Genomic DNA, 57,671 nt, shown 5'->3' with positions numbered 1-57,671 from the left:
ATATGAAACTCATCGGTACCACGCCCCTAATACAAACTCTTCATTCACGTATAGGGAAACTTTTTTGCCCTTTCGCTCCTCCCTCACGAGTCCCAGCCTTTGCAGAATCATCAGATGACCTGCGAGCGTTCCCGGGCCGATGTTCAGCAACCTGGCTAATTGCCGCAAGTTTATGCCGGGATTATCAAATAGCGCTAGCATGATCTGCCTCCTCACTGGGTGAGTTAGCGCTTCCCGCACCGTAAGTATCTTGCTTGGCACTGCTGCTCTCTAGTCTGATGTTCTTTTAAAGTTGCTCACGATGCAAAACGTTATAAGCGCGTCCGAGCCTCTGCACTGTGCGCTGCGAGCTTTGTGGCGAGGAGATTAGAGGGGTCCCGTACTTGGGTATCGTTGATAGGGCTGAGCTCATCCTCTGCGAGAGATGCGTTAAGCGTGCCAGTAAAGTGTATGGACCGCTGGGCCAGCGGCGTCAGGTTGAGCCTAAGAGAGAACCAAAAAGAGTCCCCACGCGCGTCCGGAGAACGCAAGTCACGGAGGAGGTGATCGAGGATTTTGCTGAAGTGATTAGGGAGGCTAGGGAGCGCGTTGGTTTAACGAGAGACGCCCTGGCAGCTATGGTTGGGGTTAAAGTGTCAGTTATCAGGAGGATCGAGGAGGGAAGCCTAGTCCCTCCCGTCGATTTAGCGAAAAAGCTTGAGAGAATTCTTAAAGTTAAGCTAGTAGAAGTAGTAGAGGAGGAGCGCGTGGGGAAGGAGGGGGTGGGAGCCGATTGGGAGCAAACGCTCGGAGACATAGTGGTCTTCAGAGAGGAGGACGAAGAGTAGAGTACACGCCCGTAATCCTAGTTGAACGAAGGCGTAGAGGTGAAAGGAGCCTTCTGTACGAGCTTAAGGATCTAGCGGAGGCTGCGGGCTACGTAGTCGTGGACGTTGTCAGCCAGGTTCGGGATCCCGACCCCAAGTACAACATTGGCGCTGGTAAAGTAGCCATGCTGGCCGAGCTCGTCAAAAGCAAGGGAGCGAAGAAGGTCATATTCTTCAACGAGCTTAAACCCCACCAGGCCTACAACCTAATGAAGGAGCTTAAAGTCGAAGTGATTGATAGGTTCGACCTCATCCTAGAGATTTTCTCCAAGCGGGCTGGTAGTAAGGAGGCAAAGCTTCAAATCGAGCTTGCCAAGCTGAGCAGAGAGCTTTCGTTTGCCAGAGAATGGCTTAGGCTAGCGAAGATCGGCGAGCTGCACGGCTTCTTGGGCGGTGGCGAGTACGCGATCGATACCTACTACAAGCACGTGAGAAGGCGTATCGCGAAGATCAAGGAAGAGCTGGCCAAGCTAAGGGCTCGCAAAGCGGAAAGATGGCGGCGAAGGAGCATTGATAGCGGCCTCTACTACCTGGCTTTGACAGGCTACACGGGAGCCGGAAAAACCACGCTCTTCAATGCACTCACCGGGCAGGCCGCCTACGTAGATGGTAAACCTTTCGCCACTCTTTCCACGAAGATGGGGCGCGCGATCATCGAGAACCGCCCCGTCATAGTCTCTGACACCGTTGGCTTCATCGACTGCCTACCCCCGCAGCTCCTCGACGCTTTCTACACGACCCTCGGAGAGGTTGTCCTCGCGGATCTAGTGTTACTGATCTATGATGCCAGCGAGGAGCCCAGCGAAATTGAGCGGAAACTTACAGCCAGCCTCACAACCCTTCAATCGTTGGGAGTAGATAGGAATAGAGTACTTGCGGTGGCCAATAAGGTAGATCTGATCAGCGACGATGAGCTGCACGACGCGCTCGAAATTGCCGGAAGGCTGGGCTTGGAGCCAATAGCCATATCGGCACGAACGGGCTTTGGGTTGGATGCGTTAAAGAGGAGCATACTCGATAAGCTGCCGAACTATACTGTAGCTGAAATAGAACTGTCGACGGTTGAAGATCTTTCGAAGCTTTCAAAGCAAGTCTACATCAGGCAGATTATCGAGGATGATGGCCGCGTTAAGGCGATTGTGGAGGGGAGGGAGGAGTGGTTGAGAGCGTTCATCTCGAGGCTGGAGAAGAGCCGATAGTAGTTGTCCTGAGGGTAGGGCACAGGCCCGGCAGGGATAAGAGGATATCCACTCACGTGGGTTTGGTTGCGAGAGCTTTCGGCGCTCAGGGGGTGATCTTCGCGGGGGAGATCGAGGAGACCGTTATCAAAAGCATCCAGAGGGTCGTTGAAACCTGGGGTGGCCCCTTTTTCGTGAAAGTAGTGCGTTCGTACAGGGATGCCATCAACCAGTGGAAGGAAGAGGGGGGCATCGTCGTTCACTTGACGATGTATGGAGAAAACATCGTAGGATCTGATGTTCTTGAGAGAATCAAGCGGAGAGGTAAGAAAGTCATGGTCGTAGTGGGGGCTGAGAAGGTTCCTGCAGAGCTCTACGAGCTCGCAGACTTCAATGTAGCCATTGGAAACCAGCCGCACAGCGAGGTGGGCGCTTTAGCCGTCTTCCTCGATAGATTCTTCGGAGGAGCAGAGTTGTTGAGGGAATACCTCAACGCGAAAATAAGGATTATACCCTCGCCGCGCGGCAAAATCGTTGAAAAGATCTCCGGCTAAACTGAGTTTCCTTAGCATCCCGCAGAAGTCAAACCAAGCCAGTAGGTAAGGGGGCGCTACACTCGGTACCCTCGATATACGCACCATCTAGAAAAGCTTGATAAGGGGAGCAGGACTTAATTAACCTAAGGGGGTTACGCTGGGATCGACCCGATTCAGGTGTAGCGGGGTGATGAATTGGTGAGTGAGAGGGAGCAGGTACTATCTACGCTTGCGAGGAAAATTCACGGCGAGATCGCTGGTAGGATCATAGACCGGCTGATAAAGGTAGGTGAAGCAACGGATGAGCAACTATCTCAAGCATTGGGAATCGAGATTGGCGTGATAAGGAGGACTCTGAACGCTCTCTACGAGTCGCGGTTGGTGAAGTACCGTCGCGTTAGGGACGTGGATCAGGGCTGGTACCTGTACTACTGGCGGCTAACGGACGACTTCCCCACTCGGGTGCTAGAGGAGCGCCGGCGTAAAGCGCTGGAGATTCTTAAGCGCCGGTTAGAGTACGAGGAGGGTAACAGCTTCTTTTACTGCCCCAGTTGTAGGTTCAAGTACTCGTTCGACGAAGTAGTAGACTACATGTTCCGGTGTCCGAACTGCGGCAGCGATTTAGAGGCGCTCGACAATGGGGTAGCCGTTGAAAAACTAAAGAGGGCTATCAGAATCCTTGAGGAGTTAAAATTCGAACAATAAAGGGAAATGAATTATGGATAAGGCTAGGCTATCCAGTCCAAGTGACTTGGAGTTGAGAGAGCTAAGGGCGCTTCTGGCCTATCAGTTTGGGAAAGGGGCTGAAAACCTGCTGAACGGGGTTGTCGAAGTGCGTAGATCGCCTCTTACGGGCAGGATAAGGGAGGTTTACGTGAATGGGGAATTGATAGGCACTATAAGGGCCAGTGACGGCTTCTTCGTACCATCGCTAAGAGGGGCCGAGAAACTCCTAGCTATACTTCCATTCCCTAAATCTCGCGTGGTGGTTCAGAAAGATTTAGCCAAGTTTGTAGCTGAAGGAAGAAGTGTCTTTTGCAAACATGTGGTAGCAGCTGATACGGAGCTTAAACCTGGTGACGAAACCCTCGTTGTTGACGATGAGGGACACCTAGTTGCCATCGGTAAGGCTGTAGTAAGTGGCAGCACAATCCTAACGAAGAAGACGGGGGTCGCTGTCAAAGTGAGAAAAGGAGTCAAAAACGAAGGATAAAAAATCAGAAGATCACTACTTGTAGAAAACTACGTACCGAAATTGTCTCCTATTTTCTATCCTAATATTAAAATTGTTTCTCAGAACCCTCTCCATCTCCCGGTAAAAGTATTGGTTGGTCAACCTAGATGGGGGTTTCACGCGGGGAACTAGCCCCCTGATGGCGTTCAGGTCGGTGGTCCTCTGCTTGTACGCTACATACGCGTAACGTAGAAGGGTACGGAGCTTTATCGAGACCATTCGGGACTTGGTGTTTCTTAAAATCTCCTTAGAAACGAGGACAACATGTTCAAGCAGATGATTTCTCTCAGAATCCGTCATAGGGGCTCCGCAACTTACCTCGCGCTCTCCTTATAAGTTTTTCAGTAAATACTTATATATTACTATAAAAGCATAGTTGATAGCTGACGATTTTAACCTAGGCATTTGCCGAAATGCCTAGAACATTAATTCGGGTCGGTCACTCCCAATCGGGGATAAGTTTAGCTAGATCGGTCTCATGTAACTCGAGCAGCTTGGATATCTCCGTCTTCCTGCTCTGCCATTGAACCCTGTTAGTCATGCTCCACACGTAGCGCTTTGCTTCTTCGCCTTTATTCGGTTTAAAAACTATCACTAGCTTCTTTGGAGAGTTATTGTCCAATACATCGTAAAGCTTCAAGACAACACCCTCAGCCTCGTATAGAGAGACTTTGCAGTCGAACTCATCCCGTGAAATCGCATGTGCAATGTCAGCTATGCTCAGCTGCAGGGCATCCCCGAAGTCCATATCAAAGTGGAGAGCATCCTCTGACAAAATGAAGGTTCTCGTCGTACCCTGAACCTCAGTCAACCTGTGATTCTCAACTAGGTAAAGCCTCCCCTTGGCTTTGACCGTGCGGGGGATTGGATCGTCAAACCTAGCGTAAAAATCGAACGTTTTAACCATCATCGCGGCTTCACTCCTCCACTGGTATCCCGAAGCGTTTCGATGCCATGACGTGCTCCTCGTAGGGTATGGAGAATACATCTGCTATGCCTTCGTAAGCTCTCTTGTACGGCTCACCGCTCATGAGTTTCTTAATATTTCGAACGTACACCTCTTCGGAAAGCTTCCTTCCGGAGATTTTCTCCCACTCTTCCATCGTGTAGGAGAAGAACTTTTGAGCACGATCCCTGTACATTTCGGGGAGGACGTTGAATGTGCAAAATGGCACGATCCTTCCGTCGGGCATGGCATAGTGCACCTCGCACCTCTGCACTCTGCTGACGTCGTAGTTGTAAGTGTCCATAAAGTGCATTAAGCCCAAGAAGAGGGACTGGTAGTGGAACTCTCCCAAGGCGGAGTAGTCGTGCTTCACTAGTATGTTGAAGATGTATCGGAGGAATTTCCTCTTTTTCCTGAACCTTCTGGGAGCTTGGCTTACATCAACGTACTTACCCAGCTTCGTTAGAGTACTCAGTAGGACGATGTACTTGTTCCTCCCGCGCTTGATGTCACTCGCTGCTTTGTCCAGCAGCTCCATGATACCTGCTACATCGACGAACCTCGTGATCGGAATTAGTTCATCAACGCTGTCCCAGAAGAGGTACGTGGCAGCGCCGCAGGCGAAGTGACACGTGAGCTCAAACTGTGGTCTTCCCGTTACCACCTCGACGAACCTCGAAATTGGCGCTACGGTAGGCACAGGGTACCAGTCTTCCCTCCTGATTTGGCCTCCAGTTTGTTTCTCGATCTCTGCCAGAACGTCGGGTATTGTAACCCTCAGTTTCTCGCGTTCCCTCCTTGGAACCCTCCCCACGATAGATACAGGCTGCATGTTGACCCCTCTCACGATGTCCGCGTGCTTCACTCCGAAGCGGATGATGGAGCCGACTTCGTGCAGATTGTACTCCTTGATGACGGTAGGAACGAGCACAGCGCCTAGCTTCGCCCTTCTGAGGTTCTCAAGCGTGTAGGGTATCTCCCAGTGGTTCTTCGGGTTCGTGTACGGTGTTACACCGTCGAAGCTGATGTAAATGACGTTTGTGCCGGCTTCCCGCAGCTTAACCGCTAGATCCGGTTCAAAGGCTAGCCGCACACCCTCAGTGTTGACCTGAACGTGATGATAGCCCTCTTCCCTCGCGATCCTCACTATATCGACGATGTCTTCTCTCAGCAGGGGTTCGCCCCCCGTGAATTGCACAGCGACGGCCGGGTAGGGGAGCATCTTCCTAGCCTCTCGCAGCATGAATCGTATGTGGTTGAGTGAGGGCTCGTAGACATAGCCGGCTTTAACGGCGTAGAAGAAACAGTACCAGCATCTCAGCTCACACCTATTCGTAACAGCGATGTTCAGCAAAGCGGTATGGCTCTTGTGCCGGGCACAAAGCCCGCAGTTGTAGGGGCATAGGGCTTGCAACTGAACGTTCGGAGTCCACACTCCCTTACCATCCTTCTGCCATCTCCGGAAGCGCTCGTAGAGCGAGTAGTCTCCGAAATACAGTTCCTCAAACTCGCCATGCTCGGGGCACACCTTGCGCTCGTAGACCTTCCCATCCCGTTTCACGAGTACGGCCGTGACTAGCGAGTAACAGTAGGGGCAGACAGATAGGGTCTTCGTGACGAGCTCTTCCCCCTCGCGAAGCGGTGGGTAATCGCTTAGATAGACCTTGTAGTCAATACCCGGTTTTGGAAAGAGAAGAGGGATGTACCTTCTAACTTGCTCGCCGATTTCATCGGGGGGCAGATCCTTGATTTGAAGGTAGTTAACACGGTCAAGCACGAGGGTTGAAGAGCTATCCGACATTTGAGTCACCAGACCCGCGTATCCCCTCCTTTTCGACGGCTTAAATGGTTATTGCGAAGAATGTCCGTCTGCTCAAACGACTCCCGAAAGCATTTTATAAAACAGTTGATAATGGCCGCCTGTGCAGCCGAAAATCCTCGTTGTACAAGTGGAAGTACCAGAGAAAACAAACGTCATACTGGGCCAAGCCCACTTCATCAAGACGGTGGAGGACCTTTACGAGGCGATCGTCACTACGGTTCCGGGCGCAAGCTTCGGAGTAGCGTTCTGTGAAGCATCGGGCCACCGGCTCGTCCGAGTCGAGGGGAACGATGAGGAACTAAAGCGGCTCGCAGCAAAGACTGCCTTCGAGGTTGGTGCTGGTCACTTCTTCGCCATCTACCTGCGTGGGGCTTGGCCCATTAACGTTCTGAACGTCATTAAGGGCGTCCAGGAGGTCGTGACGCTGTACTGCGCGACAGCTAACCCCGTTCAGGTCATAGTAGCTGAGACCGATCAGGGACGCGCTGTGCTGGGAGTCGTTGATGGGTTTAAACCCGTCGGAGTGGAGGGGGACAGTGAAAAGCGTGAAAGGATGGAATTCCTGAGGCGAATCGGGTATAAGCGAGGATGACAAAGCAGGCGATCATCGTCAGGACTGACATTAAGATGGGAAAAGGGAAGCTGGCGGTACAAGTTGCACATGCCGCAGTCACCGCAGCTGAGGTGGCAAGGAGAGAGAGGCCCGATTGGTTCGAAGAGTGGGTGAAGAGCGGCCAAAAGAAAATCGTGCTCAAGGTTTCAAGTCTAGAGGAGTTGGAGAGTATTTACAGGGAGGCCTTGATGATGAACCTCCCAGCAGCATTGATTGCCGACATGGGTCTAACGCAGCTGCCCCCGGGCACCGTAACTGCGGTAGCGATCGGGCCCGCACCAGAGGAGCTAGTAGACAAGTTGACCGGCAAACTCAAGCTGCTATAGAGTAATGCCCGCACCAACGCGTTCGCAACTGGACAGAGATCTCGGAATTCTGTTCTACGTAACGGAGGGAGAGGGTATCGGGGGTGTTCTACGTGAAAGGTTGGAGGATTTCAAAGTTTTCGAGATCGCTCTTGGAAACATTCTCTGCAGACCGGGTTGCTCCAATCAGCTCAGCGGTTCAGGGGACTATGTGTGGTTCCTACTCGAGAAGCGAGGCGTTGATACGTTGACAGCATTGCGCGCTCTGGCACGCGCAATCGGCGTCAGCCACAAAAGGTTTAGTGCTGCCGGCCTAAAGGACTCGCGCGCTATCACATTCCAGCTCGTTTGCGGCGAAGGCATCGACCCAGGCTCAATACCGAAGAGGGTTGGTGAGAAGGTTCTGATTCACGACGTTTTCCGTATGCCTTTCAAGCTTGCTCCAGGCATGCTCGTGGGTAACCTCTTTGAAATAACGGTGAGGCGATTGAGCGTTCCCCCCAGTGAGGCGGAGGAAAGGATAAGCTCGCTGGTAAATGAAATTTGTGAAGCTGGTGGGGCACCGAACTATTACGGTTACCAACGCTTCGGAACAATTAGGCCTATCACCCATGTGATAGGGAGGATGATCATACACGGTCGCTTTGAAGAGGCTGTAAGAGAGCTCCTAACGCGGGTCTTTCCATACGAGTCGCAGAGAGCGAGAGAAGCCAGGCAGTACCTGGCGTCAACCTGGGATATTGAAGGTGCCCTCAAGATTTTCCCAAAAAGGCTGCACCATGAACGGATGATTCTACAATACCTTTGCAAGCACCCCGGTGATTACACAGGAGCAATACGCACCCTTCCAGTGGCAGTCAGGCAGCTGTTCATCGAGGCTTACCAGGCATACCTGTTCAACAAGGTGCTGAGCAGGCGCATCGAAGCAGGGCTACCGCTAGCAGAACCGGTTCCAGGCGATCTTGTCATGCTTGGAGACAACGAAGGTGCCATCCTCCGAGCTCGAACAACCAACTTAGACAAGCTTCGCGAACTGGTTGCGATGGGAAAAGCGAGCGTGGTAGGTAATGTCTTCGGCTACTCCAGCGTTCTAGCCGAGGGCGAGCCAGGCCTCATAGAAAACGAGGTGCTTAGAGAAGAGGGGTTATCGCTCGACTCCTTTAAGATCAAGGCGATGCCGGAGGCATCATCGAAAGGTACCTATAGACCCTTCGTGATGAACGCTTCCCAGCTAGAGTGGAAGGTCATCAGCAATGACGCGCCTGAGGCGAACTTCCGATTCGTGCTACGTCGGGGATCTTACGCAACCGTGCTCATGAGAGAGTTTGTAAAACCAACTGATCCAGCTAAACAAGGTTTCTAAATAGTTATTTTTCATTCATTTAACTTTAAGAAAAGGTACTTTTGACTATCCTCTTCAGTCCTGAGTCCAAGCATCTCCGTGCACATCGCTCTTGCGGCTCCTCTGAGGAGTTCGATAGCTCTTGGTGGCGTCATTCCTAGCTCCGCACACGTGACGCGCCAGCTCTTAGCTTGAAGAACCTTCGTGATCAGCAGCAGTTCTTGCTCCTCGCTAAGGAAATTGAACCCTTTCATGAAGTACACTCTAGCTAGCTCGACCATGCAGTCCATACAGTTTTCCAGCGTCATATCTCCTTGCGCGTACGAGATTAACCTACCGATCTGGTGCGGCGTTAAGTTCCACGTGACGTCGACGCTTGGCGTTGAGCGCAACAGCGCTCGAACGATCCGAGGCCCCAAATCGTGGTAGGGTTCCGCAAGCGATAGCAGCAGCCTTCGTTTAAATTCCATGGCCATCGTACTTACGTATGTAGCAACCTTCTCGTTCAGCGGCTTAACGACGAGCGCGGAATACTCACCGCTCACTGGATTTCTTTCGGGCGATAGGTGCAGCGGCACGTAGCCGTTCTTAAGCCAGAAGTTCAGGAGCTCCAGAGTAACTCCGAAGCCTGCACCCACCCAGTCGTACCCTTCCTTCACAGCCTCATTTTCGATCTCCTTCAGAGCTAAGGAACCTAACCCCTTTCCCCAGAGATCCGGATGCGTCGCTATCCTGACTATTCGAAAGCCTTTAAACCTGCCAAAATCTATTAGCTTGTAGTACTTTATCAATCGATCCGGTATGATGTTACCCATTATCCACGCCCCCCTAGCGCACTGTTTAGCCAATTCCTCGTCAAGGGGGCCCTCTTCTGCCAGTTCGATAGAAACGACTATCTTGCCGTTCTCTAGCTTAAGAGCCCGAGCTCGATGGTGGGGGGCATCCATTATCATTCCCAAATCGTTGGGGTTGTTCCTGTAGTGAGCCATTATGTAGATCCCGAAGTACTCCCGTAACGACTTTTCGTCCACTAGGAAGAAACTTTCAGGATCGGGTGCCCAGTATGTTACTCTCTTCTCCTCAACTAGCTTATGGTCCTCCTCGGTTATCGGCGCCGGTTCAGCGTCTAGCAAGAGAGTGTCGAATGCCCATCTTTCCACAGGATCGCCGGCAGAATACCTTATGGGTTCGCTCATTTCGTACTGAAGGATCTCAACATTCCTCAACTGCTTTAGTCTCCGCAGGAAGCGGACGGAGAACCCCCTCCCTGCACCTTCATAACCGTGGATTGTTGAAGAGTAGATCACCTTCGAGTGCCTTCTTAGGAGCGCGAAGAGCATGGGAACTTGTAGCGATGCGGCCTCGTCTACTGCCAGGATGTCGGCTCTCTTCGTGACGGCTTCAAGGGGGCTGAAGTACTTTATCTCAATTCCCCTTGACTTCAGTCCGGTTACGTATCCTTTCTCTTCGATTGCTTCTACCTTATGCCCAAGGTTCGTAAGCCCGAGCTTAGCGAAACGGAACAGCACCTGCGCGTTAAGCTCATTCGGCGCAGTTACTATGATTCTGCACCGGCCCTTCGCTCTCCTCAGCTTATGAGCTAGAGCCGCCAGAGCCAAGCCAACGGCCGCAGATTTACCCCTCCCTCTGTCGGCTGTAATGACGGCAACTAGCTTTTCCCCTTCTCCAACCTTCTCGTAGAATCTCTCAAGCAATCTAAGAACCTCAACCTGGTCTTGCGTAACCGCTAGGTTGTATACCTCGTCGGGAAACTTCCTATTCTGAGGAACTTCTACTTTTATCTTTCTAACCTTTGCCACAGCCTTGGGACAGTTTGTGTACTTCAGCACCTTTCTGTTATCAACATCGTATATAGCTATACCGTCGAACTGGAAAAGTTTACGAATAAAACGTTCCTCAAACAATCTCCTAAGGTGCTCAGCGCCGTATTGTGGAGTTAGAAGCATGCTCTGAAACCTTGTTACCATCTTGTTCAGCCGCTGCGGGCTAGGCATCATGAGCACGTATAATCCGCCGCCCGCGACAACGCCTGAGACTCGGCCAATGTCGTTCGGCTCAAGATTATTGATTAGATCTACCACCGCCGCGTCGAATGTTCTACCTAGTACTTTCTCGCTCTCATGGTACGGTATATAGGTAACGGTTTCGCGATCTTTCACTAGTTTTTCAAACAGTTCCTTCCTCGATACTCCATCCTCATAGAACGCGTGGTACATGTAAAGTATTCCTTCCGCTCTAATCTCGCTAAACCTTAAGAAAATGTTAATCGCCTCGGCTGCTGCGGCTACTAGATTCCCATCATTTTCACCGAAGAGTACGAGCATTACTCTGTGGTTGGCTCGCCTGGCGTACTTGATGGCTGAGCGAATGTCATCAACTATCTCCTCGTTTAGCACGAAGATCTTCACGGCGTAAAAGAAGCTCTTAACCAGCACCTTTTAAATTCGCCACCCGAGCCATCTACGCGGGCTACTCTGGGTTAAGCCTGTAGGCTTTCCAGTTTAGCTCGCACTTTAGGAGCGGCCTCCCGTGCCATTTCAAGCGCCCTTGTCAACTCCTCGACCGTGAAGCCTCCTCTTCCACCCTTTTGTATGGCACACACGTGACCGTCCTTCGTTAGAGCGAACGTGATCCTAGCGTCCATGACGAGCTCCTCTTCGTAGGAGGGATCTATGACTATCGCGTCGCCGATCTTGGCTAGTGTCACGAAGACAGGTATGTCTGCTATTGGTAACCGCGTTTTTTCCTCGGTTTTAAGGAGCGTGCCTTCCGCAGTCACCGTGTACTTAGGTATCTTGGCGTTTAGCAACGCTGCCATTGCAGCGAGCCCTGATGCATCAATAATGTTGCCGTCATGATCAATAGGGTATATGTCTACGAATATACGCCAAACCTGCTTACCCGGGATCAACACCAGCTCCTCCAGTTTCAAAGCTGGCGCGCTGCGAAGGCCCCTGTCGATCACTCTTGCCAGCTCGATATCATTCTCGTCCGGTGGCCCAGGTTCAAATATTGGAGATGCTAGCGGGATAAGCTCCGCATGAACTACCTGAACACCCGCACCGGGACTATCGGGGAAAGGCTGACCCAGCGAGGCTTTCACACCAGCGATCACCTTGGTGTGCCCTAGGGACACTCTTGCCGACCCCTCCGCGTTTCCTGCGACTCCAACCTCTATTGAGATTTCCCTAAACTCCTCAGGCTTTCGACCATCGACTCTCTCACCCCGCTTTATCATCGAGCGTATAGCTTCGCGCCGCGGCGCAGGGATCACGGTATACACTCTTTCGCTCACTCAGCTCACCTACTCGTACTCTAGACTAACTTTTGAATACCTTTCTTTTAGAGCTCTCCGCTGCTCCTCGTAAAGCTTCATTACAGCCTCCCTCGCCATTTCGAGAGCCTGAACGATCTCTTCTGGGGTGAATCTTCCATCGGCCTGTAGCAGCGTCACCTCCCTGAGCCTAGGCATCATAGCGATTGGCATGTCGCCCTCACCATGCTGATCCTCAAGACCGTTAAGGTCGATTGCCAGCTTGCCTTCGATCTTTCCAATCGAGACTCCTGCTACCAGGTCTCTCATTGGTATGCCGGCGTCGGCGAGAGCTACGGCCGCAGCCGTGATTGATGCAACTCTTGTACTACCATCTGCCTCGATAACCTCGATGAAAACATCGACCGACGTCCTGGGGTATTCCTCGAGGAAGATAGCGGGCTCCAGGGCCTCCCTGATCACCTTCGATATTTCTATCTCCCTTCGGGTGGGTGAGGGGCTCTTCCTCTCCTCGACTACGGAGAAGGGTAGCATCGAGTAACGGCATCTAAGTAGCATTCTATCCGGTAGAGCTTCGTGGCGTGGATGAACCTCCCTGGGCCCATAAACTGCCACTATAATCTTATTCCTTCCCCACTCTATGTAGGCGGACCCATCCGCGTTTTTGAGTACTCCCGCTTCAATGCGGAAAGCTCGGAGCTCGTTTAGCGCACGCCCATCGAGCCTTCTCCCATCATCCGTCAATAGCTTAACTTTACCCTTTTCCGCCATCGATTTCACCCCCTACCTACCAGTGCGGAAGATACGAGTTTCTTTGCAGCCTCAAGAGGATCCTCGATGTACGGCTCTGCACACAACCGCTTGATTACATAAGCAGCCGCAGCCTCACGATCAGTTTCTCTACCTATAATTACTACGCGCCCGTTCCTCCCAATGATTAGTTCAACACCAAAGGTTTCCTTAAGGTAGTCGGCAACTTGACCCTTCTTACCGATGACTCTAGAAACACGAGTCGGCGGAACTTCCACCAGCAGACCCTTCTCCATCTTACCCAGTTTCGACTCCTTCACGGTCAGAAGAGGATCGTGGAGGAAGTCGAACGACAATACTTTAGCGATTACTACATCTCCTACTTGGAAGATCTCCGTCAGATCCCTAGCAGATGGCGAAGGCCGTGGGAAGACCTCTGAAGCCTGAAGGATGGCTGTGTAGGGTGAGTTGATGTCAACGAGCCAGAAGGTGGGTCCAACGTCAATAACTTTTCCCACTACGAGGTCCCCTTCGGAGGGGATGTAGCTCCGCTTCAGGGGGATCAAGCGAATCTTTCTCGGCTTCTCGACTATAGCGACGCTCAGAACCTTGGCGTAGTACTTCTTGCCGCTAACCATGTGCGGACCGCTGACCTCGTAGGACCCTTCTGCTACAAGCTCCCCGGGCACGACTATCTGCCCACTCGACACGTACAGGGATGGCATGCTTCAACCACCTATGTTCAAAATCTTCACCTCGCCCTCCCCCCTTGTGATCGCGCCGACCTGCGATATTACGCTCTCTGTTAAGCCTGCGGGCACTTCGAGCTCCGCCACTAACGACCCGTCGCTAGAGTATTCGCTTCTCACAATCCTCCCAAGCCGGCTAAGAGCAGTGTACGTCTTACCAGCGTACTGTGGGGGAACTCGGACTGCGAGCAAGGCTTTAGCGATTTTCAGAGGTAAAACGCGGCTGAGGGCCTTTATGGCCTCCTGGACTTGCACCTCAACAGGCTTGAAGGGATCAACTGGGAATCCGACTTCCTCTAGCGCGAGTTCTATCCTCTTCGGCGGGTGAGGCGCATTGGTGCGAGGATCGATCGCGTTGCGTGAAAGGAACTCGATGATCTGCCTCTTCTTCATCTCTATGAGCTCGCGCCGTTGATCAGCCGTAAGTTGAAGCTCTCCCTGTTTTATGATCACCTCCGCGACACGGATTACATCGTCTGTGCCGAAAACCGCATGTAGATCCTCGGGCGATGCCTTTAACCCTTTCCGTGCATCGTAGTAGACGTGCGGGCTCTCAACGATCTCCCTTATGCTTATGTTCTCCCCCTCCTTGAACTTCCAAGCCTTCTCCACGTCCACAACCACCTCAAACTTCTTACCGCCTTTAGATAGCCTAGCGATAGCCAGCTTCTTTGAACCCATACTGTGAACCGTACCTTGAAGCTGCTTATAAAAGGTGCTGAGCTCGCAAGGGGAAGATTTTTTACGAGCCCTCAAACCTGAGTTAACAGTGATGATGGAGGTGAATGCTCGAGCCTTAAGCAATGATGACCCGCAGCTGTCTGAACATTGATCACTCGATCCAAGCGCCTGTGCTCAACTTCTCCGGAAGATACTTCTCCGTTAAGAACTTGAAGCCGTAACCGCTGAGTGCTTCGATCTCAACCTTCTCCTGCTTCTCGAGGAATAGTTTTAGTTGCCTAACCCATTCCTTAGATTCCCTAAACCAAGGGTAGTTCAGGAGCTCCTGAGCCCTCTTCAAGTCCCTCTCTTTCGCCTTTATGATGAAGTTCCGCGGTATCTTGTAGTCGTAGATGTCCGTTACAGTGAGCCCAAGAAACCTTGCTCCAGGAGTTGCTAATCGCTCGCTTTCGTAACCGAGAGTTATCGATCCGCTTCTGTATACGCTGTAAATGTAAAATCCGTAAGGATCCGCGTCTGTGAGCACGTACACAGGAAGCCCGTGCTCCTCCCACAACCTCCTTACCATGCGTCTCGTACTTCTATCCGGCTGCCCCTTACCTGTGACCAGCAGGCACCTGTTCTTCTCCCAGAACCTCTCCTTGTTCAGCCTGTTGAATATCGCATCCTTCTCGATCACCAAAACATACTCAGCGTCTACGCTGAGCAGCTCAAGCGAGTCAGGGTTCGGCGGGATGGAGTACGCACCATCACCCATGCGCGAACAATCGATAGTGTCTGTCCCCGATCGGATCACGATGCGCCCAACTATCTTGCCCTTAGTATCATGCAGAATACCCATGTGTTCCCTTAGATGTCCTGTAAGCACCTCTAGATCCTGAATAATGGAGTCCGATTCCTTTTGCGTGTCCCACGTTTCCTCCCTTCTCGGCTTGCCGAACTCGTCAACGTACTCCAAAGTGTGTTTCCCTGCGTAGTAGAGGTCCCTTATGGTTGGGTAGTCCCCCTCTCGGATAGCCCTAACGATCAGGGAGAGCATTAAGACAGTCTGCATGAATCTCCTCGCTTCCCCCATATCGAGGAACTCCCTCCTCAGCTTCTTCGAACCTAACTTCAGCAGCTTCGACTTCGGATCCCAGACTACGTTGGCTAGCGTTCTGACAGGTATTTCCAGAAAGGGTTCCTCGCCGTTCAATACTTGAGAGGCGATCCTTCGTCCAACCTCTTCCAGCGCCTTTAAAGCCTCTGCCCTGTGACGATCGATCAGGTTTCTCACCGGCTACCACCCCTTGCAACCTTGCTCCTAACCAGGTCATACAGTTTACTTCGAAGCACGTTTTCGTCAATGCCTGTCACGTAACTCGTTGATCTGGCGACATCATCGATGTACTTCCTAATCGTTGTTTCCCACCGCTTCACCTCCAGCTGCTTCTCTAAGCGAGAGAGGTAAAGCCTCAGCCTTCGGGCGCACTCCCTTACTCCAGCTTCTAACTCGCTCTCCAATTCGGGCACGTCAGCTACTGCCTCCTTTCCAACCCCTTTAAAGGGGACTTTCGTGGAACATACATGTGTCACGATCGCTAAGGGTGCGGGGAACTCCACTTTGTAGATCCTCCAGTCTATTTTATCGCGCACTACTTTCGTTGACACATCTACACCTTCGTCGTATAGGAGCGGTATCTTGTTAGCGAACCTTAGCAACATCGGAGCTTCAACCGGAGCTATCGCGCCTCCATAAGCTAGCGCGACTTCGACAATGAAGGGGTAGCCACCGTATGAAGAGGGGGGTCTTGAAACGGCGGTTACGAACTCAGGGTTTAGAACCGTTTTTACGCCTTCTATGAGAAGCTCTTCGCCAAGAGGAGATAACATGTTTGCTTTCGGCCTTCTCCAGCCACTAAACTCTTGCATTTTAGATGCTAAAAGTTCTATTTCATCATTTTTCAAATTCCTTATTTTAACATTCGGATCAAAGCCTGCCCACTCGCAGAACTTCGCAGCCGTGACGGCTCCGACCCCATCAAAGTTCTCCATCAGAAACTCCTGTAGTGTTGCACTCTTCTTCGTACTTTCTATCATCATTTTGAGCATCTCCACGTCCACACCCTTCGGGTGAGGTTTACCTACCACTGGCGATGGTGGAAGCTTGCTCATCGTACGCTCAAACTTCAACGATAGGTCAGGTGCCTCAAAGATGATGGTAGCGTAAGGCGCTATGAGGGCCGTCCGCCTTATGTACTCTTCCACCCTCTTTTTGGCTTGACTCCAGTTCCCCCTAAGTACAAGCTCTACTCGCGTCCCATGCCAACCTGAGTCATTCTTTGAGACTTTTATACTCTTTATTATGGGGACATTCTTCTCGATGCTAATCATCACTTCAAATTCGTAGATGAACTTCGAACGCCTTGTAGCAGTTCTAACTCTGACCGGCTGACCAGTAGTCATCTGCGCGTAAAGAACTGCCATCTTCACTCCCAAGCCGAACACGCCCCTACTTTGCCTCAAAACGTACTTTGACCCGTAGAAGACCCTGCCGAAGACGTTTGGCACCTCGAGAGACGAGATTCCAATGCCGTTATCCTCGACCGCAAGGAAGACCCTACCTTCGGAATCCTCCTTAAGCTGAATCGTGATGAGAGGGAGGATGCCATGCATTTCGGTAGCGTCGAATGCATTCTCCACAAGCTCCCTGACAGCCTGGTAGACAGCCCTTGCTGGGTTCGAGAAACCTGCTATCTCCCTGTTCCGGTAGAAGAACTCTGAGGGGCTAAGCTGCTTGAATCGCTCACTCACAGGCTGCTCCCATCAAGTAAGGCTTTTTTAAGCCACCTTTAATGAATGTTTTGAAATTATTAGCTGGCGAGAAAAATTAGGCTACAATCCTTATTATGTACCTTTTACTTCTGTGGTTGGGAATTGCTAACAGTAGGACAACCACGGCTGCCAGTATCAGGCCTTCAAGCCCTCCAGTCAATAAGCCCAGCGCCAACGCCAGAGCCCCGATCAGGATCTTACTCTTCACGTAATACCCTAATCATACGTGTATTTTATTGGTATCATTCATGCATAGTAGTCCGAGCTTCCACACATTCTCTCGGTTTTGGCCTCTGGATGCCCATTCAACCCTCTCTCACCGTCGGGTGAGTACCAGCCTTTGGCTGCGTGACCCAATCCTCTTTTGAAAGCGCACTCTAGGAACTGCTGCATCACAGACCAGGGGGCACGCAAAGACACTTAAGGTAGTAACCTAGATATGCTTTGAAATGCCGGCAAACCTTCCTCCTCAAGCCAAGGCGGCGTGGAAGAAGGTTGAGATGGCCAGAACGAAGGAAGAGCGCCTGCAGGCACTGATCGAGTTTATGTCAACCGTTCCGCGCCATAAGGGTACGGAGAAGCTTCTGATGCAGGTTCGACGTCAGATCGCGCGCTTGAGGGAAGAGATAGAGCTCGAGAAAACTAAGCGTAAGAGCAGTGGGAGAGGACGTTCCCTTTTCGTTGAGAAGGAGGGGGATATCCAGTTGGTGCTGCTGGGGTTTCCAAACTCGGGGAAGAGCACCCTTTTCAAAGCGTTGACCGGCGTTGAAGTTCCTTGCAGTGAGATACCGTTTGAGACGGAGAAGCCTCAGCCTGGAATGATGATCTGGGATGGCGGCGTCGAGATCCAGGTAGTTGACACCCCCTCCCTCGTTCCTTCAGAGGGTTCATCGCGAAACAGCTTGCCGCTTTCGCTGGCTTACAACGCCGACGCGATAGCCTTGGTGATTGACGGTGAGCAAGACCCCCTCTCTCAGCTATCTATGCTGGAAAGCATGCTGCGCAACAGGGGAATAGCTCTCAAAGAGGAGAGGAGGAAAGTTGTGATAGAGCGTAGGGGCAGTGGGGGTGTGAGCGTCATCGGTGGCCGACTGCGCGTAAACGAGGTAGCGAACTTGCTGCGCGATTACGGAATCTACCACGCGCTGGTCTGGCTCACAGACGATGCCTCTCTCGACGATGTAGAAGCCGCTATTCTCGAGTCTACCGCGTACAAGCCGTCGGTGGTAATTGTGACGAAGCTTGATCGCAGCGCAAAAACTCTAGCCATAGTTAGGGACGCCGCGAGCTGGACGAAAGTGCTGTGCTTTGACGGTACCAACTCGGAGGAGTTGAAGGATGCGATCGGCGAGCACCTCTTCCGAAGCCTCAACCTAATTCGCGTGTACACCTCCAAGGATGGAGAGGTCAGCAAGAAACCACTGGTCCTGCGGCGGGGAGCGCGAGTGGTTGACGTAGCGGAGAGAATTCACAGTCGTTTAGTCAAAGAATTCAAATACGCCCTAGTGTGGAATGAGCGCAGGTTTAGGTTTAATCCCGTAAAAGTTGGTATAGATTTCGAATTAAATGATTTGGATACCATCGAAATCGTGGCGTAAAGCCCCCTGAACAGCAGGCGCGGAACAACTTTTAAGCCCCCAGCTCAGAACAGCGCTCATATGGCTTCACGCGATAAGGAGGCGATTCTAAGAGTTGCCGAAGCTAAACAGCGCGATGTGGGCCGGGGGATTGTGAGGATCGATAGAAGCATCATGTTAAAGTTGGGGATAGAGCCGGGTGATGCTGTAGAGATCACCGGAAAGAAAACAACTGTTGCGATAGCGTGGCCGGCCTACCCTGAGGATGAAGGGTTGGGTTACATCAGGATGGATGGGGTTACACGCCACAACGCGGGCGTATCCATCGGCGAGAGCGTGTCAGTCCGCCCTGTGCAACTGCAGCCTGCGCAGCGCATAACACTAGCACCGATGGGGATCGGCGGGCTCACCGTTTCACCCGAGTTTTCAGATTACGTTAGAGAGCGGCTTCTATACCGACCCCTTAGACGGGGAGACGTCGTAGAGATACCAGTGTTTAACACGGCTTTGCGCTTCGTGGTAGTCTCCACTCAGCCCGCCGCATCTGTGCGGATTACGCCTGAAACAGAAGTCGTTGTGAGAAGCGAACCCGTGTCGGAAGCGGAGCTTGCGATACCAAAGGTAACTTACGAAGACATCGGCGATCTTGAAGAAGTTAAGCAGAAAGTGAGGGAGATGATTGAGCTTCCCCTAAAGCATCCTGAACTCTTTTCTCACTTGGGGATAGACCCGCCCAAAGGAGTCCTCTTTTACGGCCCACCAGGCACCGGTAAAACGCTGCTGGCGAGAGCTGTCGCTAACGAGTCGGGAGCGTTTTTCATTGCCATTAACGGCCCTGAGATTATGAGCAAGTTCTACGGTGAGAGCGAGCAGAGGTTAAGAGAGATTTTTAAGCAAGCTGAAGAGAACGCGCCGGCGATCATCTTCATTGATGAGATTGACGCGATCGCGCCCAAGAGGGAGGAAGTAACGGGAGAAGTCGAGAAACGTGTGGTAGCACAGCTCCTCGCCCTAATGGATGGTTTGAAAGGCAGGGGTCACGTCATCGTAATCGGCGCTACGAACCGCCCTAACGCCGTGGACCCAGCTCTTAGGAGGCCGGGGCGCTTCGATAGGGAGATAGCGTTCCCCGTACCCGATAAGCGAGCTAGGAAAGAGATACTTCAAGTTCATACGAGGAATATGCCGTTGTCCGATGACATTAACCTTGATGAGCTAGCCGATATCACCCACGGGTTCACGGGCGCTGACCTCGCTGCACTGTGTAGAGAGGCTGCTATGAGAGCCCTTCGCAGGTTCTTACCAAAGATCGACTTGAACAAGCCCTCTATACCTCCGGAGCTCCTGAAGGAGCTTAAAGTAACGCGACTCGACTTCCTCGACGCTCTCAAGGATATTCAACCCTCAGCCTTGAGGGAGGTGTACGTCGAAATCCCAGAGGTCCGCTGGAACGATATTGGTGGACTTGAGGACGTGAAGCAGCAACTGAGGGAGGTAGTGGAGTGGCCCCTTAAGCACCCCGAGTTCTTCAAGGAGATGGGCATTGACCCTCCGAAGGGTGTGCTGCTTTACGGTCCGCCGGGTTGTGGTAAGACTCTGTTGGCGAAGGCGGTTGCGACAGAAAGTGAGGCGAACTTCATAGCGGTTAAAGGCCCGGAGATCCTCAGCAAGTGGGTTGGCGAAAGCGAGAGAGCAATCAGAGAGATATTCAGGAAAGCTCGACAGGCAGCTCCTTGCATCATCTTTTTCGACGAGATAGACTCCATAGTCCCACGACGCGGGTACAGGTTTGATTCAGGAGTCACGGATAGGATCGTGAACCAGTTGCTGACGGAAATGGACGGGTTAGAGAAACTGGAGGGGGTCGTAGTGATCGGGGCGACGAATAGGCCCGACATTATTGATCCGGCTTTGTTGAGGCCCGGCCGGTTTGACCGGATCATCTACGTGCCTCCGCCCGACCGGGCTGCAAGGCTTGAAATCCTCAAAGTGCACACGAGGCGAATGCCGCTAGCCGAAGACGTAGACCTCGAGAAAATCGCGGACGCGACGGAGGGATACACAGGTGCCGACCTGGCCGCTCTGTGCAAAGAGGCTGCAATCATCGCTCTTAGAGAGGCGGGAAAGCCCACTAAGGTTACAATGAAACACTTCCTGAAGTCGATGGAAGCTGTCAAACCTAGCATAACCAAAGAAGACATCGAACGTTACAAAAGAATAGCTGAAGAATTTAAGCGCATCTTGGCCTAAGATGTTTCACGTTCAGCTTCACGGAGCTGAGCACTAGAAGTTTAGGCGGGAGTTGAGCGTACACATGTTAGCGCACGAAGCCAGTAGCAGTTTTAAATCCTCCTGAATGGTCAAATGGCTTGAGAGGATCTTGCCTCGTTTTGCTGGGTTACAGCTGAGAAGTGCGTGGGGCTTGAGCAGCGAAGTTGAGGTAGCATCTACTCTCATGGTGAGAGACGCGGTTGCCAACGGGGCGTCTATAGTCTTCACACCTACCGTCTCCATCGTGGATCCACTTTATAGCTCGTCAAATGCCTATACCAGGTTTAAGCTCTTATCCGTGGACTCGGGGGGCGCGTTCGCATTAACGCGTCCCTTAAGCTCGCAAGTTGAGGAGATTCAAGCCCTTCTGAACGCGGTACCCACCGAAGCGAGGAGGGTTCTATCAATAGCGGTTAGGAGCCTCAAGGAGGCTGAGGAGCTCATCGAGAGAGTAGGCAGGGGGGTGGATGCGGTAGAGCTCGACGTGAACCTGTCCTGCCTACTTGCTGGAAAGGATCTAGCATACATAATTGAGCTCGCTAAGGAGCTTAGCGCACTATTGAAGACTCCTTTAACGCTCAAGATAAATGCTGCGAGCACAAGCCTCGTGAGCTTGAGTAAGATGGTCATAGATTCTGGGGCATCAGCGCTGGTTCTCACGCCCAACCTGGTGTACAAACTCGGCCAGCACTTCTTTAGGTTACACTCCCCACATGTTTCCACAACGCTGCTCTTAGGCGTCGCTGAGGAGCTGACGTCACTAGACGTAAGCTTAGCTTGCGTAACTCAGGTTGAACAGAACATCCTATCTTCGATCGTGCCCATACGGCTGTACGACGTAACCTACATGCTCTCATGGCTATCCTACACAGGACCCTCACGTAGCAGCGGTATACCCTTGTCATGGAGATCGATTAGCAGGAAGCTAAAGGTGTATGCTCGTGAGGGAGCTCGTTTCTGCCCATACGGGCTCATACGTGAGGAAGGCTTCGTCTCCGGTTGCAATTACTGCGGTGTATGCCTAGAGCTAAACCCAGCTAACGTTGAACTGGCAGCCTCGATAGCGCCGCAGTAGTCCGTACTAAGAGACGGGCCCTTGCTCGTGCTACAATGGATTGGGTTTTTAGGCCGGCACTTATCGAGATGTTGTGGTGGACTTTTCAACGCACCTTTCAAGAGTGAGGGAGCTGTTAGCCGAGAAGGGGTTGAACACTCTCATAGTGATGGGTTCATCTAACATCCAGTACCTGATAGGGAGCGATGCTCCTTCGGCAGCCATAGTCAATTTCGACGATATTGTTACGCTTTCTTCAAGGCTGGAGTTCACAAGAACTTTAGATGAGGCCAAGCTTGGTAAACACTTCACGTATCTTAAGGAGGGAGAAGTAGCTGAGTACGAGAACGCGATTCTGGGGGGGTTTTACGACGCTCTTAAGAAGCTGCTCGAAGGCGCTGGAAAGGGGAGATGGGGGTATGCAGGCCTTTCACAGGAGGCCCGTAGAAGGCTGGAGGAAGAACTCGGTTCTGCCGGCGTCGACCTGACAAAGGATTTCTTGACCCTTCGGAGGAGGAAAGATCCCTCCGAAGTGGAGGCTCTCCGAAGCGCTGCCAGAGTTGCGGAACGGGCTTTAGCAAAAGCGATCACAATGTTAGAAACGGGCATTACTGAAGCTGAGGTGGCAGCAGAGATCACGAGTTGCATCATGAGATGCGGGTGTGAGCCATCTTTCCCGCCGATAGTAGCCTTTGGCGAACACTCCGCTCATCCTCACGCTAAACCTTCGCTCCGGAAGTTGAGGCGCGGCGATCCTGTAAAGATAGATCTGGGGGCTAGAGTTGATGGTTACTGTTCCGATCTTACCAGAACTCTTACCTACGGCGGATGCGATGGTAAGTTCCAGGGCAAGTTCTGGGCAGTGCTTAAGGCGCAAGAGCGCGCAATCGAGGTTATAAAGCCCGGGGTTCAGGCGCGCGAGGTTCATATGACGGCTGTCGAAACGCTAAGGCGCGAGAAGCTCTTGATGTACTTTAACCACGGCTTAGGTCATGGCTTAGGTTTAGATATTCACGAGGAACCCTACCTAAATGCTGAAGCAACTACATCCCTTCTCCCCGGCGACGTGGTTACCGTAGAGCCCGGCATCTACGTCTATGGAGCCTTCGGCATTCGAGTCGAGGACATTGTGCTCGTGACCGAGCAAGGCCCTGAAGTTTTAACCTCTTTCCCCAAGTTCCTGACGTTGTGATGAAAGTGAACCCTTACAAGCGGGGTTTCAGGTGTCTTGGCATTGCAGAGAGCTTCCTGCGAACGCACCCCAAATCTGCGTTAGCGGGCGTCGTTATGAGGAGGGATTACATCATAGACGGCGCCGCTCTAGCGGAGGTCACTGTTGGCGGTCTCGACGCGACAGATGGAGTCCTGTCGATCATCGAAACTTTAGGCCGAAAAGATGTTAACTGTATAATGATAAACGGATGCATAATATCGTGGTTTAACATCATAGATCTGGAGCGCGTATACAGGGAGACCCAGATTCCGCTGCTGAGCCTAACTTACGAAGAATCTCCTGGGATAGAGCATTACATAGTGAAATACTTTGGAAACGATATTAAACGCTTGGAAATGTACCATAGGTTAGGTCCCCGAGAGCCAATTTTAATCAGGAGGACTGGTGCTAGAGTTTTCGTAAGGTTCTACGGTTTGAACAAGCGTGAAGCCGAAGTCGTGATCAATTCGTTCACGTTGCACGGCAGCGTACCCGAGCCACTAAGAGTGGCTAGCTTGTTCGCGCGAGCCTACATGAAGCGTCTCGCCTCAGAACAGCAATATATTGGAGCACATTAATCCCCAGCCGTGCTAAGGCTACCTAAAACGATAGAGTGGGTAGATGGTCGGGTCAGGCTGATTAATCAGCTGAAGCTCCCCCATGAGCTCGAGTACATCGAAACTGATGACTGGCGCCGCGTAGCTGATGCTATCAGGAGGATGGAGATTAGGGGGGCGCCTGCCATAGGCGTCGCAGCAGCCTTCGCGATGGCGTTGGCAGCCACGAAATCTCGGGCGGTAATGATGGAAGAATTCCTTACAGAAATGGAAGTTTGCGCTAACGAGCTAAGGAGGACTAGGCCTACGGCAGTTAACCTCTTCTGGGCGATCGAGCGAGTTCTTAAGAGCATACGAGAGGCGGCAACAGTTGAGGAGGCTAAGGAGAGAGCCGTAGCTACAGCGCTCGAAATCCAAAGAATGGACGAAGAAGCCAATAGGAAGATAGGTGAATACGGTGAGCGGTTGATCTCGGATGGCGACACAGTGATGACGATATGCAACGCCGGATCGCTAGCCACTAGTTACTACGGAACAGCAACTGCACCATTGTACGTGGCCCACGAAAAGGGGAAGAGGTTCAGGGTGATAGCCCTCGAAACTAGACCGTACCTCCAGGGGGCACGTTTAACGGCGTGGGAGCTGAAGACGGCGGGAATTGAGGTTAAGATAGCCACCGACAATGCAATCGGGATCATCATGCAGAGGGAACGAGTCGACCTGGTGCTTGTAGGCGCGGATAGGATCACCAGAAGGGGGTATGTCGCGAACAAGGTCGGTACTTACCCTCTGGCTTTAATGGCTAGGGAGCACGGAGTACCCTTCTACGTAGCAGCACCAACCAGCACCTTCGACCTAACCATAGAGAGGGGAGATGAAATACCGATTGAGATCCGACCAAGTGACGAAGTTACGGTCATTTTTGGGCGAAGGATCGCACCGCCAGGCGTAGAGGCACTATACTATGCTTTCGACGTAACACCTCCAAAGCTGATTACAGGGATAATAACTGAAAGGGGGATCATCTACCCGCCTTACGAGAAAAGCATACAGAGCCTCTTTAACAGCCGATAAAATATAGCGGTCCTCCGCCGCGATCTCCTCACTCCATCAGGCGGGGGCAGGTCTTTCTTGTCATCCCGCTTGTTTGTCACGCTAAACTTCAAGATTTTTAGCTTTTCGCCGCTTGCACGATATTCCTCTTACCGTAAGCGACGCCCGCAGTAAGGGCATATGGTGTGAATGTCGCCAAAGGGAAGAGTTCTACCGCAGAACGGACACTTCTTCTGAACAGGTACGGCTATGGTAGGTGCCTTCCTTTCTGCTCTCTCTGGGCTGGGCTTTACAGCTCGAGTAGGAGCCTCAGGTACTACGACTTCTTTAGCTTGCTCACTTTTTCTACCTTTAGCTAGCATGAGGGCTTCTTCACCCTCAACTCGCGTAACATGAGAGAGCTCGTGAACAACCATTACGAGAGTCGCTGCCAAAACACGTTTAAGCGCTACTAAAGCGATAGCAATCGACACCACGCTAGTGAGCGCCACTAACAACAGGCTAATCGCTAACGCCTCGTGAATGCTGGGATTGAACAGTAGCAACACTATCGCCAATAAAACTGTGGGTACGGGGGATACCCCAAGCAGTATTACCAAGTAACGATTCAGGACTTTCTGGCTTACTTTTTCGAATCTCTCCATGTATTCTCTCATCATGACACCCTTAAACCCTCAGAGCTTGGGCCCTTCTTCACCGTTCAGCAAGATAATTTTACATGGCATTTTATTCTTTTCTTGTCTTTATCTTGGTAGCACTCGGCTACAGATTACTCTATGATTCTTTCTTTTGCGCAACTGCTACTTTCTCTATCTTAACCTTACCGTCCTCGTTTACCACAGCCTCGAAGTAGGGGCTGAGCCCTATGTAGTCTAACTCTCCCCCTCGTACGCGCACCTTAGTGCTCCTGACCTCGGCTCCAAGCAACTCAACAAGTTCCTCGAGAACGTGGTAAGCCTCCCGGGCTCTGCTCCGCGCCCAGAGTGCCTCATCCTGAGCTTGGATGATCTCCATCCGAACTTGCTGAAGCAGTTTCTTGAGCTCGGCGTTAACGTCATCTCGTTGCAGTAAGGATTCGAGTATGCCTAGTGCGTTCCTTAGATGCAAAGTCGACATGAGTTGCCCCCACCATTCTTTCTTATGCGTACCTTATTGCCTGGTCGCGTCGTTGCGTAGGGTATCGGTAACGTGATACTTCTGCAATATGTGCTTAAGAAGATTGAACCCTACGTCGAGCGCCAACCCAGTGCGTGCCTTAGCGTCGTAAGGAAATCGCTTACGCAGCTGCTCATCGCTTCCTTCCAAATATTACGAATGGTTCCCCCTTTTGCCATACCAGCCAGCTTCTCAACTCGGAAAAGCAGAGGCGGGTGTGGGTCCCACCTAAGCCACGCCGCCAATCGGCCGCTCCACTGGCCTTCCACGTACAGGTGCCTCAACCCTATCTTGCGCAGCGCTGATGCCAGCTTGTCGGGCTTCCCTGTGAAAACTGCTGAATCTATGTCGGCTCTCGCTTCAACGAACTTCGCTATGAAGAATAGCAACGTTAATGAGAACCACAAGTAGAGAAGGCCAAGAGGGGTCGCAAAGATCGGCCAGTATCGCAGTGCTAAGTACACCCGGCTGAGGTACTCTGCGCTGCTCAAAACGAAAAACGTCAGAACGTCGTGGCGCTTAAGATGACTCAATTCGTGACCCACTACCGCTTCCACCTCATCTTCGTCCAACCTCGAGAGAAGCCCTGTGGTGACCAAGATTGAGGAGAGCGAGGCTCCTACCCCCGATGCTGCCGCGTTGGGTACAACGATGTTGGAGAGGTAGATCTTCGGTAGCTTTCTCATACCGAAGTTTTTCGCCACTCTTTCAACCAGCCCGTACAAATCGATTTTCCTCACTTCAACTTCGTACATGTCCGGGCTTAGGCCGTACTCTACTAAGATGCTCTTGACTTGCTGCTCATCTATTTCAACGCCGTGCTCTATGCTCGATGAGTATAAGCGCCTCTTGATCTCGAAACGCTTCGGCATGATCACCTTCTGCAGAACTTCCTGGTACCTCCCCAAGGGCATCCGCAATCCCACAAGGTACACATTTCTATGCGCGCTATCGATTGCCCAGTCACCCATTACGAAAGGGACTAATTTGTACGAAAGCAGCATGATGGGGAGCTGCATTAGTATCAGGACTATAGGTGCGTAATCCCTTACTAACGCAAAAACTGCGTACGACAGCACCATCGATATAGCAAAGATAAAAACCAAATTGCTCAGGAAAAGAGTTTGCAACGCCCTATGCATCCTTGACTCCGTTCTAGGAGGAACAAGCTGTCGCCCAGGGACGAAGACAAAGTAGGCCATTCCGTAGCCTCCCGTCTCAGCAAAAAATCTTACAGCACTCTCGATCAATGAGGAGACGCGTTCAACGAGGGCTGAGCCGACACCAGCCCTCAACGGCGAAATCCGATACTTTACGCCGTAGTCAGAGTAGAGGATTAGCACCTCTAAAAGGGGGCCACTATCATCATCTATGTAGAACAGAACGCCGGGTGAGCCCATATAGCTAACAGTGAGTGCCCCACCCAGATATTTTCCGTAACTCTCCCTCATAACTTCTACCAGAAAGTTCTCGAACCTTTTCGCAGTCTCTACATCAACTTTTATAAATGGTAACTCCTTTTCTAACACTGGCCGCGACATCTTGCCTTCCTCATCGCGTTTACCAGTCTTAAAAATGCTGTGGTTTGATTTCTTCAGTTGAAGATTCAATAAAAAATTTATCAGCATGAATTTATAGTTAAGAATATGTTTATAAATAAAATTATTTTATTAAGGTTTACTCCTCCACAGAGAGTTCCTCAACCGTAGAAGATCTCATCCTCTTTAGGATGCCGAAACCGATCGTTCCTCCTCCGGCTGCGACCCCCATCAACGCTGCTTCAAGGGTTGTTACTGGAATGCCTCCAAAGAAGGGCAGTTCAAACAGCACGTTAACTCGCAGCTTCCTGACACCGCTGCTACTTATCTGCTCCACGCTCGTGGAGGAGATCCTCTTGTAGTTTGCTTGAACGACGAATTGCCCACCGGGTATCTGTAGGACTGGGGTTGCTCCGTTTTCACCGGTGACTGCTCTAGCGATTAGGGTATCGCCGTTTTTAACGACGATTTCTGCCCCTCCCAGGGCTTTATCCCAGGCATCCACTACGAGCCAAGACACTCTGAAAACGTTGCACTTCACAGTGATCGCGCTGCCCGCGATCGTGCCTAAGTACAGGTTAGCAACTGGAATCCCCTTGAAGTTGACGCTAACCGTGTAAGCTCCCGGTCTGAATAATTTGAGGGTCGCTGTTCCAGAATCGTCGCTCACTGCTGTAGCATTCACTGGGCCTGAAATAGCAACCGTAGCACCTATTACGGCCTCGCCTCCATCATCAATTAGCTTAAATGTTATGGGCTTCCAATCTATCTTGAAGAAGTAAGTGCCAGTCTCAATCGAGTTGAACGCCTTGACCTGAATGTAGGCCTCGTTGAGGAAGACTCGCACATCCCGGTACTCGTTCCCCCAAGGTAGTAACCCTTCCTGAGTGCTCCCCAGCTCAGCTCCTGAGGGGGTCCTGATTCCAACGATGTTCCCGTAGCTGGGGACTTGAACGACGAGGTATGCTGCCATGGCGTCCTTAATGTCGCTATCTCTTACGGTTATGGAGACCCCGTTCGCCTGCCACTCCCCGGCCTCTCTAATGAAGATCGTCGTGTACATTATGTTGACGGCAGACCTCATGTTGTTCCTTACCTCGAACCAGCTCCCGTAGACTATGTATGCCCTGATGTACACGCGCAGGTTAATGTTCGGTATCAGGTAGGAGGCGGCTCTAATTGTCACGATTTCATCTCTGTAGTACGCGAAATCGACCAGTTCACCGACAACATCAACGCCGCCGGACCCTCTACCCGTCAACGGGGCTATACTGTACACTATGACAACAGCACCTATCCCCCTCCAGTTCCTCATCTGGCCTATGCCGAAGCGTTTCGAGGAACCGGGTGCTATCACATCTTCTTTGAAGGGTGGTTCAACAACGATGAAGGCTGAAGGCAATACATAGCTCTCGTCCCGCTTAACAGTCACCGCGTAATCTCCGAGCTCCAGGTACTTGAAATTCAGCTCCACGTGCTTGTAATCGACCCTAAGAGCATCAGGTGCCGGCTCATTGTTTAACAGCGTTTCACCGCTAGGTGCTTTCACATCGCTAACAGCAAAGGGGGCGTGATTCTCGATTGTGAACCGGACAACTAGCTCGTTCTTAGTGAAGGGGGGTGGAGGTTCTTCCACCCTGAGTGTAATGTCACCCTCCTTCAGCTCCACCCAAGTTGTCTTAACGTAACTCACCGTTACTCTAATCTCACTGCTCAAGTTACCTTCGGAAGCGGCCAGTTTGATAGAGCCTGAAAACGATATTAGCGCTGTGACGCTCTCGTCGCGCACCTCTGATCTATCGAACTTCACGGGTATGACCCCCTTCGGCATGCCGTCTGGGAACTCCACACGAATGTATGCCAAATCGTATCCAGGAGGTGGTGGAGGCGCAGAAATCTCAACGAGTTGATTACTTTCTAGTAGGATCGAAGTCGTGTAACCCGTTGACAGTACGTAGTCAACTCGTGCGTAGTAGACAAAGCGGTCCGCTTGAGAAGCCACGCTCTGCGCAACAGCTAGAGCGGCTAACGCCCACACGAGCATTGTCACCCAAATCTTCTGAAGCTTCACGAGGTGAACAGGGGCCTAACCCCCCTTTAGCAAGTACACTTAGTCAAACCTGCTACTCCTTGCGTATTACACTCATCTTACGGCGTTCGAGTGCTCCGCAACGAACGTTTAATAAGGCATGAGAGAGGGTATGCCGGATACCGATGAAGTACAGGCTAATGGATCTGCTAGCATGCCCTTACGATAAAACTTTCCCATTAGAGCTTCACGTTTTCGAGATTAGAAAGTATGAAGAGAGGAGCGTAAGCTTCAAGAAAAAGCCGGCATGCGAGCTTTACTGCGCATTCAGGGGTAAGAAAGTCGAAGAGTTGCAGGGCGATCCAGGCTGCGATCAGTGCATAAAGTACGAGGTGGCTGAGGGGGTGCTACGCTGCTCGACGTGCAGCAGGTGGTACCCCATAATAGATGAGATCCCCATACTTCTGCCCGATGAAATGCGCGACAAGCATGATGATCTAGAGTTCCTAGCAAAGTACAAGGACAGGCTTCCTAGGGAGATCGTGGAAGGGGGAAAACCCTGGAGCCTCTCCGCTCAATCGTGAGTGTAGATGAAGAGGTAGCGGTTGGCATCCTCTAAAATAACGAAACCGAATCGGTAAAACTGTGCTCTATCAAAAGCTTTAAGCTCGCTAGCGCCTGGCTCGAGAACACCAATCACTTCCGTTATTAAATCACCCTTAGCTACAAGGACTTTCGCGGGAATCGAGCCTTCCACGGGCGCCCACTGGATCACTTGCAGCCCTTTAGCCCTCGCGTAGTCGACATCCAAGTTGATGACCTCCGCCCTGTTCCCCCCCAGCATACGGATGTTTGCCAGACCTAGCAACCTAACCTCTGATCCTTCAGGGAGCACCTCCAGATCGCTCCTCGCAATGTAGACCCTTGCTACCCCTGACTCGGCGGAAACCCTAATCTCTCGACTTCCTCTCTCTGGGAACGAAGGGTGTCTCGGCACCCTACCTACGAGCTCACAACACGTCCGCAACTCAATGGGGACGGGGTCGGGAACGAACATGTACCTGTTCGCAATTTTTTCCAGATACTTTCTATTAATGGCGTATAAGTTTTCTAAGCTTATACGAGCTGTGGAAGGCTTGATACCTACATGTAAGATTAATTCATAAATTGCCTCTGAGAGCAAACCACGTCTCCTTAAAGCGCGCAGCGTGGCTAGCCGGGGATCGTCGAATCCGAGGTAGAACCCCTTTCGAATCCCCTCGCGTATCTTCGATTTGCTCAGTATCGCTCCCTCTATGCCCATCCTCCCGAAGTGGACCGCTACTGGGTATTTCCAGCCGAAGTAGTCAAAGATGTACTTCTGCTTGAGCGTGTTAACCTCGTGCTCCGCCCCTCTGAGTATGTGCGTTACGCCCATTAGATGATCATCTATGGCGCACGCAAAGTTGTAAGTTGGCCACACAACGTACTTGCTGCCCGTGAGCGGGTGGGGGTGCTTCTCCGTATCGATGATCCTGAAAGCCACCCAATCTCTGACTGATGGGTTTGGATGCGTGATATCCGTCTTGATCCTTAGTACGGCCTCGCCTTCGCGGAAGCCTCCGGCTAGCATGTGATCCCAGAGATCGAGCTGATGCTCTACTGCTCTCGCCGCGCAGGCGCACCTATACCCCTTCATTCTGCTCTCACTCATGACCTCGCGGGAACACGTGCATACATAGGCGCCCCCAATCATGATCAGGCGCCTAGCGTACTCGTAGTAGATGTCCATTCGCAGCGATTGAATGTATTCCTCGTCCCACGTCAACCCCAACCAGCGGAGATCCTCCCTGATCAAATCGTAGGCTTCACGCATGGGCGCCTTAGTCTTGGGATCGGTATCCTCGAACCTCAGTATGAAACGGCCCTTGTACATCCTCGCGTACTCATAACTGAGTATCGCTGGCCTAGCGCTACCCAGGTGGAGCACGAAGTCTGGATTGGGGGCGAACCTCGTCACAACTTTGCCCTCAACCGCTTCAGGTAGCGGCGGAAGCCCGCGCCGCTCCGCTGTAACTTTAGCGGAAAACTCCTCCACCGGAGCCATTGACTCGAGAAGCCTCTTCTGATCCTCGAGGCTCAACGAGTTAACCTCTTGAACTATTTCCTCAACGATCTTCAGCAACTCCCTAGCGCGAGGCCGAAGCTCAGGCTTTGCTCCTAGCAGCTTGGACATCACAGGCTGCGGGAGAGCTCGCCCGCCGTGCTTAACAGCGTTCTCGAGGGCATAGAGCCGCGCTAAGCGGCGGATCTCATTCGTCTCCATGTGACCCAAGCGACTCGCAGTAACAGCTATTAAAAAGCGTTTTGAGAAAGTGCCGTGATCCATGGCCCTCTTCAGGCAGCGAGAGCGGCGGTGACGCTGGCGATCCTCGGTTACGCGGCATACTCTGACATTAAGAGCAGAGAGGTTGACGATGCCGTATGGTTGATCCTCGTAATCGCTTCAGCAGCATTAATCTTCCCGGAGCTGGCAACCTTTGATAGGAGTCAGTTAATCCTATACTTCATCTCAGTGTACGTAGCGTTCGCGCTAGGCTTAGCCTTACCGACCCTCGGGTTAATGGGGGATGCAGATTTCCTAGCGATTGCGTGCTTAGGCCTTGCGACACCTCCTGATTGGCGCGCGCCACTCTCATCGATACCTTCCCTCTCCATATTCATTAATGCTCTGCTCGCTTCCTGCTTGTACCCCCTTGCACTGTTCGCCAGAAACCTGCTGCTCGTGATGAGGGGTATCGAGTTGTTCGAGGGGGTGGAGATAAGCACTGCAGGGAAGCTCCTCGCGTTGTTCACAATGACGAAAGTCCCAACGAGAATATACTTGAGCAGGAGGTATGCGTACACTTTGACGGAGATCGCGGAGGACGGTAGGAGGAAGATAGTCTTCCGAGCGAGGATAAGTGAAGCCCCCCAACAGCCGCAGGGCGAGTGGGTTTGGGTTTCGCCCTACATACCCTTCGTTGCCATGCTAACGGTGGGTTACGCCATCCACACCTTTTACGGCTGCATCCTAGAGCTGCTATTTGCGCCATAAGCGAGCAAGCTTATTATGCCTCTCAGGCATTGATAAAGTGGCGGCTATGAAGAAAAACTCGGGTTCAGATAGGTGAAGAGAAGGCTGGTGCGAGCCGCCACTTTTAAGCGCCGCTCAGACAGTCCCTCCGTGGTGGATGCGGAAACTGTACTAAAATTCGTGATGAGGGAGCCCACAGAGGAGGTGCTAACGCCTGAGCGATTAGTTAAGTACCTTGAGGAGGCCGCAGAACTGCGCCACTACATAGGCTTCGAGATCTCCGGTTTCGTCCACCTAGGTACGGGGATTATCAGTATGCAAAAGGTCGCCGATTTTCAGCGGGCTGGCATCAAAACCACTGTGTTTCTAGCGGACTACCATTCCTGGATAAATAGGAAGCTGGGAGGTGATCTATCGACCATCAGGAAGGTGGCGGGAGGCTACTTTAAGGAGGCACTAAAGGTATCGCTCAAGATTGTCGGTGGAGACCCGGACCGCGTGGACTTCATCCTCGGTTCAGAATTCTACGAGAAGCTGGGAGTAGAGTACCTGACTAACGTGATTAAGGTTTCAATGGAGACGACACTCTCCCGCGTGCGCCGATCAGTGACAATCATGGGTAGGCGTATGAGCGAATCCCTCAGTTTCGCTCAGCTACTGTACGTGCCTATGCAGGTTGCCGACATCTTCAGCCTGAAGGTGAACCTGGCTCACGGCGGAATGGACCAGAGGAAAGCCCACGTGATAGCTATCGAGTGCGGAGAGAGGGTGGGCGGCTACACCCCAGTTGCCGTGCACCACCACTTGCTGACCGGTATGAACATAGATGAAGCAGCACGCTCAGCCATCCTGAAGGCTAGAGCCTCCGGCTCCCGCGACGAGCTTGAGGAGGCAATCCTCGAAGCAAAGATGTCAAAGTCCAAGCCTCAAAGCGCGATCTTCATCCACGACAGCCCAGAGGAGATACTGCAGAAAGTGAAGGCCGCCTACTGCCCACCGAGAGAAACCGAGCTTAACCCAATCCTCGAGATCGCGAAGTTCATCCTCTTCCGGGACAGGAAAGAGGAGTTTGAGATTATTAACCGAAAAACCGGCACGAAGACCTCCTTCACCACCTACGATGAGCTGGCTAAAGCGTACACCGAAGGGCGTGTACACCCACTAGACCTCAAGCTGGCTGTAGCTGAAGAACTAGCTCGGATGTTGGAGCCAGCGTTCAAGTACTTCAGGGAGGGCCCTGGTGCAAGGTACCTGGAGGATCTGCGCGAAATATCTATCACCAGGTAGACATCGATTTATACTTTCCACTATTCGTAAAAATGTGGCGACCCTTGTTTACAAGGAGGATTGGAACCTCGCGCGTGAAACCTTCGCAGCGTGGTGGGAGGGCGAAGTTAGAGCCCCGCTCATTCAGGTCGTAGCTCCGCATGATAGCCAACCACCCTACGATGGGTGGGACTTCTGCCGATTCCCCGATCAGCCCGAAATAGCAATAGCGAATTTCGAGAACTGGTGCTCTAAAACTTACTTTGGTGGTTTAGCATACCCAAACCTATGGATAAACTTTGGCGCTGGCATACTAGCAGCCTTTCTCGGGGCCGAGCCAATCTTTACTAACAATACCATGTGGTTTGGTAATCAGCGCGAGAGGGGCATCCGATCCCTGATGGAGCTGAGCGAGGCTGAGCTTGACACGAACAACGTTTGGTGGAAGCGGGTGGAAAACGCCACGAGGAAGGCGCTCGAGGCTCACAAGGGCAGGTTCATCGTCGGAATGACAGACATCGGAGGAGTACTAGACGTGATCGCTGCCTTAAGAGGAACGACGGAGCTTCTCAAGGATCTTTACAGGTGTCCAAACGAGCTTTCGGCAGCCATAGAAAACGTCACGAGATTGTGGATCGATTGCTACGATAGGTTCGCCAGATTAATGACGGAGTACGGCCACGAGGGTACCTCAGCGTGGATGGGGCTTTGGTCGCCAAAAAGGTGGTACCCGCTGCAGTGCGACATATCCTACATGCTTTCACCCGCAAAGTTCGAGGGGTTCGTCGTCCCGCACCTTCGTGAGCAATGTGAGCACCTCGATCACCCGGTATACCACTGGGATGGTCCGGGCCAGCTAGTCCACACAGAACTCCTGTTAAAGCTGAATTTTGCAGCTATGCAGTGGGTTCCAGGTGCTCGCGAAGAGCTCAGCGGCAACGATTGCGGCTCACCGCGGTGGTTCGACCTCTACCGTCATGTTTTAGCGTCCGGTAAAGGTCTGGTGCTCTACATGCCCCCCTGGCGGGTCGAGGGCTTTGTAAAAGCCTTTCCTCGCGCACGCGTTATTGTCCAAACTTGGGCTCCGACCCTGCGGGAAGCTGAAAGGTTGCTAAAGCTGTGCCCCCAGCTCTAAACGGGTACGAATTCCTCCTTTACGCCGTCGTTGCTTATTATGAGGAGGTCCACTCCATCCCCGCTCACAGCGTCACGGCTGAAAGCCGATTTCACTGCCTTTAGTGCGAGCGCCCTAGCCTCGCTTAACCGAAGATCCTTCCTATACTCGCTCTCCACGATGCTTATGGCGAGCTGCGCCCCCGTTCCTACGGCCGCGTAATCGTCCTCTATGGCGGCCCCCAGGGGGTCAAGCACGTATATGTGCGGCCCTTCCTCGTCTATACCCCCCACTATTGTTTCGACTATGTAGGGGGCATATCGGCTGCTACTGTGCAGTATCAGGGAGAGTAGCCTGGCTGCGTTGTACACGCGAGGTTTGAGCCCGCTCTCCAGCTCGAACAGCCTCATCTCGGCCTCGAGCACTCTAGCGAGGGTCTGCATGTCGGCGATGAAGCCTGCGCTGGCTATCCCTATCCTGTCGAGCACTCTGAATACCTTCTTCCCAGTCTTGCTCATAAGCGTAAAACCGTAAGTCACGCGCTTATCCGCTGCTAGAACAACCCCTTCCGGAGTCTTTATCCCCAGAGCTGTGGCGCCTGGGTAGTACTCGGCCACCTACACCACCGATCTGTGGGCTAAGCTAGGGATAAAAACGTTGCCTAGCCACTTCGGTGTAAATGCTGGATGGGCTGGAGCCCGCACCGAGCAGTTGGGAGGAGCTATTCGAGGCTGCGAAGCGTAGAGCATCTAGGGCTGCATCAAGGAGGGGGCGCGATCGATTAGCGTCGATAAAGGGGATAGAGCTATCGAGGATCAGAGCAGCATCGGAGTATGTTAGTCGAAAGCTGCTGAGGGTGGCGCTAGGCATGCCTTTCCTCGACTCGCTTCACCCCTTTTACCGCGAGCTGCTGCTGACGATGATCGATGAGAACACCTACAAGGTTTGCCTTTCGCGTATACGATCCGTCGCAAGACTGGTGCGGAGAATAGCCGCAGAGGCCGCGCGAGAAGTAAGGGCGAGCTCTGAGGAGAGAGAGGCGCGTAAGGCTCGAAAAGCGTTTTTCGGTAGGCTGCAATCTCTCCTCGAAAGCTTGGACGAGTGCTTCAGGCTGATTAGGGAGTGGCAGGGGGAAATTACCAAGCTGCCGTCCATCGACCCTACTTTACCGTCCATCGTTATAGCCGGAGCACCAAACGTTGGGAAATCCTCTCTCCTCAGAGCGATCTCGAGAGCGAAACCCGAGGTTAAGCCTTACCCGTTCACGACGACGAACGTGATCGTCGGTCACCTGGAGCTTGCCAATACGCGCGTCCAAGCTATCGACACTCCGGGCCTGCTCGACCGACCGCTCTCGGAGAAGGGGCCCATAGAGCGGCGCGCGGTTTCTGCGCTGAAGCACTTGAGGGGGGTGACGGTTTTCCTGTTCGATCCTACTCTCAGCTGCGGCTTTCCGCTTGATTTTCAGATGAGGGTTTACAACGAGGTCGAGGAGCTCCTTGGCAGAGGATCACTGATCCTAGTGGCCAACAAGGTCGACATAACCACTCCCGAGCAAGCCTCCCAGCTGGTCAGAATGCTGGGCGACAAGGCGAAGAACTTGATTTTTATCTCGGCGTTAACGGGGATTGGGCTAGACTACCTACTCGAGCGTGTTGAAACCGAATTGCTAGAGGTAATCAAGATGTGATGTGACAGGTAAGTAGCGATCTGGACGCCCGATCAACCTTGATCAGGATGGTCACTTGAGAGTCTGCGAGAAAGCCGAGCTGGGAGCTAAATTTTAAAGTAGGCTTTGCGAACCATCCACCGTGGTTAGGGTAGGTATTATTTCCGACACGCACGACAATCTTTCAGCTGTAGATAAGGCACTTAGCGAATTTGAAAGTCGCAATGTAAAGGTTCTGATCCATGCTGGTGACATCATAGCACCGTTCACTTTAAGGAGAATCCTTGCGCGAGGTTTCGATTTTAGAGGGGTTTTCGGGAACAATGACGGGGAGGTGGTACTCCTGTCAAGGGTAGCGCAGGATCGGGGTGCTATTCTCACACCGCAACCCCTCCTCATTAACATTGAAGGGTTGAGCTTCCTGATCATGCACGGTCTACAGGATCTTCAGGAGACCAAGAACGTTGTTACACGGCTCGCCAACACCGGATCGTTCGATGTGGTGGTCTACGGCCACACTCACGAAATCGATGTGAGAATGGTGGGTAGAACCCTAGTGGTAAACCCCGGCGAAGCCTGCGGCTACCTGACTGGGAGGAAGACGATAGCAGTCCTCGATACAGAGAGTAGGAGTGTCGAGATCGTAGAGATTTAATCAGCCGGGTAAGTTCCGTTCACCCGTCCACGCCGGGAGTATCTCATCATATTTTATCGAGATTTCCACTCGCACCCTTTTACTTTTATCTTTATGGGATAAGCAAGCGTAAGCGGGGCACGATGATCGGAGCGACTATCATGGCCGCGGTGACCGCTGAAACTACTGCTGTAAGTGTCTTTACGATGAACTCGCGGCGCTGGGCTGAGGATCTGTGAAGCATAAGCTTTATTGTCGATACTAACGCTGACCCCCCGTCGAGCGGTACTACTGGCAGAACATTCGTTAAACCTATGGCTGCGTTCATCCAGGAGATCCAAAGTAGCACATAGGTTGTATCCCATCCGCCAGGGGGTTGATTGTAGAAGTGCGATAATAGAAGCAGACGCTGGAAGGCGAGCGGTATTGACAGCAGCTTCCATGCGACTTCGAGCGGATTACCCGATATCAGGGGAAGAGCGTCCTTCAATCCGCCAACGTCTACCAGCTCAATACCGATGAAACCCCTACCCTTATCCTCGGAACGTTTAGTGAAATCGAATCTATCGGCTAGCGTGATCGTCAAACTGCGGTTATCACCAAGCGTTATGGTAACTGCATCTCCAGCCTTCTTCCCCTCCATGGCCGAAAAGAAGCTATCGAGATCTGTAACACGCTTACCATCTACCCACGTTATAACGTCTCCTGGCTTTAGCCCGGCTCTCTCGGCGGGTGAGCCAGGGTATATTCCCGTCACTCCAATACCTTCAACAACGGGCCCCACTCCTGCGAGGAGCTGCGTGAGCAGGAAGAGTGCGAGTGCTGCAACCACTAGGTTCGCGAAAGGCCCGCTGCTATACACTTTGACCTTCACGATATCCTCCGCGCTCTGGAAATCGTCCCCCGGTTCCACGAAGGCACCGAGAGGGAGGCCTAGAAAAACGAGCCCCGCGGACTTGATGGAGAGCCTATTGGCCGCCAGAGCGAGACCGTGCGCCAGTTCGTGCACGGCTACCGCAACAATCAATCCCACAGCACCATAAGTGATCGGGATCAGGGGGTTCAACCCTGGGAGCCCAATGAGCGTCGCTGGGCTCGGCGCCCGCTCGGGAGGGATTTCAAAGGACGCCAGCGTGCTCATCGCCAGCAGCGCCATCCCCGCAATCATGGCTACGACCCACGAAGCCACGGCAACAAACGCTATGTTGCGCATCCTTGTACACGCTAGACGCTTGATGAGATCAACGCATTTCTGGCACTTCAGCATCACTACTGGCCCATAGAGTGATACCCTCCGATCGCCCAGGTACCCTCTAACTAGCATGATCAAGTAGACGGCTACACAGACTGAGAGTGCTGCTAACGTGGCGTCCACGATTTAGCCCTCCCAACTGTGACTGCTAGCTTTTATGAACATATCGTCATCCCCTATCACTTCTAGACTGCGTCGGGAAAGAAGTGAGAAAGAGTGAGAAATGCATTGTTTAGCAGTTTAACCTACAAAAATTTTTTAACAATAGCGCTAGACTAATAGAAAGGTACGCTGAGGGCATAGACGCAGAGAAAACGCTATAGGCGTGCCTTGGGCGAGATGTCGTGATCAATCGATCCTACGATGATGCGTAGCTAGATAGGTCTGCCATAATCAGCAGGGCTCCAACAGCGAAGTTGAAAAGACCGTTAAGGTAGAGATTTAATGCTTCGAGAGTTTGTTCAGCGATGCTGGATGCATAAAGCGGGGGAGCGGAGCGGAATGCTTCACGCGCTCCTTTGACGAATGATAAACCCCTCTCGTACTCTATCAGCACGCCTAAGGCGACTTCTCGCACGAATGGATTCGCAAGCGCATCCACAACGTTCGCTTTAACGAACGTTAACAGCTCGTTGAAAATCTCGAGACCTGCCTCCAGAGCACTTTCAAAATCCCCCTGGCGCGATATCTCCTCGTACTTCGAGTACAAGCCCTTCAGCTTAGCGTTAAGCTCCTTCAGTTCCACGGACTAAACTTCGCTGATAACTAGTTTCCCTTAATCTTTGCAATAAACCGTATTTCACTGGTAACGCGGACCTATATAGCGGAGAACGGTTACTGTTACAGTATCGCTCAAAGCGGCTTGAAATCCGGTCGATGTGAACGGGATGAATGCTTTCGATGCTGAACAGGTCAGGTGTAGCGGTCTCTTCACCTCTCAGAGCTTTGACCCGTCTTCATTCCCATCAATCTAAGGGTTCGATGCTTTTTATCTTTACCATTGAGCCAGGTGATATTCCGTACCTGTCTCTAGCGCTCTTAGGTATAGTGAACTGGCGCGAGTCGGTGTGACGAGTCCTCAACAGCTTCACTTCAACGATAACCTCTGACCCCATGTGTTCCAGGGTTATGCGCGCCCTCTTTACGTCACGTAGGTTGAGGGCCTTCACGATCGATGCCGGTATTAAAACCTGATTGTTTATGTAGACTTTTGACTCATAGGGAAGGGGGGATCTTCCCGTTTCAACCTCGTACCCCATCGTCTAGTAGGCCACCTTTCCACATATATATGGCTTTCCGCCGCGGACCCCCACCTCATCGATTTGTCCCACAATCAGCCCCTCGCTCTCCCGTACTCACCGCAAGAGCAAAGATTCTTTGGTCGGTGAGCCAGAGGACAAGCGCGGAACCTACGGGGTTTTCGGTCCGCGCCTGGTGCGCATCTCACCCTTCACTGGTTTTCCTCGAGGGGCCCGCCCCCCGGCCTCCCCAGCCTTTCGACCGTGGACGTCCAGTGCGGGGCGTTATGATGTCGGCCGCTAAGGGCGGCTTACTCGCCCGCCTCCCAGCGCACCGTCGCCGGTGCGCCAGTTGGGGGTTCACACCCTCATCATGTGCGGCCGCTTGTTCCTCACGCTGCCAGACTGCGGAGGGAATTCAGGGTGAGCTTAAGGTTGAGCCACTTGGTGGAGACCTGGAGACCGGGGGATGGGCCTTGGGGTCAAAAGCTGGTGAAGGTAGAGGCGAAAATACGTGGGCAAAAACCTTATTTCGTTTCTCAACGAGTCGCCCATATGTCTGAAGAGGAGAGGATAGTCCTCGACCCCTGGGGTACATCGCACGTAAAGGATTACGATAGGCTAATGCAAGAATTCGGTATAGAGCCGCTTACAGACGAGCTTGTAAAGCGGTTGCCTTTCCAGCACAGGTTGATCAGGAGGCGCGTGATCTTCGGACACAGAGATCTTGGCTTGATACTGAAGGCGATCGAGGAGGGGGAAAGCTACGCGGTAATGACGGGGATTAAACCTAGCGGTGACTACCATTTGGGGGCTAAGCTGACATCCGAGGAGTTCATTTACTTCCAGTCGCTATCGCCGAAAGCATTCGGCTTCTTTGCGATCGCGGATCTAGAAGCGTACGCTGACAACAGAATCCCGCTGGAGGAGAGCCACCGAATCGCGTTAAGCAACTTAATGGATCTGCTAGCCTTGGGTCTCGACCCCAGGAGGGTGTACGTTTACAAACAATCAGCCGAAATGCCCGTTCTGCGCTTGGCGTTCATCTTTTCGCGCGCTGTCACGTACAACATGATGGAAGCCATTTACGGCCCTAAGCCCTTCGGTTTGTACTTTTCAGCATTGGTGCAGGCGGGCGATATACTCAATCCTCAGCTGCCCCAGCACGGTGGGCCGAAACCAACGATAGTCCCCGTTGGTGCCGACCAGGATCCTCACATCAGGTTAACGCGAGACCTAGCCAGCAAGTTCAGGGAGGAATTCGGGTTCATTCTACCCTCAGCGACGTACCATCGTTTGCTCAGGGACTTGACGGGCCAAGAGAAGATGTCTAAGAGGAACCCCATGGGCATCCTCTACCTAAACGAGCAGCTCAGCTCAGCTAAAGTGAAGGTCATGCAGGCTTTTACGGGCGGACGAGCCACCGCCGAAGAACAGAGAAGGTTGGGCGGTGAGCCTGAAAAGTGCGTCGTTTTTGTGGAGCTCCTCCTCGCTCACTTCCTCGAAGACGATAAACGGCTTGAGGAATGGTACTGGGAGTGCAGAACTGGTCAGATACTCTGCGGGGAGTGTAAGTCCAGAGCCTGGACGATCATCGAACAATGGTTGCGAAACCACCAGGAGAAAAGAAATAAAATGCGAGATTTGGCAGAAAGACTGCTAGAGGAGAAAACGTTGAGCCAGCAGTGGTGAGTAAAAGGGGTACAGGCTTAGTAATAACAGTTGCTACACTGGCCCTAGCCTGCATTACCCTAGCGCGCCCAGAATCCGTGAGCTTCACGCTAGGATTCAACATAACTGATGCGAGAGGACGCCCCATAGCCGGGTTTGACGATCAACAACCGATAGTAACAATATTATTTGGGAATACAACTTTACAGAAGAGATGTTTATCATGTTTATTTGATATCAAAAACATAGAGTTAATTAATGGTACAGCTAATTTCAGGTTCAACTTAACTGTATCGTGGTTAGGGAAGCAAGTCTTCTACCATTCTGAAGCTCTTCCTATCGATTCGTCCATGAACAATACCTTGGTAAAGATTCTTAATGGAATCATTAAAATCAATGCTATAAACCTGGATGTTTACGGCGTCAACGATGAGAATGAAAGGTTGAGCGGATGCCTAATCGAGGTGAGGGAGCTCAAAGCCCAACTAAGGTGCGGCCAAACTGTAACCCTACCCTTTGGTGCCTACAGCTTCACTAATGCCTCTTACGAAATAGTCCCTAACAAGTGGGTCGAGGCGCCCGTGCTTACCAATACCCTGTATGTCAGTAACACTACTTCAACCGCTCAAGTTATGATCGGAGTAGCTGGCAGCTTCTCTATCCATGTGCTGCGAGCTGACGGGTCACCGCTAAGCGGTGCAGGGGTTGAGCTTGTGTACGTAGGCGTGGAGAACGTCACAGTCTTCAGGGGTGTAACACAGGGTGTACCGATTCGACTTCGCAACATACCTTACGGACGCTATCTTGTGACGGTGACGTGGAAAGGCGAACGGCTGCTGCAAACGCTAGTTCAAGTCGACCGAACGGTTCGCAACGTCACTCTGACCACAAGGGTCATACCAACCGTTGCACTGACCGTGCTCGATGCCGACCGTCAACCGATCACAGGTTTGACTCTAAGAATCGTTGGCCCGGCACGCGATACTCTAGCTTCCACTGACGCTTCGGGACGCATACTCATCCAGGACGTAGTTGAGGGCCTCTACACCCTCAGTTTCACTTGGATGAACCGAACCATCACCAGGCAGGTTTACGTGAGACCTGGCGACGTATTCGTCGACCTACCGCTCCGCCGTCTCACCCTCAAACTTACTCCGAACGAAAGGTGCGGTGATCGGTGCACACTCCCTCCAGGCTTAACCGTGAGGGTGCTCTACAGAAACGCGGTGCTTGTGGAGGATGTTACGGATCACCCAACGAGTACCGCGGAATTCGCGTTGCCAAACTACGTTTTAACTGACGAGCTCCTCAAGCTGGAGGTTAGCTGGAACGGTACGCTGCTGATGGTCCACAGCTTCACCCCGTTCGAGAGGGTGATGGTCTTTGAACTGCGCTTCTTCGAGCTCTCAATCAAAATCACCGATGCAAGGGGCAACCCTCTCCCAAGAGCGCTGGTTGTAGTCACAGACTCGCTGGGGAAGAGGCGATTCACCAGCGACGTGCAAGGCTTGGTTGAAGCTAGGTACCTTTACGGGGATGCTGCGCTGATTGAAGTGTTATGGGGCAACATCACCGTTGGTAAGCACCTTGCCGATGCCGCGTCGGGGCAGATTACGTTAAACACGTACGTGTACCCCATGTTGGTGGAAGTCGAAGGGGTTCTCGGACCGGTAGCGAGCGCGCAAGTGACAGTCTTAGTCAAGGGCTTCGACTATAGTTTCAACACGAGCGCGATCACCGGTTACGACGGTAGGGTTGAAGTGAAAGTACCCTTCCTCCCGGGCTCCAACTCTACTCTCACCGTCACGAAAGGTAGGATCACCTCTCAGAGGCTTCTATCGCTTAGAGATCTGACCAGCGGAGACCCAGTGAAAGTGAAACTAGACCTACTGGTGGATTACGGCTGGATACAGCTTAGAACCGGAGAGCTTATTGTGCTAGGCACTGCGCTAGCCATCTCATTGGCAGCTACACTCTTTGCCTACAGATACATCTCCACCCGGCGTGCAGTTAAACAGGTTTTCATAACGTACGGGGGAGAGCTCGAGGAAGAGGAAGAAAGGGGAAGAGGTGTGTTTAGCAGGTTGAAAGGCGTGTTTGAAGCAGAGCGCGTAGAAGAGGAGGAGGAAGAGGAAGGACTCTTCTATGAAGAGTTTTAACGCTCGCCGAATCACTCGTGTCGGTGACGAATTTCCGCTGGTAGGTCACATAGCGTTCGGGATCATAGATAGGGGGACAAACCTCCTCCAGATTCGCCCAACAAGCCTTTGCCCTCTCTCGTGCATATTCTGCTCCGTCGACGCGGGACCCGGATCCAAGCACAGAGCCACAGAGTACGTTCTGGATGTGGAACCATTGCTCAGCTGGCTCGATCGGGTGGTGGCTGAGAAGGGCGTCAGCAAGATCCACGCGTACATCGACGCAGCCGGCGACCCTCTCATGCATCCGCAGATAGTTGAGCTCGTAGCCCAGCTGCGGGAAAAGCCATACGTGGAGACAATCGCGATGGAGACTCACGGAGCGCTACTAACGGAGCGGCTCGCGGATAAGCTGGACGAGGCCGGCCTGGACCGGCTCAACCTCTCACTCGACGCTCTGGACCCTCAGCTCGCGAAGTTCCTCAGCGGTACCGAATGGTTCGACGTCAGCAGAGTAATCAAAGTGGCCGAGTACATAGCTTCCTCGCTGAGGATGGATCTGCTGATCGCACCCGTCTGGGTCCCCGGCATCAACGACACTCAAATCCCACGCATCATAGAGTGGGCCCTCCGAATCGGGGCTGGCAAGCGCTGGCCTCCTCTCGGCATACAGAAGTACGAGGCGCACAAGTTCGGCCGTAAGCCGAAAGGTGTGAAGCCGATGAGCTGGCGCGACTTCTACGCTGCACTCAGCAAGTGGGAGGAGGAGTATGGAGTGAAGCTCATCTTAAGGCCCCAGGATTTCGGCATAGCGAAAGCGAGGCCTTTACCGCTCCGGTTCAGGAGGCTGGAAAGGGTTAGAGTCACGGTGGTGGGATCGGGCTGGCTTAGGAATCAGTGGCTAGGGGTTGCGCGTGATAGGATAATTACGTTAGTGGGGGTGAAGGGGGACCCCCCTGTTGGTCGAAGAGTAACTGCTACAGTGTTGAGAGCTAAGCACAACATTTACGTAGCTCGCGTTTCATAGCATGGCGAAATCGATGCCCTACGAGCGCCCTCGCGGAACCAGGGACTACCTTCCGGAGGAGTGTAGGGTGAGAAGGAAAGTGATGGAGAGACTGAGATCGGTTTTCGAGAGCTACGGGTACGGTGAAGTCGTAACTCCGGCATTCGAGCACCTGGAGCTCCTCTCGGCTAAAGCTGGGGAGGAGGTGGTGGATCAGATCTACAGCTTCAGCGATAAAGCTGGCCGTAAGTTGGGCTTGCGATTTGAGCTGACGACCCCGATCGCCAGGATCGTCGCTGAAAGAGCCGACCTGTGGAAACCGGTGAGGTTTTACTACATCCAACCTGTCTGGAGGTACGAAGAACCTCAAAGGGGTAGGCTGAGGGAGTTCTGGCAGGCCGGTGTAGAGCTCATAGGCCTTCCGGGCGTAATGGGCGATTCTGAGGTCGTGGCCGTAATGGTTAACGCACTGAGGAAGGCAGGCCTCACGAAGTTCACAGTTCACGTAAACGATAGACGCTTGATCGAGGGCCTGCTCCAATGGGCTGGCCTCGACGCTGAAAGGATCCCCACCGCTCTCAGGGTTATAGACAAGCTCGAGAAGAGGGGCGTTGAGTACGTAAGGAGCGAGCTGGGCAACATGATCCGCGATAGTGGCCGGCTCAGCAGACTGATGGAGTACCTGACCAGTGAGGACCCCTTGAGCCTGCCCATCGACGATCTACCGCCTGCGGCGAGGGAGGGGGCGGTATCGCTGAGGGAGCTGCTGGAAGAGCTCGACGAGAGCTACGGGATTTTAAGTTACGTTAAACCAGACCTCAGCATCGTCAGGGGGCTTGATTACTACACCAGCCTGGTATACGAAACCAAAACGCCGCTGGGCGGCGAGCTGGGAAGCGTGGCTGGAGGGGGTAGGTACGACGACCTCATCAAGCTGGTTGGCGGTCCCCCGCTTCCCGCGACGGGGATGGCAATAGGGGTGGAGAGGCTGATCGAGGCTCTAGAAGCTGAAGGCTCGCTGGACGTGAGAAAAGCCAGGAGGGGCATTATCATCATACCGGTTAAGCGCGAACTAGTGAGGGCTGCTATCCGCATCGCCGAGAGGCTTAGAGATCACGGCCTAAGTACCATCGTAGATTTGACGGGGAGGAAAGTGTCCTCAGCGTTGGAGAGCGCTGATAAGCAGGGCTTCAGGTACGCCATAATAATCGGCAAGCAAGAAGTGGAGAGCGGGCTACTCACCCTCCGCGACTTGGAGAAGTGGGAGGAGAGGAGGATGCCACTAGAGCAACTGCTTAACGAGCTGCTGAGCTCAGCCGAGCAGTAGGAGGGGGCAAACCCTTATCAATGCGAGCTGAACAGCGCTGATCGTGAGCATCGAGCAGCTTCTCCCGAGATACAGCAACCTGGATAGAGGCGGCATGCTCAAGAGGGTACTCACGTACTTCGCCGACTTGGAGGATGCCGCGCAGAGGTACAAGGACACTAGGCTGGAGCGCGAAATCCCCGACCCTCTCCACGGGGTAATCGTTACTGGAATGGGGGGTTCGTTCATCGGCGCGCTCTTCCTCCAAGACCTGCTCTACGATTCCTGGCGGACCCCAATCCTAGCGCTGAGGGAGATCACCCTCCCGGCGTTCGCAGATAAACGCCACTTGCTGGTAGCGGTCAGCTACTCCGGCAACACGGAAGAGACGATACGCGTCCTCGTAGAAGCCCGCCGGAGGGGTATCCCGGTAGTCGCCGTAACATCCGGCGGGTTGATGGCGGAGCTCGCGGAGAAACTGTCGTACCAGCTCGTTCGATTACCATCAGGCCTAGCTCCGAGAGCCGCATTCCCCTATATTGTGACCGCGTTAGCCGCCATCTTGGACGCTTTGGATCCCTCACTTCGCTTGGTGGATAGCATCAAGAGATCCTCCCTCAACCTAGCTCAATGCGGCAGCGACATGCAGCGCCACGCGTTGGAGCTGGCCGACTGGATGCTCAACAACTACGGCGCTAATCGACTGCCGATAATCTACGCTTACAGACCCTACTTGAGCGCGGGTTACAGGTTTAAGACTCAAATCAACGAGAATGCTAAGCTACACGCGTTCTTCTCCGAGATACCGGAGTCGAACCACAACGAGATCATGGGGTGGGAGTCCCCGTCGAACCTTTTCACCGTAGTCATCAGAGCTGAAGAGCCACCCCACATGCTCCACAGAATGGAGTTCCTGCTCGACCTATGGAGCAAGCGGGGCATACCCTATAGGGAGGTTACGCCCTTAGGGGGTAGCAGGCTCGAGAAGCTCCTCTCACTCTTCTTCACTCTGGATCTAACTTCTGTGCTCTTAGCTCTGAAAAGAGGTGTCGATCCAACCCCTGTGGAAACGATCTCGCAGCTCAAAAAGTACCTGGACTCCCGCATTAACATCAGGAGCAGCCTCGACCTGTAGCGGCGGTCAAACGACTACGAGCCCGCGATCCCTAGCGAGCTCCCTGAAGCGCGTTGCATCATCGAACATGAAGACGTTGTTGAAGAGGACATAGGTAGTCAAGCTCTCGGGGTAGCGCTCAACGATACTGACCAGTCTGCTCAGATCCTCGTCCTTGTACTTGTAGCGGTAGTTAACCTCGCCACCCCCGAGCCCGTGCAATCTGAAGTATGCGAAACCGGCCAGGTGCACCGGATCCCGCTTCAACGGGTCTACAACGTGCGTTACGTCCAGCCTGGCCAGAAGCGCCTTCAAAGCATCCGGGTGCTCGTTCCACGTCCCCCTTGGTTCCCAGCCCAGCAGTAGGCCCTCTCTATCTATCGTCGTGAAGAAAGCTTCAACGTTCCCCGCATTCTCGCTAGAGTAGCCGAAGCTGGGCGGCGTCTGGAAGATGCAGACTTTGCAGCCTAGAATCCTGCAGATCCGGAGGGTTCTCGCCCACGCATCGAGCGTTTCCTCGGTTAAGCGGAAGAAGCCGTACCTGTCCACTCGCTCTTTCGGGATTTTCAGACCACTCCGCTTCCAGGTCGGTGAGGACGGCGGGTGCGTGATCGCCTGCCAGGCCTTTACGACGAACTCGAAGCCCGGTGGAGCTCTACTCCTCCACTTCTCCGCGGTCTCCTCCAGCGGAAGCTTGTAGAAGGTCTCCTGCAGCTCGATTACACTGAAGTGCGCGAAGTACGCTTCACGCCCCCCCTTCGCCGACCACCCGCACGTACCTACTTTAATCACGTTGTAATAATGCTCCGGTCCAATTTCAGTCCATCGCTGCAATGACAATGGAAAGTTTTTAACCCTAAATCAGCCGGGGCGGCTGTGGATGAGGACATAATAATCGAAAAGATGCTGCAGGAAATGATTAGAAAGTCTCAGCGGAGGGAGGAAAGCGCATGCCCCAAGGGGGTTGTAAGGTGCGATAGAGAGTACTTCGCCGAGCTCCTCCACAAGTGCAAGGTGGTGCTCGCCGATTTCTGGGCGGAGTGGTGCGGCCCTTGCAGAATGGTTGAACCCATCGTGGAGGAAGTTGCCAGGAAGTACGCATCCCGAATAGCCGTAGCGAAAGTGAACGTAGATGAGAACAGCGACTTAGCCGCAGAGCACGGCGTACTAAGCATACCCACGCTGATAATCTTCAATAACGGCAGAGAGGTCAAAAGGCTGGTGGGGTACTACCCCGGCCTAGCTAGAGAGCTCTTCAGGACCATCGAGAGCCTCATCGCCGACTGAAACTACGTTAAGGAGATCCGGCATCCTACCGCTCTTAACCATTCTCTCGTAGCACCTCCACACTCTTCGCGCGCTCACTAGCCCGGTGAAGAAACCCCTACTCTCGAGCTCCCTCCTAACCTCTTCGACGAAGTCATCAGGGTGTAGATAAGGCTTCGCGTACACAACATCAGTGAGAGCCTCAATAATATCCCTGTTGGTCGGGTAAGGCTTCCTAACACTCCTGCCCCGTTTCTTTCCCGCACGCTTCATCGGGGTCAGATCACCTCCTTCTCTTCACAGGTCAGTAAAGGGGTATTCTTCATTCCGAGAACTCGGTGCTTGCTTGCATTAAATCCTTTCCTTCCTCCGCTACTTGCTGCTTAACTCGTAAACCAGTTCTTTGGACCCATCGTCGAACCGTCTGGTCAACCTGCCTTCAGCGATCATCCTAGTGATCGTACTGTAAAGGTGGGCCGGAGGGATGTTTTTCCTTTTTGCCCATTCGTACAGTTCTGTTTTCGTTGCTCTCCCTCCCTTTTCTTTAAGGAACCTTCGGATGGCAGCTTCCAGATCCCCGCCCGTCCTCACTCCTTCTATCTGATGCACAACCTTAGCCTTCTGCTGATCATCGCTGGAGGGCGGTGCGAAGAAGGCTGTGAGATCCATACTGCTCTGTGCTGATTTGCTGCGCTCCGCACTCATCAGTTGAAAGCGGCCATGAAGGTCTATATGAATGTAGCTACTGCATTCATCCCCCTTAGGTCTCGTCTTTGTGCTCATGCATCTCGGTATTGGTGCGTTTTTCCCGTGAAATCAATACCTGTCTATCTCGTTTGAGTAAAACTAAGTACTCGGATAAGCGTTTTTCATCAATTTTCCTGAAAAGTTTCAAAGCTATATAAACCTCGCCTCGGAATACGCGTAGAACTCCAAACACCTCAATCAAATCGCCGGGCTTTAGATTGAGGAGCTTTTTCGCTTCCTCGTTCCACGCTCTCACCCTTGCTAGCCCATCGCTATCGCCTACAATGACTTCAACTAGCCTTCCCCTATCCTCGACGGCTTCGACCTTTCCCGCTACGCGAACCTTACGCAGCTTCAGGGTTGCCGTGCCAACCCTCAATTTAAACTCTGGATACGCACCTTCCTCATCAACAGTGAGGCTAGCTACCTCGCTCGGCAGCAGCCTAACGTATACGCCTTCAACATCCCTTTCGCTCAGGGACATCTCGGAGGTAACCGTGTTAACCTTTTTAATGCATCACGTAACAGGTGTACGGGGGAACATGGTTAAAGTTAACACAAAGTTGGTAAAATGGGAAGAGGTTGTTGAGTGGTGTAGGCGTCTGGCCGAGATCGTCGAGAGCTCTGGCTTCAAGCCCGACTTAGTGGTATCCATCGCGAGGGGGGGTTACGTCCCCGCAAGGCTCCTCTGCGACTTTCTCGATGTCCACGACCTGGTGAGCATACAAGTGCTTCACTGGGGGAAGGCAGCAGAGATCACGGCTGTTGCGCATGTCAAGTACCCCTACGATATCGATCTAACAGGTAAGCGCGTGCTACTCGTGGACGACATAGTCGATACAGGAGACTCCGTTATCGTGGCGCGGGAGTTCATACAATCTCGGTGGAAGCCTCTAGAGCTGAAGGTAGCGGCTATGCAATGGATCTCCCCCGTGGCTAAAATCAAGCCAGACTTCTACGTGGAGGACGTCAAAGAGTGGATCTGGTACCAATACCCCTGGACGAGGGCCGAGGATACGACGAACTTCTTCGAGAAGATACTGGCGGAGAGGGCGAAGGAGGGGAAGGTCACATGGACGTACGACGAGCTAGTCAAGGAGTTCAAGGAGTGGTACGGCATTGACGTGGGCGAAGCGTACTACAGGTTAGCCATCAGCCGGCTCATACGGGCTGGAAAACTTGAAGAACAAGCTGGAACGTACGTCTTCAGGCCTTGAATGAGCGTCAGCGTCTACAGGGACGGCGGCATCGTAATAGAGTTAAAAGGTCGTAGGATTCTAGTAGATCCAACTTCTTTACCCCGTGAGAAGCCTGACGTTATCTTCGTATCGCACGCCCATAGCGACCACTACAGGATAAGACCCCTTCGAGTCTTAAGCCGAGTCCCGAAGGTGATGAGCAGGGCAACGATGGAGCTGATTGACCCTCGTGGTAGGCTTAACAACGTCATACCGGTTGAGCCAGGCTCCACAGTGGAAGTCGCTGGCACGAGGCTGGAGGTCTTTGACGCAGGGCACGTGCTGGGCAGCTTGCAGCTGATGATCGACGCGGGGGAGCGCGTAGTCTACACTGGAGACTTCAATATTGAGCAGAGGATCATCCTTCGCCCTGCACCTATACTAAAGGCCGACATCTTGATTATCGACGCAACCTATGGTCATCCAAAGTACGTATTTCCGCCGCGCAGCGAAATCTATAGGCAGGTTCTGAGGCTAGCCAGAGAGGCAGCGGAAAAGGGGGTTGGTCTGCATCTCGCCTCTCGTCCTCTTGGAACGGGGCAAGAGCTGACCGCGCTTTTATCGCTGGCAGCAAAACTTGACCCCTTCGTTGAGAAGAGCATCGGTAATCACAACAGGTTGTACGAGAAGTACGGCGAGTATCTCGGTAACTACATCATACATCCCTCGATGCCACCTGAGCGTTCGATAGCAGTGATTTCGCTCTCGAGACATCACGTTAGTAGCGTGGCTGTTCAGTGCACAGGCTGGGCGGTGGGATATGGGATTCCCCTGTCAAGCCATGCCGGCTTCAGCGACCTAATACGCTACGTGACGGCCAGCGGGGCGCAAACAGTTTACGCGTTCTCTGCGCACGCGAAGAGCTTCTCGAGCATTTTGTCACGTGAGATAGGGGTTACTGCATATCCGATATAGCGGGAGTTATCGTGGGCTTGATGCGTAGGGTATTTTAACCCCTGATCCCTTTTCATAGCGATGATAAAAACCGGTGAAACAGCTGAGATAGGCATCATTGGTGGCTCGGGGCTCTACGACCCGGCTATTCTGGAAGATGTTAAAGAAATTAAGGTTTACACCCCTTATGGTGAACCCTCCGACTTTATAGTTCTGGGTACTTTGAAGGGAAGGCGCATCGCGTTCCTGCCGCGGCACGGGCGTAGACACAAGGTGCCTCCGCACAGGATAAACTACAGGGCTAACATATGGGCTCTGAAGGAGCTAGGCGTTCAAAGGGTTGTGGCTGTTAGCGCTGTCGGTAGCCTAAGAGAGGATTACAAACCGGGAGACTTCGTGTGTCCCGACCAGTTCATCGATATGACTAAGAACAGGGTTTACACGTTCTTTGACGGCCCGGTTGTGGCGCACGTTAGCATGGCTGACCCCTTCTGTCCCGAGCTCCGCGAAGTATGCATCACCACCGCTAGAAGGCTGGGCATCTCGATGCACGAGCGTGGCACCTACGTCTGCATCGAGGGACCTCGCTTCTCCACGCGTGCCGAGTCGAGGTTGTGGAGGCAGTTTGGAGCGGATATCATCGGAATGACCCTCGTTCCCGAAGTGAACTTAGCCCGGGAGGCCGGAATGTGCTTCGTGAATATCGCGATGGTGACTGACTACGATGTGTGGGCTGAGCGCCCCGTGACCGCCCATGAGGTTGCTCGAGTTATGGCGGAGAACATCGAGAAGGTGAAGAAGCTCTTATACGAGTTAGTCCCTGCGATTCCGAAGGAGAGGAAGTGTGGCTGCGAGAGGTACTTGACCGAAGCTTTAATGTAAAAATTTTTGTCTAAAATAAATGTTTTTGTTTTAGCTCGGCAAAGTCTTTAAAGCTCTACTCGTCAGTGCGCCGATGGACTACAGGGTTAAGGACCTCAGCCTCGCCCCTGAGGGGAGGCTACAGATTGAGTGGGCTGAAGCGCAGATGCCCGTCCTCCTCGAAATCAGGCGTCGACTTTCCCGCACTCGCCCCCTTGAGGGCTTAAGGGTGGGTGCTTGCCTGCACGTGACAAAGGAGACCGCAGTCCTAGCTAGGACCCTGGTAGCGGCGGGTGCGGAAGTTTACTTAGCCGCTAGCAACCCCCTTTCCACTCAGGATGCGGTAGCTGCAGCGCTGGCGGAAGAGGGGGTACACGTTTTCGCGTGGCGTGGGATGAGTACGCGCGACTACTACGAGGCGCTGGGCCGCGTTATTGCCGCCGAGCCTGACATAACTATGGATGATGGCGGCGATCTAACGGCGATCATCCATAAGCTCCACTACAATGAGGCTGGGGAGGATGTCAGCATCGTAAGGGAGGTAGCGGGGGGAGCGAAGCCCAGCGTTATAGGCGGCACCGAGGAGACAACAACGGGGGTCGTAAGGCTGCGCTCGCTCGCAAAGGAGGGACGACTCCTCTACCCGATCATAGCTGTTAACGAATCTCGAACGAAGTACCTCTTTGACAACAGGTACGGCACTGGGCAGAGTACATTCGACGGTATCATGAGGGCAACGAATCTCCTAGTAGCGGGGAAAACCGTGGTCGTGGTCGGCTACGGATGGGTGGGCAGGGGGATAGCGATGCGCGCCAGGGGTCTGGGGGCAAAGGTGGTGGTAGTCGAAGTCGATCCGGTGAAAGCCCTCGAAGCCTACTACGATGGTTTCATTGTGACCGACATGCTGCAGGCCTCGGAGCTGGGCGACGTGTTCATCACAGCCACCGGTAACATCAACGTGATCAGAGGCGAGCATATGGCCAGAATGAAGGATGGTGCGATCCTGGCTAACGCCGGCCACTTCAACGTTGAGATCTGCATACCCGATCTAGAGAAGCTGGCAGTATCTAAGAGACGGATCAGGCCCTGCTTGGACGAGTACCGGTTAGCCGACGGGCGCCGCCTCTACCTGCTCAGCGAGGGCCGCTTGGTCAACCTAGCGGCAGCGGAGGGGCATCCCTCCGAAGTGATGGATATGAGCTTTAGCAACCAAGCATTGGCAGTCGTTTACCTGGTTAGACGTAAGGGCGAGCTCGCCCCCGGCGTTTACAAGCTACCCAGCAAGATTGACCGAAGGATAGCTCTGCTGAAGTTGAAATCCCTCAACGTTAAACTGGAGAAGCTCACCAACGAGCAAAAGGAGTACTTAAGATCGTGGAAGCTCGGTACATAGTTTAAAATGTCACAGAGCTGGGTGTTGATGCAATGCAGACTGCGAAAGTCCTAACCCTTGACGAACTAACAAGCTTCTGCATTAAGAGGGGCTTCTTTTTCCCAAGCGGACGAATCTACGGAGGTCTAAGAGGCTTCTACGATTACGGCCCGCTGGGAGTCGAGTTGAGGAAGGAGGTCTTGGATGACTGGTGGTACTTCTTCGTCAGGCGTAGATCCGACATAGTGGGGATTCACGGCTCCATCATAACGCACCCGAGAACATGGGAGGCGAGCGGACACGTAGAGGCGTTCTTCGACTTTCTAGTGACCTGCCTGAAGTGTGGGAAGGACTATAGGGCTGACCACCTACTGGAGGATCTGGGCATCCAGCTCGCATCGGTGACCCTTGAGACGCTCTCCTCCGTCATAAAGGAGAGGGGTATCAAGTGTCCTGAGTGTGGTGGGGAACTGGGCAATCCGCAGCCGTTTAACCTGATGTTTACGACGTATGTTGGACCAAAAAGGGAAAAGGCTAATGAGGTGTACCTTAGGCCGGAAACCGCTCAGTTGATATTCATAAATTTTAAGGATGTTTATTACACTACAGGCATGAAATTACCTTTTGGAATAGCCCAAATTGGAGAAGTTTTTAGGAATGAAATATCACCCAGAGGTTTCCTATTCAGATTGAGGGAGTTTACTCAGATGGAGATCGAGTACTTCGTGAATCCCAAGAAACTCGATGATTGCCCGATGTTCGATGAAGTTGCCGAAATTACTATCCAGCTTCTTACAGCTGAGCAGCAAGAGAGGGGTAACAATACTCCCTTGAGGATAACCCTTCGCGAGGCGTACGAAGAGGGATACATTGGGTGCAAATGGCACGCATACTGGATTGGAGAATCGATCGTGTGGTTGACCAGGATCGGGTTGAACCCTGAACGGCTGCGGGTACGGGAGCACGTGAAAGCAGAGCTCGCGCACTACGCTCTACAAACATTCGATGTAGAGTACTACTTCCCCTTCATGGGCTGGAAGGAAATTGAGGGCATCTCCAACAGAAGCGATTACGATCTGCGCAGACACCAGGAGTTCAGCGGGAAAAGCATGACCCTGGAGGATGATGGTGAGACCGTAATACCATACGTAATAGAACCTTCCTTCGGCCTCGAGCGGATCCTGTTAGCCCTCATAACCGACGCGTATAGAGTTGTAGCAGGGAGACCAGTCCTATCCCTCCACGCGAGGGTAGCCCCCATTAAGGTGGCGGTATTCCCGATAGTCAGCAAACCCGATTTCACAGCAAAAGCTAGAGAAGTATACAAGTTGCTGAAGGAACGATTCACCGCGTACTACGAGGAGAAGGGTACGATCGGTAGGAGGTACTACGAGGCTGACGAGATGGGCATCCCTCTAGCCGTAACAATCGATGGACAAACGTTAGAGGATGATACTGTCACAATAAGATTTAGAGATACTAAGGAACAGATTAGAATACCAATCAATCAACTTACTCACACAATAGAAAGCATCCTTGCCAAATGGGATACAGTACCGCAGCGCGCTCGATCCGACTCCTCCAGCACATGAACAACAGTTGCGAAAGCCTTAAGGCCCCTCCAATCAATACTCATACAGCCGGGGTAGCTCAGCGGGTCGGTACCCCCGCGCTATAGAGCGTCCGGCTGAAGACGGGAAACCGGAAGAAACCGGAAGGTCCCGGGTTCAAATCCCGGCCCCGGCACCATTCAGCTGCTTTATTGTGCTGCCTTTAACCTTACGTAAAATTACAGATGAATTTCTTCGTTAGTTATATGAAGTTGTTTATATTTTGTATAGTTTGAATGGATTTTCTTACTATAACTGAGTGTACCTTTTACATGTAATAGAACAAAGCATTTAAGGGCTGTATTGGCACCTTTCAACGATGAAAGTCACCGTAAGCCTGATCAAAGCTGACATTGGAGGCTGGGTTGGCCACAGCACCGTCCACCCCAAGTTAATCGAATACGCGCAGAAGAAGCTTCAGACTGCGAAGGAGACCGGACTTATCATCGATTACTACGTCTTCAACGTAGGCGACGATCTGCAGCTCCTTATGACCCATACAAGAGGTGAGAATAACCCGGAGATTCACAAATTGGCATGGGATACATTCGTTGAAGCAACAGAGAAGATAAGTAGGCCGTTGAAGCTCTACGGCGCCGGCCAGGATCTGTTGAAGGACACCTTCAGCGGTAACGTAAAGGGTATGGGGCCGGGTGTTGCCGAGATGACCTTTGAAGAACGCCGCAGCGAGCCGATCATCGCGTTCGCGGCTGACAAGACCGAACCTGGCGCTTGGAATATGCCGCTATACAAGATGTTTGCAGACCCGTTTAACACGGCAGGCCTCGTAATCGACCCGAGCATGCACGACGGCTTCCGCTTTGAGGTGTACGATGTTATAGAGCACAAGAGTGTTATCATGAATACACCTGAGGAGCTCTACGACCTTCTAGCGCTAATCGGCACTCCCGGCAGATATGTGGTAAGAAGAGTGTTCAGGAAATCTGACAACGAAATCGCAGCTGCCGCTAGCGTCACTAGGCTAAGCTTGATCGCAGGTAGGTACGTGGGCAAGGACGACCCAGTCCTACTCGTTAGAACTCAGCACGGCTTTCCAGCTGTTGGCGAGGTCCTTGAGGCCTTCGCCTTCCCCCACATAGTAGCTGGATGGATGAGGGGTAGCCACCACGGGCCTCTCATGCCTGTAGCACTTAGGCACGCAAAGTGCACTAGGTTCGATGGCCCGCCGAGAGTCGTTGCACTAGGCTTCCAGCTGCATGACGGCTACCTGGAGGGTCCCAACGACCTGTTCGACGACCCCGGCTTCGACTACACCAGGATGGTGGCCCAGCAAATCGCCGATTACCTGAGGAGGCACGGTCCCTTCATGCCTCATAGGCTAGGCCCAGAGGAGATGGAGTACACAACACTGCCAGCAGTGCTTGAAAAGCTGAGAAACAGGTTCAAGCCAGCTGAGGAGTAGCAAGCTCGGTTACCCGTTAATCCTCTTTTTATTCTACATTAACCATTTGAACTGTAGGTACCCTACTCTCCCTGCCTCATCCACAAACGCTATGATGAAACGTTTCCTCACAGAGTGGGAAAGCCGCCCAGCTCTAACGATCTCGATAGGGTCCAGCTTGCTGTCGTAAGGCAGCACATGAACGAGAAACGGAGCGTGCTCCAAACCGGGACCCAACCTATACACGAGGAAGGTCGCTCCGAACTTCATCCCCGATTTGACGACAAGCCCCCTATCCCTCAAATCCTTGTAAACAGCGTACACTTCATCGAAGTTCTCGAAGACCTTTCGACCCACCTCCCTTAGGCTCTCTACACTGACCGCCTTACCCTCCTCATCGACGACCTCAAGAAGGCCCTTCTCAGAGAGGTAGACCGCCTCGAACAACGATAGTTCCAACTCCCGCTCAACGTTAGGAACCTTCGGTTTACTAACGTTGAAGAACTTGCCGTAGAAACCCTCGTTAAAGTAGAGCTCCCTCGCCCTAACCCTATCGAACAGCACAACCCTCCTGCCCAGAAGAACCGCTCGAGTAGCCACGACCTCGCTAGATCGTAAGTACATTTAACCTTTCTTTCCGCTTTACACTACCAGGCAAATTACACGTGGTTAGAGCTTTGAAAATTAAACTAGGCAGACTCGGGGGTCGCATCGAGCTACGGCAGGGCCACGCCGTCATTTTGGGTCGATCGGGATCGGGAAAGAGCAATACCGCGAAAGTTTTAGTATCCGAGATCTCAAAGAGGGGTATACCGGTTCTCGTTCTTGACTGGGCCGGCGAGTACCAGATCCCCGGGTTCACGAGGCTTTCGCCGGGGGAGGATCTCTCCCTGAGCATCATGGGTCCGTATCAATCTTACGACCCCGAGACAGTCGACGTAATCGTCGATCTATTCGATGCGGTCTTTCACTTAACCCCCCCGCAGCTGTTTATGCTGAGAACAGCCGTGAAGCACGCGATGTCGAAGGGCTTCAAGGGGATAAACGGCATCCTCGAGGCGCTGGAGGAGGTTCCGATAAGGTCGTACTACGATCACGAGACCAAAGCGGCCCTGGTCAGAAGGATCAGCCCGATGACTGAGGGTAGGATAGCCCGTGCACTCAACGGTTACGTAGTCGCGGAAAGTTTTTTCAATAAATGCTTCACTGTCGATCTAAGTGTCTTCAAAAGTATTTACGC

General features: G+C 52.7%; 59 protein-coding genes and 1 tRNA gene (1 of these 60 running past the window's edge). 34 read left to right on the top strand and 26 right to left on the bottom strand.

Annotation, left to right across the window (positions count from 1 at the left end; translation table 11 throughout):
- Together QXF46_00300 and QXF46_00295 are read right to left on the bottom strand one after the other, a co-directional pair.
- Positions 1 to 13: the 5' portion of a nicotinate phosphoribosyltransferase gene (locus QXF46_00300; GenBank protein MEM0225310.1), read on the bottom strand. It extends 1,199 nt beyond the left edge of the window; the window shows 13 of its 1,212 coding nt (coding positions 1–13); its start codon is at positions 11 to 13; its stop codon lies beyond the left edge, outside the window.
- Positions 10 to 261, bottom strand: a complete 252-nt coding sequence (locus QXF46_00295; protein ID MEM0225309.1) for a winged helix-turn-helix domain-containing protein — start codon at positions 259 to 261, stop codon at positions 10 to 12. Before QXF46_00295 ends, QXF46_00300 begins: the two co-directional genes overlap by 4 nt.
- A gap of 77 nt (positions 262 to 338) precedes the next feature.
- Here QXF46_00295 and QXF46_00290 point away from each other — a divergent pair, with 77 nt between their 5' ends.
- From QXF46_00290 to QXF46_00270, 5 genes are all read left to right on the top strand, one after another.
- Positions 339 to 827: a multiprotein bridging factor aMBF1 gene (locus QXF46_00290; protein ID MEM0225308.1), complete on the top strand. Its 489-nt coding sequence runs from the start codon at positions 339 to 341 to the stop codon at positions 825 to 827.
- Positions 773 to 2,065: a GTPase HflX gene (gene hflX, locus QXF46_00285; GenBank protein ID MEM0225307.1), complete on the top strand. Its 1,293-nt coding sequence runs from the start codon at positions 773 to 775 to the stop codon at positions 2,063 to 2,065. Before QXF46_00290 ends, hflX begins: the two co-directional genes overlap by 55 nt.
- Entirely contained in the window at positions 2,023 to 2,598 is a 576-nt protein-coding gene (locus tag QXF46_00280) for a tRNA (cytidine(56)-2'-O)-methyltransferase (GenBank protein MEM0225306.1), read from the top strand. The genes hflX and QXF46_00280 overlap by 43 nt, the downstream gene beginning before the upstream one ends.
- A gap of 180 nt (positions 2,599 to 2,778) precedes the next feature.
- The gene (locus QXF46_00275) at positions 2,779 to 3,285 is read left to right on the top strand and encodes a hypothetical protein (GenBank protein ID MEM0225305.1); all 507 of its coding nucleotides are present in this window, start codon (positions 2,779 to 2,781) and stop codon (positions 3,283 to 3,285) included.
- A gap of 13 nt (positions 3,286 to 3,298) precedes the next feature.
- Complete coding sequence (locus QXF46_00270; GenBank protein ID MEM0225304.1) at positions 3,299 to 3,793, top strand: PUA domain-containing protein; 495 nt, start codon at positions 3,299 to 3,301, stop codon at positions 3,791 to 3,793.
- 460 nt (positions 3,794 to 4,253) lie between these two features.
- On the opposite strand, the gene QXF46_00265 is transcribed toward QXF46_00270, so the two are convergent.
- Both QXF46_00265 and QXF46_00260 read right to left on the bottom strand, forming a co-directional pair.
- A complete protein-coding gene (locus QXF46_00265; GenBank protein ID MEM0225303.1) occupies positions 4,254 to 4,724 on the bottom strand; it encodes a hypothetical protein in 471 nt (156 codons plus the stop codon).
- 7 nt (positions 4,725 to 4,731) lie between these two features.
- Positions 4,732 to 6,561, bottom strand: a complete 1,830-nt coding sequence (locus QXF46_00260) for a radical SAM protein (GenBank protein MEM0225302.1) — start codon at positions 6,559 to 6,561, stop codon at positions 4,732 to 4,734.
- 121 nt (positions 6,562 to 6,682) lie between these two features.
- Between QXF46_00260 and QXF46_00255 the strand changes: the two genes are divergently transcribed.
- From QXF46_00255 to truD, 3 genes are read left to right on the top strand one after another with little or no spacing between them, the layout of a single operon-like run.
- Positions 6,683 to 7,174: an adenosine-specific kinase gene (locus QXF46_00255; GenBank protein ID MEM0225301.1), complete on the top strand. Its 492-nt coding sequence runs from the start codon at positions 6,683 to 6,685 to the stop codon at positions 7,172 to 7,174.
- Positions 7,171 to 7,521, top strand: a complete 351-nt coding sequence (gene pth2 / locus QXF46_00250; GenBank protein MEM0225300.1) for a peptidyl-tRNA hydrolase Pth2 — start codon at positions 7,171 to 7,173, stop codon at positions 7,519 to 7,521. The genes QXF46_00255 and pth2 overlap by 4 nt, the downstream gene beginning before the upstream one ends.
- 4 nt (positions 7,522 to 7,525) lie before the next feature.
- Positions 7,526 to 8,863: a tRNA pseudouridine(13) synthase TruD gene (gene truD, locus QXF46_00245; GenBank protein MEM0225299.1), complete on the top strand. Its 1,338-nt coding sequence runs from the start codon at positions 7,526 to 7,528 to the stop codon at positions 8,861 to 8,863.
- Between the two features lie 11 nt (positions 8,864 to 8,874).
- Here truD and QXF46_00240 read toward each other — a convergent pair whose 3' ends face one another.
- From QXF46_00240 to QXF46_00205, 8 genes are all read right to left on the bottom strand, one after another.
- Positions 8,875 to 11,298 carry a GNAT family N-acetyltransferase gene (locus tag QXF46_00240; protein ID MEM0225298.1) on the bottom strand — a complete coding sequence of 808 codons (2,424 nt, stop codon included), beginning with the start codon at positions 11,296 to 11,298 and terminating at the stop codon, positions 8,875 to 8,877.
- Between the two features lie 44 nt (positions 11,299 to 11,342).
- Positions 11,343 to 12,158: an exosome complex protein Rrp42 gene (gene rrp42, locus QXF46_00235; protein MEM0225297.1), complete on the bottom strand. Its 816-nt coding sequence runs from the start codon at positions 12,156 to 12,158 to the stop codon at positions 11,343 to 11,345.
- Positions 12,159 to 12,167: 9 nt separating this feature from the next.
- A complete protein-coding gene (rrp41, locus tag QXF46_00230) occupies positions 12,168 to 12,908 on the bottom strand; it encodes an exosome complex exonuclease Rrp41 (GenBank protein ID MEM0225296.1) in 741 nt (246 codons plus the stop codon).
- A 5-nt stretch (positions 12,909 to 12,913) separates the two neighbouring features.
- Entirely contained in the window at positions 12,914 to 13,612 is a 699-nt protein-coding gene (gene rrp4 / locus QXF46_00225) for an exosome complex RNA-binding protein Rrp4 (protein MEM0225295.1), read from the bottom strand.
- Between the two features lie 3 nt (positions 13,613 to 13,615).
- Positions 13,616 to 14,317 (bottom strand): ribosome assembly factor SBDS, encoded by a 702-nt coding sequence (locus QXF46_00220; GenBank protein MEM0225294.1) that lies wholly within the window; start codon positions 14,315 to 14,317, stop codon positions 13,616 to 13,618.
- A 151-nt stretch (positions 14,318 to 14,468) separates the two neighbouring features.
- Positions 14,469 to 15,593 (bottom strand): DNA topoisomerase IV subunit A, encoded by a 1,125-nt coding sequence (locus QXF46_00215; protein MEM0225293.1) that lies wholly within the window; start codon positions 15,591 to 15,593, stop codon positions 14,469 to 14,471.
- Positions 15,590 to 17,110 carry a DNA topoisomerase VI subunit B gene (locus QXF46_00210; GenBank protein ID MEM0225292.1) on the bottom strand — a complete coding sequence of 507 codons (1,521 nt, stop codon included), beginning with the start codon at positions 17,108 to 17,110 and terminating at the stop codon, positions 15,590 to 15,592. Before QXF46_00210 ends, QXF46_00215 begins: the two co-directional genes overlap by 4 nt.
- 76 nt (positions 17,111 to 17,186) lie before the next feature.
- Positions 17,187 to 17,339, bottom strand: coding sequence for a hypothetical protein (locus tag QXF46_00205; protein ID MEM0225291.1), 153 nt, complete (start codon positions 17,337 to 17,339; stop codon positions 17,187 to 17,189).
- 241 nt (positions 17,340 to 17,580) lie between these two features.
- Here QXF46_00205 and QXF46_00200 point away from each other — a divergent pair, with 241 nt between their 5' ends.
- The 6 genes from QXF46_00200 to mtnA all read left to right on the top strand — a co-directional run bounded on the left by QXF46_00200 (position 17,581) and on the right by mtnA (position 24,877).
- Entirely contained in the window at positions 17,581 to 18,729 is a 1,149-nt protein-coding gene (locus QXF46_00200) for a TGS domain-containing protein (protein ID MEM0225290.1), read from the top strand.
- 60 nt (positions 18,730 to 18,789) lie between these two features.
- Positions 18,790 to 20,958, top strand: coding sequence for a CDC48 family AAA ATPase (locus QXF46_00195; protein MEM0225289.1), 2,169 nt, complete (start codon positions 18,790 to 18,792; stop codon positions 20,956 to 20,958).
- Between the two features lie 172 nt (positions 20,959 to 21,130).
- Positions 21,131 to 22,054, top strand: a complete 924-nt coding sequence (locus tag QXF46_00190; protein ID MEM0225288.1) for a hypothetical protein — start codon at positions 21,131 to 21,133, stop codon at positions 22,052 to 22,054.
- Positions 22,055 to 22,130: 76 nt separating this feature from the next.
- On the top strand, positions 22,131 to 23,225 hold the full coding sequence (locus tag QXF46_00185) for a Xaa-Pro peptidase family protein (GenBank protein ID MEM0225287.1): 1,095 nt from the start codon (positions 22,131 to 22,133) through the stop codon (positions 23,223 to 23,225).
- The gene (locus QXF46_00180) at positions 23,225 to 23,824 is read left to right on the top strand and encodes a DUF99 family protein (GenBank protein ID MEM0225286.1); all 600 of its coding nucleotides are present in this window, start codon (positions 23,225 to 23,227) and stop codon (positions 23,822 to 23,824) included. The genes QXF46_00185 and QXF46_00180 overlap by 1 nt, the downstream gene beginning before the upstream one ends.
- Before the next feature lie 9 nt (positions 23,825 to 23,833).
- Positions 23,834 to 24,877, top strand: coding sequence for an S-methyl-5-thioribose-1-phosphate isomerase (gene mtnA / locus QXF46_00175; protein MEM0225285.1), 1,044 nt, complete (start codon positions 23,834 to 23,836; stop codon positions 24,875 to 24,877).
- Positions 24,878 to 25,005: 128 nt separating this feature from the next.
- Here mtnA and QXF46_00170 read toward each other — a convergent pair whose 3' ends face one another.
- The 4 genes from QXF46_00170 to QXF46_00155 all read right to left on the bottom strand — a co-directional run bounded on the left by QXF46_00170 (position 25,006) and on the right by QXF46_00155 (position 29,593).
- Positions 25,006 to 25,500, bottom strand: coding sequence for a hypothetical protein (locus QXF46_00170; GenBank protein ID MEM0225284.1), 495 nt, complete (start codon positions 25,498 to 25,500; stop codon positions 25,006 to 25,008).
- A gap of 130 nt (positions 25,501 to 25,630) precedes the next feature.
- Positions 25,631 to 25,972: a hypothetical protein gene (locus tag QXF46_00165; GenBank protein MEM0225283.1), complete on the bottom strand. Its 342-nt coding sequence runs from the start codon at positions 25,970 to 25,972 to the stop codon at positions 25,631 to 25,633.
- A 110-nt stretch (positions 25,973 to 26,082) separates the two neighbouring features.
- Positions 26,083 to 27,411, bottom strand: a complete 1,329-nt coding sequence (locus QXF46_00160) for a M48 family metalloprotease (protein MEM0225282.1) — start codon at positions 27,409 to 27,411, stop codon at positions 26,083 to 26,085.
- 277 nt (positions 27,412 to 27,688) lie between these two features.
- On the bottom strand, positions 27,689 to 29,593 hold the full coding sequence (locus QXF46_00155) for a carboxypeptidase-like regulatory domain-containing protein (GenBank protein MEM0225281.1): 1,905 nt from the start codon (positions 29,591 to 29,593) through the stop codon (positions 27,689 to 27,691).
- 170 nt (positions 29,594 to 29,763) lie between these two features.
- Here QXF46_00155 and QXF46_00150 point away from each other — a divergent pair, with 170 nt between their 5' ends.
- Positions 29,764 to 30,162, top strand: coding sequence for a Trm112 family protein (locus tag QXF46_00150; protein MEM0225280.1), 399 nt, complete (start codon positions 29,764 to 29,766; stop codon positions 30,160 to 30,162).
- Here the strand turns inward: QXF46_00150 and QXF46_00145 are convergent.
- The gene (locus QXF46_00145) at positions 30,153 to 31,883 is read right to left on the bottom strand and encodes a glutamate--tRNA ligase (GenBank protein ID MEM0225279.1); all 1,731 of its coding nucleotides are present in this window, start codon (positions 31,881 to 31,883) and stop codon (positions 30,153 to 30,155) included. The two genes, QXF46_00150 and QXF46_00145, sit on opposite strands and share 10 nt — an antisense overlap.
- Positions 31,884 to 31,937: 54 nt before the next feature.
- On the opposite strand from QXF46_00145, the gene QXF46_00140 reads away from it, so the two are divergent.
- The 3 genes from QXF46_00140 to QXF46_00130 all read left to right on the top strand — a co-directional run bounded on the left by QXF46_00140 (position 31,938) and on the right by QXF46_00130 (position 35,034).
- Positions 31,938 to 32,654: an A24 family peptidase gene (locus tag QXF46_00140; protein MEM0225278.1), complete on the top strand. Its 717-nt coding sequence runs from the start codon at positions 31,938 to 31,940 to the stop codon at positions 32,652 to 32,654.
- 129 nt (positions 32,655 to 32,783) lie between these two features.
- Positions 32,784 to 33,920: a tyrosine--tRNA ligase gene (locus tag QXF46_00135; GenBank protein MEM0225277.1), complete on the top strand. Its 1,137-nt coding sequence runs from the start codon at positions 32,784 to 32,786 to the stop codon at positions 33,918 to 33,920.
- A gap of 34 nt (positions 33,921 to 33,954) precedes the next feature.
- Positions 33,955 to 35,034 (top strand): hypothetical protein, encoded by a 1,080-nt coding sequence (locus tag QXF46_00130; protein ID MEM0225276.1) that lies wholly within the window; start codon positions 33,955 to 33,957, stop codon positions 35,032 to 35,034.
- Here QXF46_00130 and psmB read toward each other — a convergent pair.
- Positions 35,031 to 35,630: an archaeal proteasome endopeptidase complex subunit beta gene (gene psmB, locus QXF46_00125; protein ID MEM0225275.1), complete on the bottom strand. Its 600-nt coding sequence runs from the start codon at positions 35,628 to 35,630 to the stop codon at positions 35,031 to 35,033. The two genes, QXF46_00130 and psmB, sit on opposite strands and share 4 nt — an antisense overlap.
- A gap of 62 nt (positions 35,631 to 35,692) precedes the next feature.
- Between psmB and QXF46_00120 the strand changes: the two genes are divergently transcribed.
- Together QXF46_00120 and QXF46_00115 are read left to right on the top strand one after the other, a co-directional pair.
- Positions 35,693 to 36,703, top strand: a complete 1,011-nt coding sequence (locus QXF46_00120; protein MEM0225274.1) for a GTPase — start codon at positions 35,693 to 35,695, stop codon at positions 36,701 to 36,703.
- Positions 36,704 to 36,824: 121 nt separating this feature from the next.
- Complete coding sequence (locus QXF46_00115; protein ID MEM0225273.1) at positions 36,825 to 37,337, top strand: metallophosphoesterase; 513 nt, start codon at positions 36,825 to 36,827, stop codon at positions 37,335 to 37,337.
- 91 nt (positions 37,338 to 37,428) lie between these two features.
- On the opposite strand, the gene QXF46_00110 is transcribed toward QXF46_00115, so the two are convergent.
- The 3 genes from QXF46_00110 to QXF46_00100 form a co-directional block, all read right to left on the bottom strand.
- Positions 37,429 to 38,691, bottom strand: a complete 1,263-nt coding sequence (locus tag QXF46_00110) for a site-2 protease family protein (GenBank protein MEM0225272.1) — start codon at positions 38,689 to 38,691, stop codon at positions 37,429 to 37,431.
- 235 nt (positions 38,692 to 38,926) lie between these two features.
- Positions 38,927 to 39,313 carry a hypothetical protein gene (locus QXF46_00105; GenBank protein MEM0225271.1) on the bottom strand — a complete coding sequence of 129 codons (387 nt, stop codon included), beginning with the start codon at positions 39,311 to 39,313 and terminating at the stop codon, positions 38,927 to 38,929.
- Between the two features lie 220 nt (positions 39,314 to 39,533).
- Complete coding sequence (locus QXF46_00100; protein MEM0225270.1) at positions 39,534 to 39,827, bottom strand: AbrB/MazE/SpoVT family DNA-binding domain-containing protein; 294 nt, start codon at positions 39,825 to 39,827, stop codon at positions 39,534 to 39,536.
- Positions 39,828 to 40,361: 534 nt separating this feature from the next.
- Here QXF46_00100 and trpS point away from each other — a divergent pair.
- The 5 genes from trpS to QXF46_00075 all read left to right on the top strand — a co-directional run bounded on the left by trpS (position 40,362) and on the right by QXF46_00075 (position 47,062).
- Positions 40,362 to 41,498, top strand: a complete 1,137-nt coding sequence (gene trpS / locus QXF46_00095) for a tryptophan--tRNA ligase (protein ID MEM0225269.1) — start codon at positions 40,362 to 40,364, stop codon at positions 41,496 to 41,498.
- Between the two features lie 329 nt (positions 41,499 to 41,827).
- Entirely contained in the window at positions 41,828 to 43,636 is a 1,809-nt protein-coding gene (locus QXF46_00090; GenBank protein ID MEM0225268.1) for a hypothetical protein, read from the top strand.
- Positions 43,623 to 44,642, top strand: coding sequence for a radical SAM protein (locus QXF46_00085; protein ID MEM0225267.1), 1,020 nt, complete (start codon positions 43,623 to 43,625; stop codon positions 44,640 to 44,642). Before QXF46_00090 ends, QXF46_00085 begins: the two co-directional genes overlap by 14 nt.
- Positions 44,643 to 44,655: 13 nt before the next feature.
- Positions 44,656 to 45,948: a histidine--tRNA ligase gene (gene hisS, locus QXF46_00080; GenBank protein MEM0225266.1), complete on the top strand. Its 1,293-nt coding sequence runs from the start codon at positions 44,656 to 44,658 to the stop codon at positions 45,946 to 45,948.
- Positions 45,949 to 45,991: 43 nt separating this feature from the next.
- Complete coding sequence (locus QXF46_00075; protein ID MEM0225265.1) at positions 45,992 to 47,062, top strand: bifunctional phosphoglucose/phosphomannose isomerase; 1,071 nt, start codon at positions 45,992 to 45,994, stop codon at positions 47,060 to 47,062.
- Between the two features lie 6 nt (positions 47,063 to 47,068).
- Here the strand turns inward: QXF46_00075 and QXF46_00070 are convergent, their stop codons facing one another.
- Positions 47,069 to 47,833, bottom strand: coding sequence for a DUF72 domain-containing protein (locus QXF46_00070; GenBank protein MEM0225264.1), 765 nt, complete (start codon positions 47,831 to 47,833; stop codon positions 47,069 to 47,071).
- Between the two features lie 84 nt (positions 47,834 to 47,917).
- Here QXF46_00070 and trxA point away from each other — a divergent pair, with 84 nt between their 5' ends.
- Positions 47,918 to 48,328 (top strand): thioredoxin, encoded by a 411-nt coding sequence (trxA, locus tag QXF46_00065; GenBank protein ID MEM0225263.1) that lies wholly within the window; start codon positions 47,918 to 47,920, stop codon positions 48,326 to 48,328.
- On the opposite strand, the gene QXF46_00060 is transcribed toward trxA, so the two are convergent.
- The 3 genes from QXF46_00060 to QXF46_00050 form a co-directional block, all read right to left on the bottom strand.
- The gene (locus QXF46_00060) at positions 48,281 to 48,580 is read right to left on the bottom strand and encodes a hypothetical protein (GenBank protein MEM0225262.1); all 300 of its coding nucleotides are present in this window, start codon (positions 48,578 to 48,580) and stop codon (positions 48,281 to 48,283) included. The genes trxA and QXF46_00060 overlap by 48 nt on opposite strands.
- A gap of 99 nt (positions 48,581 to 48,679) precedes the next feature.
- A complete protein-coding gene (locus tag QXF46_00055; protein ID MEM0225261.1) occupies positions 48,680 to 49,012 on the bottom strand; it encodes a hypothetical protein in 333 nt (110 codons plus the stop codon).
- Between the two features lie 55 nt (positions 49,013 to 49,067).
- On the bottom strand, positions 49,068 to 49,538 hold the full coding sequence (locus QXF46_00050) for an OB-fold nucleic acid binding domain-containing protein (protein ID MEM0225260.1): 471 nt from the start codon (positions 49,536 to 49,538) through the stop codon (positions 49,068 to 49,070).
- 58 nt (positions 49,539 to 49,596) lie between these two features.
- Between QXF46_00050 and QXF46_00045 the strand changes: the two genes are divergently transcribed.
- The 7 genes from QXF46_00045 (at position 49,597) to fbp (ending at position 56,452) form a co-directional block, all read left to right on the top strand.
- Positions 49,597 to 50,271, top strand: coding sequence for a phosphoribosyltransferase (locus tag QXF46_00045; protein MEM0225259.1), 675 nt, complete (start codon positions 49,597 to 49,599; stop codon positions 50,269 to 50,271).
- A complete protein-coding gene (locus tag QXF46_00040; GenBank protein MEM0225258.1) occupies positions 50,272 to 51,207 on the top strand; it encodes an MBL fold metallo-hydrolase in 936 nt (311 codons plus the stop codon).
- A gap of 60 nt (positions 51,208 to 51,267) precedes the next feature.
- Positions 51,268 to 52,068: an S-methyl-5'-thioadenosine phosphorylase gene (locus QXF46_00035; protein MEM0225257.1), complete on the top strand. Its 801-nt coding sequence runs from the start codon at positions 51,268 to 51,270 to the stop codon at positions 52,066 to 52,068.
- Between the two features lie 73 nt (positions 52,069 to 52,141).
- Positions 52,142 to 53,440 (top strand): adenosylhomocysteinase, encoded by a 1,299-nt coding sequence (gene ahcY / locus QXF46_00030; GenBank protein MEM0225256.1) that lies wholly within the window; start codon positions 52,142 to 52,144, stop codon positions 53,438 to 53,440.
- A 32-nt stretch (positions 53,441 to 53,472) separates the two neighbouring features.
- Positions 53,473 to 55,011 carry a glycine--tRNA ligase gene (locus tag QXF46_00025; protein ID MEM0225255.1) on the top strand — a complete coding sequence of 513 codons (1,539 nt, stop codon included), beginning with the start codon at positions 53,473 to 53,475 and terminating at the stop codon, positions 55,009 to 55,011.
- A 47-nt stretch (positions 55,012 to 55,058) separates the two neighbouring features.
- Positions 55,059 to 55,168: transfer RNA gene (locus QXF46_00020), tRNA-Phe, on the top strand.
- Between the two features lie 180 nt (positions 55,169 to 55,348).
- Entirely contained in the window at positions 55,349 to 56,452 is a 1,104-nt protein-coding gene (gene fbp / locus QXF46_00015; protein MEM0225254.1) for a fructose-1,6-bisphosphate aldolase/phosphatase, read from the top strand.
- Positions 56,453 to 56,485: 33 nt separating this feature from the next.
- On the opposite strand, the gene endA is transcribed toward fbp, so the two are convergent.
- Positions 56,486 to 57,031, bottom strand: coding sequence for a tRNA-intron lyase (gene endA, locus QXF46_00010; protein MEM0225253.1), 546 nt, complete (start codon positions 57,029 to 57,031; stop codon positions 56,486 to 56,488).
- A gap of 65 nt (positions 57,032 to 57,096) precedes the next feature.
- On the opposite strand from endA, the gene QXF46_00005 reads away from it, so the two are divergent.
- Positions 57,097 to 57,671: DUF87 domain-containing protein (locus QXF46_00005; protein MEM0225252.1), on the top strand; the 575-nt coding region annotated here is incomplete at its 3' end.

The sequence above is a fragment of the Thermofilaceae archaeon genome (genome assembly GCA_038731975.1).
In the GTDB taxonomy this organism is placed as follows: domain Archaea; phylum Thermoproteota; class Thermoprotei; order Thermofilales; family Thermofilaceae; genus JANXEW01.
The sequence above is the reverse complement of the archived record's forward strand: the minus strand, read 5'-3'. Positions and strand labels throughout refer to the sequence as shown.

Coding starts and splice junctions, on each gene's coding strand:
- QXF46_00270 (MEM0225304.1), top strand. CDS start 3,299: ATGGATAAGGCTAGGCTATCCAGTCCAAGTGACTTGGAGTTGAGAGAG.
- QXF46_00265 (MEM0225303.1), bottom strand. CDS start 4,724: ATGATGGTTAAAACGTTCGATTTTTACGCTAGGTTTGACGATCCAATC.
- QXF46_00260 (MEM0225302.1), bottom strand. CDS start 6,561: ATGTCGGATAGCTCTTCAACCCTCGTGCTTGACCGTGTTAACTACCTT.
- pth2 (MEM0225300.1), top strand. CDS start 7,171: ATGACAAAGCAGGCGATCATCGTCAGGACTGACATTAAGATGGGAAAA.
- truD (MEM0225299.1), top strand. CDS start 7,526: ATGCCCGCACCAACGCGTTCGCAACTGGACAGAGATCTCGGAATTCTG.
- rrp41 (MEM0225296.1), bottom strand. CDS start 12,908: ATGGCGGAAAAGGGTAAAGTTAAGCTATTGACGGATGATGGGAGAAGG.
- rrp4 (MEM0225295.1), bottom strand. CDS start 13,612: ATGCCATCCCTGTACGTGTCGAGTGGGCAGATAGTCGTGCCCGGGGAG.
- QXF46_00220 (MEM0225294.1), bottom strand. CDS start 14,317: ATGGGTTCAAAGAAGCTGGCTATCGCTAGGCTATCTAAAGGCGGTAAG.
- QXF46_00200 (MEM0225290.1), top strand. CDS start 17,581: ATGCCGGCAAACCTTCCTCCTCAAGCCAAGGCGGCGTGGAAGAAGGTT.
- QXF46_00195 (MEM0225289.1), top strand. CDS start 18,790: ATGGCTTCACGCGATAAGGAGGCGATTCTAAGAGTTGCCGAAGCTAAA.
- QXF46_00180 (MEM0225286.1), top strand. CDS start 23,225: ATGAAAGTGAACCCTTACAAGCGGGGTTTCAGGTGTCTTGGCATTGCA.
- QXF46_00170 (MEM0225284.1), bottom strand. CDS start 25,500: ATGGAGAGATTCGAAAAAGTAAGCCAGAAAGTCCTGAATCGTTACTTG.
- QXF46_00165 (MEM0225283.1), bottom strand. CDS start 25,972: ATGTCGACTTTGCATCTAAGGAACGCACTAGGCATACTCGAATCCTTA.
- QXF46_00160 (MEM0225282.1), bottom strand. CDS start 27,411: ATGGGCTCACCCGGCGTTCTGTTCTACATAGATGATGATAGTGGCCCC.
- QXF46_00155 (MEM0225281.1), bottom strand. CDS start 29,593: ATGCTCGTGTGGGCGTTAGCCGCTCTAGCTGTTGCGCAGAGCGTGGCT.
- QXF46_00150 (MEM0225280.1), top strand. CDS start 29,764: ATGAAGTACAGGCTAATGGATCTGCTAGCATGCCCTTACGATAAAACT.
- QXF46_00145 (MEM0225279.1), bottom strand. CDS start 31,883: ATGGAGACGAATGAGATCCGCCGCTTAGCGCGGCTCTATGCCCTCGAG.
- QXF46_00120 (MEM0225274.1), top strand. CDS start 35,693: ATGCTGGATGGGCTGGAGCCCGCACCGAGCAGTTGGGAGGAGCTATTC.
- QXF46_00100 (MEM0225270.1), bottom strand. CDS start 39,827: ATGGGGTACGAGGTTGAAACGGGAAGATCCCCCCTTCCCTATGAGTCA.
- trpS (MEM0225269.1), top strand. CDS start 40,362: ATGTCTGAAGAGGAGAGGATAGTCCTCGACCCCTGGGGTACATCGCAC.
- QXF46_00090 (MEM0225268.1), top strand. CDS start 41,828: ATGAACAATACCTTGGTAAAGATTCTTAATGGAATCATTAAAATCAAT.
- QXF46_00085 (MEM0225267.1), top strand. CDS start 43,623: ATGAAGAGTTTTAACGCTCGCCGAATCACTCGTGTCGGTGACGAATTT.
- hisS (MEM0225266.1), top strand. CDS start 44,656: ATGCCCTACGAGCGCCCTCGCGGAACCAGGGACTACCTTCCGGAGGAG.
- QXF46_00060 (MEM0225262.1), bottom strand. CDS start 48,580: ATGAAGCGTGCGGGAAAGAAACGGGGCAGGAGTGTTAGGAAGCCTTAC.
- QXF46_00055 (MEM0225261.1), bottom strand. CDS start 49,012: ATGAGTGCGGAGCGCAGCAAATCAGCACAGAGCAGTATGGATCTCACA.
- QXF46_00050 (MEM0225260.1), bottom strand. CDS start 49,538: ATGTCCCTGAGCGAAAGGGATGTTGAAGGCGTATACGTTAGGCTGCTG.
- QXF46_00045 (MEM0225259.1), top strand. CDS start 49,597: ATGGTTAAAGTTAACACAAAGTTGGTAAAATGGGAAGAGGTTGTTGAG.
- QXF46_00040 (MEM0225258.1), top strand. CDS start 50,272: ATGAGCGTCAGCGTCTACAGGGACGGCGGCATCGTAATAGAGTTAAAA.
- QXF46_00035 (MEM0225257.1), top strand. CDS start 51,268: ATGATAAAAACCGGTGAAACAGCTGAGATAGGCATCATTGGTGGCTCG.
- ahcY (MEM0225256.1), top strand. CDS start 52,142: ATGGACTACAGGGTTAAGGACCTCAGCCTCGCCCCTGAGGGGAGGCTA.
- QXF46_00025 (MEM0225255.1), top strand. CDS start 53,473: ATGCAGACTGCGAAAGTCCTAACCCTTGACGAACTAACAAGCTTCTGC.
- fbp (MEM0225254.1), top strand. CDS start 55,349: ATGAAAGTCACCGTAAGCCTGATCAAAGCTGACATTGGAGGCTGGGTT.